We start from the raw sequence: 57,671 nt of genomic DNA, 5'->3' as shown, positions 1-57,671 counted from the left end.
TTTAATGAGGAAGATAAAAATATTTGGAAATAAGATTGTAGAAACTCTGATAATAATTTCATATCTATCCCCTCCATTTATTGGGGCTTATGCTTGGATTCAACTGTTGGGAAGAAATGGAGTGTTAACAAAGTTTATAAATTCAATATTTAAATTACAATTCAACGGGATATATGGATTTCCGGGAATTGTTTTGGTTTTGACACTGCAATCATTTCCTCTGGTTTATATGTACATATCCGGAGCCTTAAAAAATCTTGATAATTCATTGGATGAGGCGGCTGAAAGCCTAGGATATACCAGCCTTGAAAGAGTATTTAAGATCATAATTCCATTGGTAATGCCTACGGTTCTCGCCAGCTGTATATTAGTGTTTATGAGGGTAATTGCAGATTTTGGTACTCCGATGCTTATTGGGGAAGGCTTCAAAACTATGCCTGTTCTAATATATAATCAATTTATGAGTGAAGTTGGAGGAGATGATGGGTTTGCCGCAGCTTTATGTGTAATTATAATTGCATTAACAATATTATTGTTTTTAATTCAGCGATTTGTAGCAAATCATTATTCTTATTCTATGACGGCATTAAAACCTATGATGCCGCAAAAAGAAAAGGGTATAAAGAATATTTTCGCTCATCTATTTGTTTATCTTACTGTTTTGTTGGCAATATTACCGCAAATTGTAGTAATTTATACTTCATTTTTAAAAAATAGAGGAGGACAGGTATTTATTAAGGGGTTTTCACTAGATAGTTATAGGGCTACTTTATTGGCTAAAGACAATTCTATAATACCTAATACCTATAAACTGGGATTGGCTGCAATTTTAATTATTATTGTACTTGGAATATTGATTTCCTATCTAACCGTTAGGAAAAGAAATTCCTTAACATCAACTTTAGATACTATTACAATGTTTCCGTTTATAATTCCCGGTTCAGTTTTAGGGATAGCCTTTTTATTTGCTTTTAATCAAAAACCTCTTCTTTTAAGTGGAACAGCTATAATAATGATAATAGCATTTGCAATAAGAAGGATGCCGTATACAATTCGTTCAAGTACAGCTATTATCAGTCAAATTAGTCCCAGTATTGAGGAGGCGGCAATTAGTTTGGGAGCATCTGAAACAAGGGCATTTACTAGGGTGATTGTTCCTATGATGATGCCGGGTGTCATTGCAGGTGCTATAATGAGTTGGGTAACTGTAATAAGTGAATTAAGCTCTTCAATAATTCTTTATACCAATAAAACGCAGACTTTAACTGTTGCTATATATACGGAGGTAATTCGGGGAAATTATGGGAATGCTGCAGCTTATTCAACGGTTTTAACCCTTACATCAATAGTCTCGTTGCTTTTATTCTATAAATTGACCGGTAAAAAAGAAATAGGTGTATAATATAAACAAGACTTTTTTGTCTTGTTTATATTATTATTGGTGGTGTTTTGATGAAGCATACAAACAAATTTAAGGATTACATAAATAAAATTTTCATCAACTATGCAATCTTATTGATTGGTTTAATTTTAATATTATTTATTGCATCCTTATATTTAAATTTCAGAAACACAGTTATAAGGGTTAACGATTTGTACAATGAAGGGTTAGCTAATTTTCTTGATAAGGAATTTGATAAACATAAGGAAAACTTATTGATTTTAGGGGACGATACTTTTATAAAGAGAGCTATCAATAATGAAGATTACTTAATGAATGCAAATATGCTGCTCTATAAATACTGCAATGAAAATAATGTAAGAGCAAATTTTGTTCTTGCAGATAAGGACTTTAACATAATAACAACTAATTTTTATAGTGTTGATTCAAATTTTTCAAAAATTGAAAAGTCTATTGAAAATTTATCTTATTATCTATTAAAAGATATCAATACAGTTGATATGACATTAGATATATTTGATTATAATGGCAGACCAAGACCACACTTGCTGTTTGGCAAGCCTATTGTAGAGGATAATAAAACGTTGGGTTATTTACTATTTTATATAAAGGAAGATGACTTAAAGAATTATGTGGGCTTGAAAGATGTGGATAGCATAGCTTTAACAGATAGATTCAACAATATATTTTATACCACAAATGAGTCATTAGCTGATAATATGGGGAAATTTAAATTGGAGAATGACGGTAAAAAATTTGTTTCCTTTAATAATAAAAGTTATTATATTAAAAAAAATAGTATTCAGAATGGCAATATCAATATAATCACTATGACATCTATAAGCAGGCATCAAGAATTTCTTAAAGTTGGCATATTTGCATCTTTAATCATCAGCATTTTGATTCTCATTCTTATTATGTGGCTATCCCCCGTGGTAGCTAAGCGGAGTCTTCATTCATTTGATTCCTTAATTTACGCTGTATCTCAAATGAAAGAAGGAAATATAGATTACAGAATTGAATCAAAGACATTTGATGAATTTCAAATAATATATGATGAATTTAATAGTATGACTTCTCAAATAGAAAACTTAATTAAACGAAATGAAGAGATTGCTGAAAGGAAAAGACTCACTGAAATCAAACATCTGGAAAGTCAGTTCAATCCTCATTTTTTATTTAATGTTTTAGAAATGCTAAAATATGAAATATTATTTGATCCAAAAAGGGCATCAGATATGGTTGTATCATTTGCTAATTTGATGAGATACAATATATACTATGGAAGTGTGGAAGTGCCATTGAAAACCGATATATCCTATCTTGAAGATTATTTGAAAATACAAAAAATGAGATTTAATTCAAGATTGGACTATAGCATTGAGGTTGATGATGCCTTGTTAGATAATATGGTTCCAAAGTTGATACTTCAGCCTATCGTTGAAAATAGTATAAAATATGGCATTGAAAATACAAATCATTTAGATATTGCTATTCGAATAGATAAATATGAAAATGATATTAGAGTTTTAATTATAGATAATGGCATAGGAATAGAAAAACATAAGTTAGAAGGAATAATTAATACTTTTCAAAATGAAAGTGCTGCACCAAATAGCATTGGTTTATATAATGTTCATAGGGTGATAAAATTGTTATATGGGGATGAATATGGCGTAGATATAGAAAGTGATAAAAATGGCACGAAAGTTAAAATACTGATACCGATAATAGGAGTTGTGAAGAATGTATAAGATTCTTGTAGTAGAAGATGAAGATATAATTCGCAAAGGTCTGGTATATATGGTGGATTGGACGAAACTAAATTGCATAGTGGCAGGAGAAGCTAGGGATGGAATAGAAGGTCTGAAGAAGATTAGAGAACTAAAACCTGATATAGTTATTACAGACATTAGGATGCCTTTTATGGATGGCATCCAAATGCTTGAAAAAAGCAGGAGTGAATTAGATTATGAAACTATTATAGTTTCAGGATATAGTGAATTTGAGTATGCAAAAAAGGCAATTACCTTTGGAGTAACTGATTACCTATTAAAGCCAATAGATTTCGAAGAATTGAATGACGCTATTAATAAAATAACCCGAAAATTAGGAGATAAGAAAAAAGCTAAGGCAAAAATACAGTCGCAAAATGAAATCAATTTATATGAGAAAGTTTTGAATATCAAGCATTATAATTCAGTTGGAAATAAATCCAAGCATGTTGAACAAATGATAGATTATATCGAGAATAATTATAATAATAAAATTTCTTTAAACGATTTATGTGATGAAATGGAACTTTCATCGGTATATTTAAATAACCTGTTCAAACATGAGACAAACTATACATTCAATGATTTCTTGAACAGATATAGAATTTTAATTTCAATACAGCTGTTGAAGGATGGCAAACTTATGATTTATGAGATCGCAGAGAATGTTGGATTTCAAGATTATAAATACTTTAGCATAGTGTTTAAAAAATATATTGGGGCATCGCCTACAGTTTTTTTGGAATCACTTTCATAAAATTATTGGATTTTATTAATTTAAAGCAGAAAGAGGGGACATTATGAATTACGATTTAATTGAAAGAGAAAATGCAGTTTTAATAAAAAATATGCTGGATTTTGATCCTAAGCATATATTTGAATGCGGGCAATGTTTTAGATGGCATCTTGAAGAAGATAACAGCTATACTGCCATAGCTTATGGAAAGGTAATCAATGTAAAAAAGGACGGATGCGATATAATATTTTCTAACACCGATATGAAAGATTTTCGAAATATATGGTACAGATACTTTGATTTGGATAGAGACTATGGGGAAATAAAAAGAGAGCTATCAAAAGATCCTATTCTCAAAGAAGCAATAAGTTTTGGACAAGGTATGAGGATATTAAATCAAGAGCCTTTTGAGACGACTATTTCTTTTATCATTTCCGCAAACAACCAAATACCTAGGATAAAGAAGGCGGTTGAACTTATATCAAATGATTTGGGAGACTATGCGGGTACATGGAATGGGAAAGATTATTTTGGATTTCCTGTGCCTGAAAAGCTAGCTAATTTGGATGCAAATTATATAAAAGATAAATATAGGGTAGGTTTTAGAGCAGAGAGGATTAAAGAAGTAAGCAGGCTTGTAGCAAATAAGGAATTTGATTTAAACTGTATATATAATTTATCAAGAGAAGAAGGGAAAAATCTATTGACAACATTGCCGGGAGTTGGACCAAAGGTAAGTGATTGCATACTGCTGTTTGCCTTTGATAAGAGCGATGCATTTCCGGTTGATGTTTGGGTAAAAAGGGTTATGGAATATTTTTATCTAAAAGAGGAAACCAATGTAAAACATATAGGTATGCACGGAGCCAGAATATTTGGTAAGCTTGCAGGCTTTGCTCAACAATATTTATTTTATTATGCAAGGGAATTAAACTTGGGAAAAGAGAAGAAACAGGTAATAGGTAATAGGTAAAAGATAAAAGATAAAAGATAAAAATATAGTGAATAGCTAACAGTGAATAGTGAACAACAAAAGGCAGTATAATAATTGCAAGAGTCATTCTAGAACAACGAAGTGAAGAATCCCATGTTAGTCACTGTTTTTTAATTGTGAACTGCTAATTGTGAATTGATACGGTTCATTGTATTTATTTTGTCATTGTTATGTAAACTAAATGTAACTATTTTCCACTTATTTTATTATATAATTAAAAAAACATTTATATGGATTAAGAGGGATATTATGAAATGGGAAAAATGTGTATTTTTAGGGGTTACACTTATATTTCTAATATTTCTCTTTTTTGTGTTTTCGTCTCATAGATTGATTTTAGATGAGAATATCGGAGACATAAATGGTGACGATGAAAATGAGTCGATTGTTTTAATGAAGCGAGCATTTAGAAAATATGGAGAAGAAATTATAATATATTCTAATGATGGGAAGGAAATATATAGGGAAGATTTTTCAGAATTAAAACCTTGGAAAGTGGCTGTGGGTGATGTAGATGGTGATGGGATTTGTGAAATATCAATAGGCGTTTATAAAGAGACTCTATTTCATCCCATAATGGCTAAGCGTCCTTTTGTATATAATTTTGTAGAAAATTCTCTTCACCCTAAGTGGAGGGGATCTAGGTTGTCAAGACCTTTTACAGATTACATATTTTATGATATTGACGGAGATAAAGTAGATGAGCTTATCTCAATTGAAATACTCGATAGTGGGGATAAAGTTATAAACACATATAAGTGGAAAGGCTTTGGATTTGAATCCTTTGTGCAAAGCAGCAATTATGAGGATATTTTCACTGCCCATGAAGAGGATGACCTTGTTCATATTGAATATAGTGATGCCGGGCATAGAGTTAAGGGAGTTTTAAATTATTGTGATGGTATATTAACCATAGAAAGGGTGGTAGGAGATGTTTAGTAAAAAGAAAGTTTTTTCATTTATTTCTTTAGTACTTGTTTTAGCATTAAGTTTTGTTGGCTGTGCAAATTCAGCCGTAAAGGACAATGTAGAGGAGACATCTTATGAACTTGAGAAATTTGAACCGCAAAATGTTGATGTTCCTTACAATCCTGTAAATTTCACTGCAAAGGTGAAGCCATATAAGGTGAGTGAGGATTTGTCTAACATAAAAAATGCGGATAAATTTGGAGAATTTTCCGCAGAACAGCTGGATTTAATCCTTAAGAACAATTTTGTAGTTAACCCAACCAAGGAAGAGCAGCTTTTCTATATATATGAGAAAAATGAATATTTAGAGATTCCCTCATTTATTACGACTGATTCTGTACTGCATACTTACCATATTTTTTATGACTATTATCTAAGGACTTTAGAAAATGAAAAGCTTTTAGGAATTTTGGTAGAGTTAACCGATAAAATGCTAAAAACTTCAATTGATGTCTACAATGATATCAGCGATGAAGAGGTAAAGTCAGCACAACTAAAAAATATTGCTTTCTTTGCCACCGCACAACTCTGTCTAAATAAGTCTCTGACTGATGATTTTCCCAAAGAAGCTCTTGAAATGGCAAATAAGGAATTCGATTTAATAAATGCTCATGAAGGCTTTGCTCAGTCAGCAATATTCCCATATGAACTTGATTATAGTCAGTATGTACCAAGGGGGCATTATACAAGAAGTGAGGATTTGGGCCTTTATTTTAAGGCTATGATGTGGTATGGGCAAGCACCTTTTGCACTATATACAGAAAAAGGCGGGATAAAAGAGAGAAATGTGGAGCAAACACTTCAGGCACTTTTAATTACCTTTACCATGTATAGCAACAAGGAATTTTTCGATAAATGGCAAAATATATATGAACCCACAAACTTCTTTGTTGGAAATGCAGATGATTTAGGTATTTATGAATATGGAGAATTGCTATTTAAGATATATGGGAAAAATCCGGATCTTAATAAATTCAATGACAAAGAAAAATTGGATAAATTTTATGAGGAAGCGGACAAATTACCGGAACCGAAGATTCAGGCTAAATATACTTCTGTAAGCACTCCAAGCGGAAAGCAGTTTAGGTTTATGGGTCAAAGATATGTACTGGATGCAGATATAGTTCAACAACTGGTTGAACCTATATCAAGACCAATACCTTCCGGACTTGATGTTATGGGAGTTCTTGGTTCTAAAAAAGCAGAAGAAATACAGCTTGAAAAGGAGGAAAATAAATACTGGGATAAGTATCCGGAAGTTTTTAATTCTCTAAGAGATAGATTTTCTAAAGCCACGGACAATGAATGGATGTCAAATATATATAATGGATGGATATGGACATTAAAGGGATTATTAGAGCCTTTCGGCGATGGTTATCCTTCATTTATGACCAATGAGGCATGGGAGCTTAAAGATTTGAATACAGCCCTTGGCAGCTGGTCAGAATTGAAGCACGATACAATCCTTTATGGAAAGCAAAGCGGTGCAGAAAAAGGCGGCGGCGGGTATTTCGTTGTTGGATATGTAGAGCCCAATATAGAAGTTTACGAAAAGCTTTTGTGGCTAACTGAATTTTCAAGGGAGAACTTAAATATAAGGAACCTAAGCATTGAAAGCATAGATGAGAAAATGATAAAATTTGAAGATTTACTTGAGTTCCTTATCAATTGCTCAGTAAAACAACTAAATAATGAACAATTGAGTGAAGAAGAATATAATAAAATCGGATATTATGGTGCTATTCTTGAAGACCTTATGAATTCATTTGTAGAAGGAGATGCTAGGTGGTTTGAGATAACCTCAGAAACGGATAAAAATATGGCAGTAATTGCGGATTTCCATACCGTAGCACCAAATATATATGACAAAAGCGGATATATGGAAGCAGGAGTAGGTCCTGCCTATGAAATATATGTTGTGGTTCCAATTGCAGGCGAATTGTATCTTACAAGGGGTGCTGTCTTTAGTTATCATGAATTTATTTCGGAGGAAAGATTGACAGATGAAGCTTGGCAGGAAATGATCAACAAAGATAACAAACCCCCTATGCCGGAATGGACTAATTCCTTTATTAAGGAAGGAAAAGGAGAAATACCATGGCCATACTAATGTCAATTCACAGTTCACATTTTACAATAGGAGAGCAAAACCATCATAATAACAATACTGAAGCATGTGAATTGTGAGTTTGATTGATTTATAGTATTGAAAAATTTAATTGGGAAACAATAAACATTGGTGGGTTTTACGAAAAATTTGATCCTAATTTTATTTTTCAAATAGCTTTTTTGATATTTTTATAAAACAGGCTGATAAGTTAAGTAAATTAAAGAAAAAAATAGATAAATAGAGATTTTTATATAAAATAGTGGATTATATGGGAATATTAAGAAAATATGAAGCTTGATAAGAAATTCATTTTTTATTAATATAATAGGTAGTTGTTAGCACTCGTTATTAGTGAGTGCTAACAAAATATGATGAAGATTTTATAATTTAAGGAGGTATACAATGAACTTAAAACCATTAGGAGACAGATTAGTCATTAAAAAAGTTGAGGTAGAAGAGAAAACAAAAAGTGGTATTGTTTTACCAAGTACGGCGAAGGAACAACCATCAATGGCTGAAGTTTTAGCTATTGGAAGTGAAATAACCGATGATGAAAAGAAAAAGGATACTATTAAAGTAGGCGACAAGGTTATATTTTCTAAGTATGCAGGAACAGAAATTAAGGTTGATAATGAAGAGTTAACAATCTTAAAATTAAGCGATATTTTGGCGGTAGTAGAATAAGACGATTCAAATCAATTCACAAATCACAATGCAGAATGCACAATTGTGAAAGCAGTAAATTAGGGACTTACAAAAATACCCGATAGTACGACTCGAATAATTGTGAATTGTTAACTGTAAATGTGAATTGAAAATTAAATTTACTTAGTAAATTCCAAAGGAGTGTGTATATAATGGCAAAAGAAGTAAAGTTTGGTGAGAACGCTCGTCGTTCAATGGAAAAAGGTATAAACCAATTAGCTGATACGGTTAAAGTAACATTAGGACCTAAAGGAAGAAACATTGTTCTTGATAAAAAATTTGGCGCACCATTGATTACAAATGATGGCGTTACAATAGCTAGGGAAATTGAACTAGAAGATAAGTATGAAAATATGGGTGCTCAATTATTAAAAGAAGTTGCAACAAAAACTAATGATGTAGCAGGTGATGGTACTACAACAGCTACCTTATTGGCTCAAGCAATCATAAGGGAAGGCCTTAAAAACGTAGCTGCTGGTGCAAATCCGATGATTATTCAAAAAGGTATCAAGAGAGCAGTAGATACAGCTGTAGATCAAATCAAACATTTTTCAGTAAAAGTTGAAACAAAAGAATCCATAGCTCAAGTTGCATCAATTTCTGCAGGAGACGAAGAAATTGGTAAACTGATAGCCGATGCTATGGAAAAGGTTGGTAACGATGGTGTAATAACTGTAGAAGAATCAAAATCCATGGGGACTACATTAGATGTTGTAGAGGGTATGCAATTTGACAGAGGATATGTTTCAGCTTACATGGTAACCGATACTGAAAAGATGTTAGCAGAATACGATAATCCATATATTTTAATTACAGATAAGAAGATATCCAACATACAGGAAATCCTGCCTATACTTGAACAAATAGTACAAATGGGCAAACCTCTTGTTATTATAGCTGAAGACATTGAAGGGGAAGCTATGGCTACCTTGGTGTTGAATAAACTAAGAGGAACCTTCAACTGTGTAGCTGTCAAGGCTCCTGGTTTTGGTGACAGAAGAAAAGAAATGTTACAAGATATTGCTATTTTAACAGGTGGAACTGTAATATCAGAAGAATTGGGATATGACTTGAAAGAAGCTAAAATTGAAATGTTAGGTAGAGCAGCAAAGGTTAAAATAGATAAAGAAAACACTGTTATAGTTAATGGTGAGGGAGATTCATCAGAGATTCAAAACAGAATTAAACAAATAAGAGCTCAACTTGAAAATACTGAATCAGAATTTGATGCAGAAAAATTACAAGAAAGATTAGCAAAATTGGCAGGGGGAGTAGCTGTTATTCAAGTTGGTGCTGCTACAGAAACAGAATTAAAAGAAAGAAAATTAAGAATTGAAGATGCTTTATCAGCAACTCGTGCTGCAGTTGAAGAAGGTATGGTACCGGGTGGTGGAACTGTACTAATAGATGTAATTCCTGCCGTTTCCAAATTATTAGATTCAGCTCATGGTGACGAAAAAACTGGAATCAATATTATTGTAAGAGCATTAGAAGAACCCGTAAGACAAATCTCAGCAAACGCAGGACTAGAAGGCTCTGTTATAGTAGAAAAGGTTAAATCAGAAGAAGCAGGAATAGGATTTGATGCGCTATCTGAATCTTATGTAAATATGATTCAAGCTGGTATTTCCGATCCAACTAAAGTAACTCGTTCAGCATTGCAAAATGCAGCTTCAGTTGCAGCAATGGTATTGACAACAGAAGGTGCTGTAGCAGATATAGAAAGTGAAGAACCAATGCCACCTATGAATGGAGGCGGAATGGGCGGAATGGGTATGATGTAATAAAGCCCAAGATTAATTTATTTTAAATAGATTCTATTTTTTAAAAGGCTTGACAAAATTTTAAGTAAAATTTTGTTAGGCCTTTTTAGGTTTGATAAACAAATTGAATTATATTATCTATTGGCTTTTATCAAACATTTTATTATGGTAATATATACATATAAGCAAGGTAAGGTGAGAGAATGAATCTGAAAGAATATGTTGAAAGAAGAATAAAAATTACATTAAATGATGGACAGATACTTATAGGTAATTGTATTGGATATACTAACGCCATAGAAAATGACCCAGAGAAAGATAGTATCGATGTAAAGGTAAATAAATATATATATGAAATATATATCGATGAAATAAATAGTATAGAGAAAATTTAACGGAGGTGTTAATATGTCAGTTCTTGTTTGCGGTGGGGCAGGATATATAGGGTCACATTGTGTTTACAAGCTGATAGAGTTGGGACAAAAAGTGGTAGTAGTAGACAATCTTCAGACGGGTAATAGTAAAGCTATCCACAAGGATGCAATATTTTACAAGGGAGATATAAGAGATTTAGATTTTTTAAATAAGGTGTTCACGGAGCAGGAGATTGATTCGGTAATTCACTTTGCTGCAAATTCATTGGTGGGTATAAGCATGAGTGAACCACTTAGTTACTTTGACAACAATGTATACGGTACCGAAATGTTACTCAGAGCAATGTCTCAAAATGACATAAAAAAAATTGTATTTTCATCAACTGCGGCGGTCTATGGGGAGCCAAAATCCGTTCCGATATTGGAGACGGATGAAACGAATCCAACAAATCCGTACGGAGAGACAAAACTGGCGATGGAAAAGATGATGAAATGGGTAGATATAGCTCATGGGATTAAATTTGTATCTTTAAGATATTTCAATGTGGCGGGAGCCCATGAAAGCGGGTATATTGGCGAGGCTCACAGTCCGGAAACTCATTTGATACCATTAGTCTTGGAAGTTCCATTGGGTAAAAGAGAAAAGGTTCTAATCTTTGGAGATGATTATGAAACAAAAGATGGAACTTGTATTAGGGACTATATTCATGTAATGGATCTAATAGAGGCACATTTATTGGCATTGGAGTATTTGGAGAAAGGAAATAAAAGCGATATATTCAATTTAGGCAATGGAATGGGCTTTTCAGTTAAGGAAATCATCCATGCATCTGAAAGAGTAACAGGGCAAAAAATTAAAAACGAGATTGCTCCAAGAAGATTAGGAGATCCGGCAATATTGGTGGCATCCTCGGAAAAAGCTAAAAATATTTTAAGTTGGAGACCAAAGTATACCGATATAAATGATATAATTTCTTCTGCATGGAAGTTTCATAAAACACATGAGAATGGGTTTAATTAGTGGTGATAATATGATAGATATAAACGAAGAGATAAGAAATCTGGTTGAATTTGCAATACTAAAAGGTTTGATTGAAATAAGGGACAGGACATATGGGATCAATAGGCTGTTGGATGCTTTGGAGCTGGATTCCTATAATGAGCCCAAGGATAAATTTAAGGGAAATTTAGAAGTAGGAGATATATTGGGAAATATAAGACTATGGGCAGTTGAGAACGATAGAGTGGAAGATGACAGCAACGATTTATTGGATTTATATGATACAAAGATTATTTCTCAGCTTATTAAAATGCCTTCCCAAATAGAAGATGAATTTTGGAAGAACTACAGAATATCTCCACAGAAAGCTACGGATTATTACTATAATCTTGCTAAGAATTCAAACTATATAAGGCAAAAGAGAATTGCGAAGGACATAAAATGGAAATATAAAACAGAATATGGAATATTGGATATAACTATAAATTTGTCTAAACCTGAAAAGGATCCCAGAGCCATAGCAAGAGCTAAAGAACTAAAGTTTTCAAACTACCCAATGTGTCTATTATGCAAAGAAAATGAAGGCTATGCCGGTAGGCTCAATCATCCGGCTAGGGGCAATCATAGGGTAATTGGAGTTAGATTGGCTGGGGAACAGTGGTATTTACAGTATTCACCATATGTCTATTATAATGAGCATAGCATAGTATTTAAAGAAACCCATGAGCCTATGAAAATAACGAAAATGACGTTCAGAAGACTATTGGAATTTGTCAGCATATTTCCTCATTATTTTATTGGCTCCAATGCTGATTTACCTATAGTTGGGGGATCTATCCTCAGTCATGATCACTTTCAAAGCGGTAATTATACATTTCCAATGGCAGAAGCAAAGGAAGAAAATAAAATAGACTTGAAAAATGGCATAAAGGCATGTACGATACAATGGCCAATGAGTGCAATTCGCCTCAAAGGGAAATCAATAGAAGAACTAACTGACACAGCCTATGATATATTTTTAAGATGGAAGGATTATGATGATGAGAAAGTGGACATACTATCCCATTCAAATGGGGAAGAACATAACACCATAACCCCCATATGCAGATTTAGAGATGAGTTTTATGAGTTGGATTTGGTTTTAAGAAACAATAGAACCACCGGAGATAGACCATATGGGATATTTCATCCCAGAGAAGAATATCACCATATTAAGAAGGAAAATATTGGTCTAATAGAGGTTATGGGTCTTGCTGTACTTCCATCTAGGCTTAAGACTGAGATGGAATTATTAAAAACTTATCTTTTAAATGACGATATAGAAGGGATAAAAAATAATATAGATTTGAATAAGCATTATACTTGGGTATTAAGTATCTTGGACAAACATAAAATATCTGAAGAAAATTTGGACGAAATATTGAATAAGGAAATTGGTGAAGTGTTTTTAAATGTTCTAAAGGATGCAGGAGTATTTAAAGAAACGAATATAGGGAAAAAGGCATTTAATAAATGTAGACTTGCATTATTGGCAAATTGATTATAAGCTCAAAAGGAGAATTGAATGATAGAAATAAACGACTTAAAGGACATAGCTATATTAGTTGATTTTGATGGTACAATCACAACTGAAGATACAAATGATGTTTTGGAAAACAAATATGCAAGTGAGAAGGTAAAAGAATTAGGGAAATTATATGATCGTGGGGAAATAGATCTAATAAATCTTTTTAATAGTTTATTCAGTGAAATAAAATTAACTGAGGAAGAATATATTGATTTCATTGTAAACGGATTTCAGTTAACAGATGGCTTTATAGACTTCTATAACAATGTAAAATCCCATAATATAGAATTTGCTATAGTAAGCGGTGGATTTGACAATGGCATAAAATCTATTTTAAATAAGTATGGAATAGAAGATGCTACAATCCTAGCGAATCATTTAAAATTTAATGGCCGTGATATCACTATACAATTTCATGATGGTGATGATTTAAATTGTTGCGAATATGGTCCTTGCGGCAATTGTAAATTAAGGCATTACAGAAGATATAAAGATAAATATAAGAAAGTTATATTCATAGGAGACGGAAATACGGACAAGAAGGTCGCAAATATTGCAGATGTGGTATTTGCTAAGGATTCTCTTTTAAAATATTGCATCTCGAATGGAATCGAGCATATACCTTGGAAGGACTTCAATGATATAAATAAAAGAATATTTGAAGTGAAAAGTTAAGGACTATTAATGAAGAAGAGGGACATTTGTTATTATGACATATTGTAAATAATAGTCAATATATAGGAGGGGTTTTTAATGTTAATTAAAAATGTGAAATTGATTACACCTTATGAAGTAATGACTGGACACGCAGTAATAATAAAGAAAGGCAAAATTGTTGATATTTTGCCCCAAGAATCAGTTATTTCTGATGAATATGATGAAATAATAGATGGAAAGGGATATTTTTTGGCTCCTGGTTTTGTTGATATTCACAATCATGGGAATTCAGGATTTGATATAATGGACGCAACGGATGATGCGCTTAATCATATAGGGGCGTTTCATTTGAAAAATGGAGTCACTTCCTATTTAGGGACAGTGATTACATCATCATATGAAAATATTATAAAAGCAATAGACAATGTGGCGAATTATAAAAATGGCAAGGATGTATCTCAAATTTTAGGTATCCACCTTGAAGGACCATTCTTTGCAGTAGAGAAAAAGGGAGCACAACCTGAAATATACATTAAAAAGCCGGATATGGAAGCTATGAAGAAAATCCTTGAAGCCTCAAAGGGAAAATTGAAAATGGTATCAATTGCGCCAGAAACAGAAGGGGCATTGGATGTAATCTCCTATCTTAAAGAAAATGAAGTTAGCGTATCAATGGCACATACTACTGCTACTTATGATGAAGCAAGAAAAGGTGTAGACCATGGGATTACTGTTGCTACCCATATATATAATGGAATGAGGACATTTTCTCATAGAGAGCCCGGAGTCGTAGGCTTATCTTTGGTAGATGATAGGGTTTATTGTGAAATGATTTATGATAGGATACATTTACATGACGGAGCTGTGAAAATTGTTCTTAAGATTAAAGGACCGGATAAAACAATTTTGATTTCGGATGCGATGAGAGCGGCAGGACTTAAAGATGGCGATTATGAATTGGGCGGTCAAAAGGTAATAGTCAAGGGTGGCGCAGCACGGCTTGAAAATGGAAGTTTGGCAGGGTCAACACTTAATTTGCATGATGCAGTATATAATCTGGTGAATTATTTGGATGTACCAATTCATGAGGCAGTAAGAATGGCAAGCTTAACACCTGCAAAGGCAATCAAAGTAGATAAAAACAAAGGCAGCATTGAAGTTGGAAAGGATGCGGATTTAATACTTATTGATAAGGATATAAATATTTTAGAAACTATAATTGCCGGAAAGGCAATAAGATAAGATGTATTAATAAGTTTTGTATACCAATAATATGGAGGGCTGTAAGTGATTGAGATTATCACTTACAGCCCTTTTAATATCCTAATTTTCCTTTTTTAAGTCACAACTCAAGTTTTGTAATTGAAATTGTAATTTGTGAATTACAATGCAGTAGTTTTTAATATACTTAACGTTATAATTATTGTAATAAAATTTTAATTGAGTTTTAATCTACAGCATGTAATATATAAATATTAGCAAATACAAAAAGAGGGGAAAATAAAAATGGCACAAGAAAAGAGAATTTATATTTTATTGTCCCATAGCGGGTCGCTTTTTTCAAAAGCAATAAACATCTATACAAAAGCTCCCTATACTCATGTCTCAATAGCATTTGATAAAAATCTAAATGAACTATATAGTTTTGGAAGGCTAAAACCTGATAATCCAATCTTTGGAGGGTTTGTACATGAAGATATAGAAAATGGAACATTTGCTAGATTCCCAAACACAAGATGTGCTCTATATAGTTTAAAGGTTAACAAAAGGCAATATAGAAAATTAAAAAAAGAACTATATAAATTTAAAAGGGAATCATATAAATATGGTTACAATTTTCTTGGAGTATTGACAGCAATGTTTAATTATCCAATGAAAAGAAAATATAATTATTTTTGTTCTCAATTTGTATGTGAAATTTTACTAAATAGCGGGATACATATAGTAAATAAACCACCAGGACTTACATCTCCAATGGATATAAAACAATATGAAGGGTTGGAATTAATCTATGAAGGATACTTAAGCACCTATAGTTGCGAAAGTGATGAAGGCTATTCAATTGAATTAAATTAATAACAAATAAAGGGGACTTAAAAAAAGTTCTCTTTTTTTGCAGTATTTTATTTATCCTTTACGTTATAATTAATATAGGAGAGGAGGGGAGGCATGGATAGAGAAAGTCTTTTAATTAAGAGAACATGTGGTGGCGATGAAGAGGCATTTTCTGAAATCATAGACATATATAAAAATTATATTTTTGCTATTATTTTAAATTTCATAAAGGATTATGACGAAGCGGAAAATGTTGCACAAGAAGTTTTTTATCAAATTTATGTCTCCCTAAATCAATTTGATAATATAAATTTTAAAGCATGGATAAGTCGCATTGCAACAAATAAGTCAATTGACTGGATAAGGAAGAAAAAAAGTAGATTCAGAGAAGAAATTCTTGAAAATTCAGAAGGTGTCATTGATATTGTGGGCTCTTCCGAAAGAGAAAATCCCGAAATACTTCTTGTAGAGAAAGAAAACAAAGAGGTATTAAATAAAGCTTTGAATAGTATTCCGGAAATCTATAGGGAAGCAATCGAAAAGTTCTATTTCAAAGAGATGACTTATGAAGAAATAGCCAAAGAGGAAGATGTAACAGTAAAAACTATAGCATCAAGATTATATAGAGGTAAAAATCTACTGAGGGAGAAATGGAGGGAAGAAAATGAAGCATTATGATTTTGTGGAATGGCTGTTATATAAAAATAATGCACTGCCTGAGGATATGCATGATGAAATGCAGGAACATCTGTCAAATTGTGATATTTGCATGGATATATTTTTGTCCCTTATAGATGAAAAGGAGATTTTAGCTGCGGAAGATATAATCCAAAAAGATTTTAATGATAAGGTAATAAACAAGATTTCCGAAAATAAAATCAAAGTATTAAAATCTAAAGATAATAAGAGGGCTTTTAATTATCAATTCGGATACTATGTTGCAGTGGCGGCTGTTACGATAATTCTTACATTCAGTGGAGCTTACACAAATCTGGTAGATTCGGTCCCTAAGATTACCAAGTCAATGGAAATATCGGAAGTACAGAGACCGAATGTAATAGTAAATTTTTCTGAAAAGATAGTAAATAGTACTTCTGCGTTTTTAGGTAGCATAGAGAATATTGAAAGAAATAAGGAGGGAAAATAATGAGAGATAAAAGTAAATTTATAGCATTTATGTTGTCGGTAATACCCGGATTATCTCATTTTTATATAGGACTTAAGGAAAGAGCCATTATATTTTTTATGGTGACATTAGGGGCATTGTTAGGGTGTGTCGGTTTAGCAGGTCTTACGAGCAGCGAAGGATTTATTGTTCTATTTATTGTTATATACCTTGTAATTTGGTTAATAGCATTGATAGATGTATTTTCGGCTTGGAAAAAGCTGGAGTTAAGAGAACTGTATAATGGTGAGGCGACGGATATGAACAACACCGTAATAGATAAAAAATTCAATAAAAAAACTGTAACATTAGCATTATCAATTATTCCGGGAGCAGGTCATATGTATTTGGGACAGATGGAAAAGGGACTTATAATTATGGGTGCATTTTTCTTTTCCGTATTCTTTATGGGCTGGCTGGGAATCAGTCTTTTGTTGTTTTTATTGCCGCTAATATGGTTTTATAGTTTCTTTGATGCCATGCATACTGTTGATGGGAATACGGAAGATGTTGATTACAAAGAGATAAACCTCCCGGCAATTAAGCCTGAATGGGTTGGTTTTTCTCTTATAGGTATAGGTGTGGTTATTATACTGGAGAGGATACTCTATCCTTTGATTAATTGGGAGATAAGACGTTATGTACAGACATCGGTTGTGTCCTTAGTGTTTATCATTTTGGGGATATTCATACTAAAGAAGAATAAACATGTAGGTATAGAAGAATCCGATATAAAGGAGGATGAAGATAATGAAGAATAAAAGAGTAGGTACAATATCTATGGCTATTGTATTGATTGCCCTTGGAGTTTTGATATTTTATTCTCAGATAAATAAGGTCTCAACCTTGAACATTGCATTAAAACTTTGGCCATTGATACTTATATTGTTGGGATTAGAGATACTTTATTATAGATTTATATATAAGGAAGATGTAATAGTAAAATATGATGTATGGAGTATTTTTATAGTATTTGCAATATTAATTGCCAATTTAGGAATATTTGCAATGACTGAAACCGGATTATTGTCTAAAATCCGTGTCTATGCTGTAACGGATGACTATCATTTTGATATGGATATAAATGAATATACTGTCGGAGAAAATATTAAAAAGATAATTTTAGATGAATCTACAGACAAGTTATCCATAAGAGCCGTTGACAACAACATCATCACTGGTTCTGCTAAAGTTGATATAAGTGCAACCAGCAAAGAAGAAGCACTTAAATATAGGGACGAGGAATTATTTCAATTTAAAGAAGTAGGAGATACTATATATGTTTCACTAAAAGAAAATAGGAGCAATCCAACAGGATATTTGCGGCCTTATGATATAAGCTTAAATTTGCCAAAGGATATTGATGTGGAGCTAAGAAATTGTTATAGTATAGATTTAGTATATGATAATTTTAGAAACAATTTCATTTTGGACAATATTAGCCGCATAGATATGAGGTTGAATTCAGAAAATGATATAAAGGTAAAAGCATATGTTGAATCAGAGGATTTCTTAAGAGGAAATGTAGATTGGAAGTTTGACGAATACGGCGAATATATAAATGGCGAAGGTAGCAAGCTAATCAATATATTGAACTCAGATGATATTACAGTTGATATAATATAATTTGATTATAGTTTTAAATGATGATCTAATGTAAATACTGCAACGGGAGATAATTTCTAATTAACTCCCGTTGCTTTTTATGACCGTGTATTCTGGTGCACGCCTAGGGGGCAGATTATAATTTGACACTTTTAGATTTATATACTAAAATTTCATTATGATTATTGTTAAATTATAGGGTATTATAAGTATGACAAGTGAAAAGACCATCAGGGAAGTATAAAAGACATCAATGAACTTACATTATAAAAATTTACTTAGAATTAGACTAATATTTTTTGGAGGAAAAAAGTTGCCTGACAAAATAACTATTGATAAAATAGAAGAGAATCTAAGATTTTTTAAAAAGATGTATGATGTTGTAAGAATTGTGGATCCTATTTTCAAACAAGTTGTTGAATATAGTGATTCATTATTAGATCCAACGGATGATGTTTGCTATGAATATTGGGTAGATGGTAAAATCTGTAATAACTGTATCTCTATACGTGCTCACAATGAGAATAGAACTTTTATGAAATTAGAGCAAACAGAGAATGCGACCATGTTGGTTACAGCTATACCAATAGAGGATGCTAAAACACCTATCATAGTAGAATTGCTAAAAAACGCTACAGATACTATGTTAATAGGTGAAGGCAATTATAATGAAGGACTTAAAATTAAAGCAATAGTTAATGGGTTAAATCAAAAAATTGTAGAGGATTCATTAACTTCTTTATATAATAGAAGATTTATCAATGAACGGCTGCCAGCAGATATAGTAAAAGCAACAATTGAAGATTGGCCATTGACAATTATGTTTATTGATATTGATAATTTAAAGGATATCAATGACGAATATGGACATTCTATAGGTGACTACGCATTAAAAGAAGTAGGAAATGCCATAAAAAGTTGTATACGTAGCGGAATGGATTGGGCTGCTAGATATGGAGGAGACGAATTTGTAATTTGTCTTAACAATGCAAATTATAAAGAAGTAGAAATGGTTGCTGACAGAATTCGTGATAGCATCAACAAAATAACAGTACCAGCAGGTGATGAACTGATTCATTTAACCGTCTCAATTGGTACTCACACAATGAAAGATTCAAAATTAACTGCAGAAGAATTAATACGTGAGGCGGATAGAAAAATGTATGAAGCTAAAAAAGCAAGTAAAACAGGTCTTTAATATAAATTTAATAAAAAACAGGGGATAATTTGAAATTATTCCCTGTTTTTGTTTTCGAAACATGTTGTTGAGCTCATGCTTTATATTTTTCTTGACTTATAGGTTTAATTTTGTTACATTAAAAGGAAAAGTTTCTACTAAACCATATATAATGTTACTTTTCCTCGAAATTCATAAACGTTAAGTTATATCGACATAATAATACTATATAATGGTTTGTAAATAATAAAAATCGAAGGAGGAATAGTTTTGGAATTTGTAGGCGACGGTTTAACCTTTGATGATGTGCTTTTACTACCCGGTAAATCCGAAGTTTTACCAAGGGAAACAAATACACAAATAAACTTAACAAAAAACATCAAACTTAATATCCCTATGATGAGTGCTGGTATGGATACAGTAACGGAATCAAGAATGGCAATAGCAGTGGCAAGAGAAGGTGGTGTAGGGATTATACACAAAAATATGCCCATTCAAGAGCAAGCTCTTGAGGTTGATAAGGTAAAAAGATCGGAACACGGAATTATAACTGATCCATTCTATCTATCACCTGAAAATGCTGTATCTGATGCATTGGAATTGATGGAAAGATATAGGATATCAGGAGTACCTATAACGGATGAAAATGGTAAACTGGTGGGGATTATTACAAATAGAGATATTAGATTTGAAAAGGAAGTCACAAAAAAGATAGATGAAGTGATGACTAAAGAAAATCTAATAACTGCAACAAATGATATTTCTATGGACGATGCCTTGGAAACAATGAAAAAATATAAAATAGAAAAACTTCCGTTAGTTGACGAAAACTTTCATTTATCAGGGCTAATAACTATTAAGGATATTGAAAAGTCAATCCAATATCCTCATTCCGCTAAGGATAGCAATGGACGATTACTTGCAGGTGCTGCTGTTGGGGTTACAGCAGATATGATGGATAGGGTAGCTGCATTGGTAAAATCTAAGGTTGATGTAATAGTAGTTGATACAGCTCATGGACATTCAAAAGGGGTATTAGAAGCTGTAAAGAGGATTAAAATCGAATATCCAAAATTGAATTTAATTGCAGGAAATGTTGCTACTGCTGAAGCTACAGTAGATTTAATAAAGGCCGGTGCTGATGCAGTTAAAGTAGGTATAGGTCCTGGCTCCATATGTACAACAAGGGTAGTAACCGGTATAGGAGTTCCTCAAATTACCGCTATTGTAAATTGTGCTAAGGCGGCGAAAGAATACGATATTCCTGTAATCGCAGATGGCGGAATAAAATATTCCGGGGATATTACAAAAGCCATAGCTGCCGGTGCAAATGTAGTTATGATTGGGTCATTATTTGCGGGAACAGATGAAAGCCCGGGAGAAGAAGTATTGTATGAAGGAAGAAAATATAAGGAATATAGAGGCATGGGCTCAATGGGAGCAATGGATGCCGGAAGCAAGGACAGATATTTCCAAGAAGGACAAAAGAAATATGTACCTGAAGGAGTAGAAGGAAGAGTACATTATAGGGGACCATTAGGTGAAGTTGTTTATCAATTGATGGGCGGACTTAAATCAGGTATGGGTTATGTAGGAGCTAAAAATATCTTGGACTTGCAAAACAAGGCAAGATTTATAAGGATAACCTCGGCTTCATTAATCGAAAATCATCCACATGATATCCAAATTACTAAAGAAGCGCCAAATTATTCACGAGGATAGGGGGAGGATTATGCAAGATTTTATCGATAGATCAATAGAAGAAATCAGAAATAAAGTAGGAAATAAACAAGCTCTTTGTGCATTGTCAGGCGGAGTGGATTCATCCGTGGCTGCGGTATTGGTGCATAGGGCTATAGGCAATAATCTTACTTGTGTATTTGTAGATCATGGATTACTTAGGAAATATGAAAAAGAACAGGTCGAGAGAGTATTTAGAGATGAATTCAATATGAACTTGATAGTCGTTGATGCAGCGGAGCGATTTCTTGGTAAATTAAAGGGTGTAATTGATCCAGAACACAAGCGAAAAATTATAGGTGAAGAATTTATAAGAGTCTTTGAAGAGGAACAGAAGAAACTTGAAGGTATTGAATTTTTAGTTCAAGGTACAATCTATCCGGATGTAATAGAGAGCGTGAAAGATGGGAAATTAGCAGTTAAGTCTCATCACAATGTAGGCGGATTACCTGCTGATGTAAATTTTGAACTTATAGAACCATTAAGGGAATTATACAAAGACCAAGTTAGAGAAGTTGGCAAAGCATTGGGAATTTCAGAGGATATTGTAGGCAGGCAGCCATTTCCCGGACCCGGGCTTGGTGTAAGATGTTTAGGTGAGATTACAAAAGAAAAATTGGATATCTTAAGGGATGCTGATTTTATTTTTAGAGATGAGATCAAAAAAGCAGGATTAGATAAAGAAATTTGGCAATACTTTGCAGTACTACCAAATATTCAATCTGTGGGAGTTATAGATGGAGAAAGAACTTATTGTCATACTATTGGATTAAGAGCAATAACTACCAAAGATGCTATGACAGCAAAATGGTATCCAATACCATTGGAGTTATTAGACAAAATATCTACTAGGATTACAGATGAAGTATCACAGGTAAATAGAGTAGTATATGACATAACCAATAAACCTCCTGCTACCATCGAGTGGGAATAATTCATATGCAATCTTAAATGAGTAAATTAGAGGATTTGACAAACCCTAAAAATTCTGTGCTTCTAATTTGCTTCTAAAAAGGTAATTATTTAAGGAATAAGTTGATTTTTGAAAGTATAATGCCCCAAATCCGTTCATGGAAATAGGGGCATTTTTATATAATATTATTTATTTTCAGTTAATTCTTGATATATTTTCATTAGTTTAGTCACACATTTTGACTTTGTCATTAATTATAATTGGAGGAAATCAAATGAGACAAAACGAATGGATAACATGAAAAGCTTAGTCGATTTTAGTATAGTGTGGTATACTAAGTATGCATATTCTGCGTACTTGATTTTTAGATTTATTTTAATGATTGCCGAGACCTCCCCAAAGGTTTCTATTTGAAAAAGGAGGAGAGAATATGGAAAAGATAACAATAGAAACTCTTCAAAATATGCACCCGCATGATCTATCGGAGCTGTTTCTAAAGTGGGATGCGGATGAGCGACATTACTGGATGTCACTCTTATCAACCCAACAATTATCTGAAATGTTCAGTTATCTTGAACCGGAGATAGCTGTTGAATTTATTCGTGAATTAGACCATACCCTTCAAGCACAACTGATTGACTTAATGGAACCCGATGATGCTCGGGATCTTTTGTTTAAAATGGATGATCAAGAAAAACAAGAGATTTTAAAAGAACTGGAATCGCAAGACAAAATTAGTCAACTCTTAAGCTATGACGAAGATGAGTCTGGGGCTCATATGACCACCGACTTTATTAGCTTAACACCCGAAATGGACGTTAAGACGGCCACCAAACAAGTCATCACACAAGCCAATGATGTGGAAACAATTAGTCGCTTGTTTGTTGTAGATCATGCAGGGCATTTTTTAGGTACTGTCACCCTTAAAAGATTAATTAAAACAAAATCACCCCAATTGATACAAGCAATTATGGAAGACTATCCTCATGTCTTAGATACCGAACCAATAGAAGAAACGATTCATAAAATGAGAGATTACTCGGCTTTTGAAATGCCCGTCTGTAATCAATCTAAGCTTTTATTAGGTATGATCATGATGGATGATGCCTTAGATACTTATCATAAGGAGGCTACTGAAGACTACGAAAAATTATCAGCCCTGCCAGAAGCTGAACAAGAGGAACACTTTTCAAGGGCTGCCTTTAGGCGGTTACCATGGTTATTGATCTTATTAGTCTTATCCATTCCAATTGCTTATATTACCACTTTGTTTGAGGAAGTCTTAGTTGCCGTAGCAGTGTTGGCATTCTTTCAGCCCTTGATTTTAGATGCTGCTGGTGATGTAGCCACTCAAACCTTGGCCGTGACCTTAAGAATATTAACTAAGAACCCTAAAGATGCCCTTAAAAACGGTGGTAAAGAAATTTTAACCGGATTTTTAACTGGCTTCATTATGGGAGTTTCAGCTTTTGTGATTGCTTATTTTCTAGCCAAACAAATGAATTCAGCACAACCTTTAGCCCTGGCTATTGTGGTAGGATTGTCATTGTGGGTTACTGTTATTATAGCCCCTGTATTAGGGGTATTAATTCCCGTGAGTATCGACAAATTAGGTTTTGACCCGGCTGTTGCTTCAGGCCCCTTTATTACCACCCTCGCTGACTTAATCAGCTTGTTAGTGTTTTTTGGGTTAGCGACCGCATTGTTAGGAGGGCTGTAAAATGGATTGTAAAGAATTAGAACTGTTAGCAAAAGGCCATCCGCTAGATATTGCGCGTATGGTCGAAAATGCTGATGCTGACCGACAATTTGAAATGTTGAATCAACTCCCGGTTGACCGATTGAATGATGTATTTATCGAATTAAGTGATGAACTAGCCTTAAGCTACATTCACTCGCTCTCAGTAGATAGGAAAAAAGAATTATTAGATGCTCTGGAAATGGATGAAATTCGTAATTTATTGGATGATGTCGATACAGCGGAAGTCCAAGAAATTCTCTCCTTATTAGATACGGCTAAACGACAAAAAATGATTCGCATGCTAGCTTATGATGAAGATGTGGCGGCTTCAATAATGAATACTGACTTTATTGTCATTCAAGAAAAGACAAGTATTACAGATGCTACCAGAAATTTAGTGAAAAATGTGAAAGATAGTGATTTTATCGATGAAATCTTTGTTATTGACAGTCATCAAAATTATGTCGGTTCCATTGAATTAAAGAACTTAATATCAGCTCGTAAAGGCGATAAGCTTGATAAGATTATTGAACGTAACCAAGCCGTTATTTATGAACATGATTCAATTCATACAGCGATTAAAAAACTAAGAGATTATGACTATACCGTCATGCCAGTGGTGAATGAACAACATCACCTGATTGGGATTATTACTGCGGATGATATCTTAGATACCATGATTGAAGAATATGAAGAAGATGTTGAACGTTTTGTCGCTGTTGGGGACTATGAGGAAGATTCCTCGGCTTTTGTGAGAACTAAACAAAGACTCCCATGGCTTTTAGCTTCAATCGTCTTGAACCTTGTTATTGCCGGATTTCTATCTTTCTTTCAAGATACTATTGAACAAATCACTGCCCTTATTTTATTTCAACCAATGATCTTGGGAATGGCAGGTAATATTGGCACACAAGCCATTTCGGTGACGATACTGGGATTACACCAATATAAGTTAAGCGGCAAAGATGACGTTAAACTTCATATTCGCGATGAAATAATGATTGGTATACTTAACAGTTTATTAATTGGTTTCTTTGGCTTCATTATTGCCTTTGTTTTCCTATCATTTGTTACCATGGGCGATCAAAATCCGCTTCAATTAGCTTTTGTAGTTGGAAGTTCCTTAGCCGGAGGGATGTTTATCTCCGCTATTTGTGGTGTCTTTATTCCAATTTTTCTTGATAAAATGAATATTGATCCGGCGGTAGCCTCAGGCCCTATTATTAGTACGATCAATGATTTGTTCGCCTTACTCATTTATTTTGCGATTGCGACTGCAATGTTGCTATAATCAAAAAACAGATGGCAGTTGAGTTGGCTGAAAGGGTCCAGCCACTCGATAAGATGGATTTAAAAAACATGGCGGGAACCAGCTTTATATAAAATTTAAATATAATTGTTTAAAATAAGTTTTTTTTATTCATAGCTCTATTTTAGCACCTATTATTTTGATATGTGAATCACTATGGAAATTATCAGATTATTTGAAAAAGCATCTAAAACCATGCGGGAAATCGAAAGGCTTCGGTGGCATAAAGTTAATGATAGTACAGGTTGTAATGACACAGTGTGAATTATGGGCTGATAATACGATGTCGGAAATCAATATTGTGAATTTCCCTAGAAGTGTGATATATGATGTGCGACCTGAAAAAACAATGATGGTAGCACAGGATACGAGTGAATATAATACTGATAAGGAGTAAAAGCATAATTTTTTAAAAATGTTGACAAGCAAACCTATTAGTGTTATCATAAAACAAATCAAAACTTCATAAAAATCCTCATCCTTTGGGTGAGGTAGAGGCGCGATTTCTATTAGTAGTTATAGTGAGGCCGGAAGCCGTTGAATTATAGCAAAAGGAGCCATCGCCGAAGTAGCAGATACCAAAATCTGCTGCTGGGACTATATTTAAAAGGTATAGGACTGTCATCATAGTATTAGCTCGGTACTTTGATGTTGTGCTATCTCACAATGAGCAAGAAAGGAGAGGATTGTCTTAGCTTTGCTATATGCATATAAGCACCTGACGATTCTGTTGGGTGTATTTATTTTGTCTAAAAAGTTTTGATATTATATTAGAAATTTACTCTAAGGGAGATTTTATAATGAAAAGAAGATTATCTTTTATTTTAGTATTAATAATATTAGCAAGTACATTGCTTGCAGCTTGTTCTTCACAACCAAAGTCGGAGGTGCTGACATCATCGGATACACCGTCATCTTCAGGGAAGGATACATTTGTAATAGGTCTTGAAGCAGGTTATGCACCATTTAACTGGACTCAAATGGATGATTCAAATGGTGCCGTTGCGATGAAAGATAGCGCTGAATTTGCCGGAGGATATGACGTAGAAATAGCTAAAAAAATTGCTGAAGGTTTAGGCAAAGAATTAGTAATAGTAAAAACAGAATGGGATGGACTGCTACCTGCATTGACATCAGGTGTGATAGATGCAATAATTGCCGGAATGTCACCTACAGCAGAACGAGCAGAGTCTATTGACTTTACCGATAATTATTATAAGTCCGATTTAGTTATGGTAGTAAAAAAAGGCGGAGCATATGAAAATGCAACTTCACTTAAAGACTTTAAGGGAGCAAAAATTACAGCGCAATTAAATACATTCCATTACTCGGTAATTGATCAAATAGAAGGGGTAAAAAAGGAAACTGCAATGGATAATTTCCCTGCAATGAGAGTTGCTTTGGAAACAGGGATAATTGATGGGTATGTGTCTGAAAAACCGGAAGCCATAAGCGCATCATCTGCAAACCCAAACTTTGCATTTGTAGAATTTGAATACGGCTTTGAAACCTCAGATGATGATACAGCTATAGCAGTAGGATTACAAAAAGGCAGTGAATTGGTCGAAAAGATAAATGAAGTGTTAAGTGGAATTTCTGAACAAGAGCGACAAAGTATTATGGATGCAGCAATTAAAAACCAACCTGCTGCTCAATAATTAATTGAGACTGACTATTTTTATATAGTCAGTTTCATCATGTGATTAGGAGGCATTCAATGAGTTTTAATACAATAGTTAACATATTTATGAAGGATTGGCCAATGTTTTTAAGGGGAGCGGGTATGACTATCCTCATTTCCATCATTGGTACAATAATAGGATTAATAATAGGTCTAATAATCGGTATCGTCCGTACGATTCCGCTGCCAAACAAAGGTATTAAAAAAACGATATTAATTGTTGTCAATAAAATTCTGTCTGTATACATTGAGTTCTTCAGAGGAACACCAATGATAGTTCAGGCTATGGTAATTTTCTATGGTACAGCACAGGCATTTGGCATACAGATGAATAGAGTATTTGCCGCTTTACTAATAGTTTCTATCAATACCGGTGCATACATGTCAGAAATAGTACGCGGGGGAATTGTATCTATAGATAAGGGGCAATTTGAGGCTGCGCAGGCAATCGGTATGAATCATACGCAAACTATGATGAATATAATTCTGCCGCAGGTAATGAGAAATATTTTGCCTGCAACCGGCAATGAGTTTGTCATCAATGTAAAGGATACTTCAGTATTGAATGTAATATCTGTTACTGAATTATTCTTTCAAACCAAATCAATTGCAGGAGCAACTTTCAAGTTCTTTGAACCATATTTTATAGCAAGTGTTATTTACCTAATAATGACAATAAGTATAACAAGAATATTACGGTATATTGAAAGAAAAATGGACGGACCGGCAAACTTTATAATGGCAGGAAATCACATGCAGGTGCAATCGTCTGAGAGTATTGCATGCAAAAATCATGAAAATAATAGGAAATTATAAGGGAGTAGAACTGATGGAAAAAATAATTGATATTCAACACTTGAGTAAAACCTTTGGTACTCATGAAGTTTTAAGAGATATAGACTTTTCCGTTAATCAAGGTGAAGTAGTAACTATCATTGGATCGTCCGGTTCAGGTAAATCAACTCTCCTTCGTTGTATAAATCTATTGGAGAAACCAAGCAGCGGTCAAATAATATATAAAGGTGAAAATATATTAGAGGATGGGCATAATGTATATGAATATAGGACAAAATTAGGCATGGTATTCCAACAATTCAATTTGTTTAACAATCACGACGTTTTAAGTAATTGTACAGTGGGGCAGATAAAGGTACTGAAAAGAAGCGTTGATGAAGCAGAAAAAATTGCCATAAAATACCTTAATGTAGTCGGAATGGATAATTATATAAATGCAAAACCAAGTCAGCTGTCAGGCGGCCAAAAACAAAGAGTTGCTATAGCAAGAGCGCTTTCCATGGAACCTGATGTCATGTTATTTGATGAACCAACATCAGCGTTGGATCCGGAAATGGTTGGAGAGGTGCTTAAGGTCATGAAGGATCTAGCTAAAAGTGGTCTTACAATGCTTGTAGTGACTCATGAAATGGGATTTGCAAAAGAAGTATCCGATAGGGTAGTATTTATGGATCAGGGAGTCATAGCAGAAGAAGGAGCTCCGGAAGAAATTTTCAACAATCCTGTTCATGATAGAACCAGAGAATTTTTAAAGAGAATCATAAATAAAGAATAATATCCAACTCCACTCACATGTAATTTTCGTGTAATCTTAATATGCTAAAATCCAAACATGGAGGGGAGGTAAGATAATGAAAATTTTAGAGACTAGAGGCTTAACAAAGATTTATCCCGGGGTGGAGGATGTAATTGCATTAAATCATGTGGATTTTTCTTTAGAGAAAGGTGAGTTAGCAGCAATAATTGGGGAAAGCGGTTCAGAAAAAGCACATTGCTTCACTTAATTGCCGGAGTAGATGAACCTACTGAAGGGAAAATATATATTCAAGATACTGAAATTACAAAAATGTCAGAGAAGGATTTGACCATATTTAGGAGAAGGAATATTGGTTTAATCTATCAATTTTTTAATTTAATTCCCAATATCACAGTAGGAAAAAACATTCTTTTGCCGTTATTATTGGATGGAAGAAGAGAAGATAGGGAATATTTCAATGAAATTGTAGAAACTCTTGGCATAGAAGACAAATTAAATAGGTTCCCTAATCAGCTTTCCGGAGGAGAGCAACAAAGAGTTGCAATTGCTAGATCAATAGTAAATAGACCTGCAATTATTTTAGCGGATGAACCTACAGGAAATTTGGACAGAAAAAGGACGGATGAAATCATCGGTTTGTTTAGATTGGTCAATAAAAGATTTAATGCCACAATATTAATTATTACACATGAGGAGCGAGTAGCACTATCCTGTAAGAAGGTTTTCAAAATGGTAGATGGCATTCTCCAGGAAATTGGAGGTGATTTCGTTGAACATTACTAGAGAACTTGCACAATCTTCTATAGATGGTCAAAAGAAAAATACCTTTGCAATTAAGATGTCAATTTTGATGGCTGTAATACTTTTGGGGACAGTGATATTTATAGTATCTGATTTAAGATTAGATGAAATAAAATATATTAAAGAACAAATTGGCGATTATCAAGTTTCAATATCTGGAATAAGCTCTAAAATGCGTTTGTTTTTGGAAGAGCATGATCAGATTGAAAAAATAAATTACGAAGCCATAGAAAAATTTAACTCTGTCGAATTATCTGAAAAAGGAATTTATCTAATACGAGAAGAAAATGAATTTTGGAATGGAGATTCTGTTAAAATTGTTGAGGGAAGAAAACCGAAAACTGAAAAAGAAATTATCGTTTCTGAGAGATTGATAAAAGATAATACTGGATTTTCTTTGAATAGCCAAATTGAAATTGAAAATATTTCATATAAAATTGTCGGAGTATATAAGATAGAAGAATTAAGTTTTGAGGATTATGTATTTTATGGGATTTTAGAAGATAGAAATGCAATCTTTGAAGACGATTGTGGAGTAAATGCATATATTTGGTATAAGGAACCTAGGGATACTTTTCATCTGACTAGGGACATTTTAGAAAAATTTGATTTAAATGAAAAGGATTATATTGAGACTGGTAAATTGGGCTACAATACTGGATTGTTAGAGCATTATTTCATATTTCCAAATGGGCTAATTCCTACCAAAGATTTTGCGTATAGAATAATTGAAAAAGTAGTTATTTTGTTGTTTTTGACGATTTTATTTGCATTAATGATTTACAATGCCTTTGTCGTTTGGAATAATAGAGATATTCGCCAAATCGGACTTTTGAAGAGTGTAGGAATGACAAAACATCAAGTAAGGAATTTAGTTATAAATAAGGCGTTGAAACTTTCAGTAGGTCCAATAATCTCAGGAACAATTATTTCATATATTGCGGCAAATTTGTTGACGGGTTTAATGTGGTTAAATAATTACTTTACTTATAATTCATTGAACAAAAATTATGGAATGGATGTCCAATTATATGATTTTCATCTGATAAAAATACAAATTATGCCGATAATAATACTTTGGCTTTTTTCTTTTTTATGTGTATATCTTGCAGCTTTGAAGCCTGCGAAGGATACCGGAAAAGTTTCTATAATTGATGCACTTAATCAAAATAGAAATAGAAAAATCAAATTATCCGGTAATTTCCAAACCTCACTTGATATCGAAAAGAATTTAGCAAAAGATTATACAAAAGCCTATGGAAAAACCTATAGAGGATTAACTATGGCAATGGCTGTTGCAGCTTTTACTTTAAGTGTGATACTGATAATAAATTCTTGGCGAGTGATAGATAATAAATACAATTCATTTCATTCAACTTACAGTCTGAATTGTACTTTTTGGACTTCAAAGCCAGTAGAAAATCAGTTAGTTGACAATTTATATGGAATAGAAAATATAGACGAAATACATTTTTACTCTTACCAATCAGCGAAATTTTATATGACTGATAATAAAGAAAAATTGTCTGATGAATTTAAGGATGCAATAGATAAGGGGAACCGTACATTTAATAATCCCTATGCTATGATTTATGGACTGGAAGATGAAGATTTTGAAAAATTGATAAAGAATGAAAATATAGAAGCTGACAAAGATGGTTTTATTTTATTGGACAGCACGCCGGAGAATAATATCAATGTGCCATATGTGGATAGAAACTATATTCCCATATTAAAACCTGATGAAGATGAAATAAATATTCAAGACAACAAGTATGCACCGGTGGAAAAAATAAAAATTATTGGTAAAATAAAAAAGTTTCCTTTTGATTTAGATGCCTATTCTTCCAATGGGATTGCAATCTTTACTTCCAAATCCAATTTTGATAAATGGATAAGTTCAACAAATGTAGACATTGATATACTTCATCATAATGTGAAGCTCAAAACTTCAAGAAAAGATTTGGGGAATGTGACTAATGCTTTTAAAGATGTTTTATTTAGCCATATATCTTCAACAGATGTCTATTTTATGAACGATTTTATTGAAGAAGGATACGATAAAGAGGTGAAACATAATGAGTTGTTTTTTAGTTTAGGTATTCAGGCAATCTTTTTAATTATTGCTCTATCCAATGCATACAACTCCTTTCATGGCAATTTACAAGCAAGAAAGAATGATTTTGCTCTTTTAAGATCAGTGGGAATGACTGAAGATCAAATAGATAAGATGCTTAATTATGAAGGATTTTTGCTAGTTAAGAGAGTAATCATTTTGTACTTGATTATGCTTGTAGGTGGCATCTTTGCAAGATGTATAAGAAAGCACTGGATATTTAGTCCGATTCAGGTCTTTGCAAACTTGAATTATATAAGTATTGTAATATTTTTTGTAATCAGCATCTTGGGAATTTATTTTGCTATTAGAAGTGGCAAAAAGTATATCTTAAATCAAAATATAAATGAAATGATAAATGAGCTGAATTAAGGTGGGAAGATTCCCACCTTTATTTGTAAAAACGAAGCTCAAAACTGCTGCCCCTAGGGTCGGATTGAATGAGAATATCTCCATCGTGTTTCTCCATAATGCGCTTTGCCATAGGCAGACCAATTCCAAATCCCGATGAATTTGTGTCCAATTTATAAAATCTTTGGAATAATTTATCTTTAGTTTCTTTTGCAATTCCCGGGCCATTATCAATAATAAAAATGCTTTTGAAAATCAAGCTTTCTTGAAGCTTTACTACAATCATGGAATTGTGAGGTGAAATGTCAATTGCATTTTTTAATACATTTAGAATAGCCTCAAAAATCCATCTGCGGTCTCCAATTATCTCAAAACCCTGTCCTTCAATAGAAAGATTTAAATTCTTATTTTTAATTAAACTTTCTAAATTCATTTCACAATCTAATATAAGTGCCTTTGCTGAGAAAGGTTTTTCTTCCATTTTTATGATATCCGCATCCAAAGATGACATTTTTAGTAATAAGTCACTTAAATTCGTTATTCGTAATATGTTATTTCTAATTCTTTCTGTATATTCTTTAAGATTCTCAGGATCGGCTTCCGTCAAATCTAATAGCAATAAAATTCCTGTAAGAGGAGTTTTTATTTGATGTGTAATGTCTTCTATATAGTTTTTCATCAAGATTTTGTTATTAATAGCTTCATCCTTGGAATTTTTCTTTTCTGTAATACTTTTTAAGATTTCATCTTGAAGTGTTCCGAGATAAGAATTTTTTAGAGTTACTTTATCTTCTTTTAAATCGATTGATTGAAGCAGATTGATTAGAGAATCGATGGAATCTTGGAATTTTCTTTCTTCCTTGTGGAGGAAAATCTTTATTATAAAAGTTGTAATCAGTGCAAGGAATAGAAAGAAGATAAGAGTTTTTATATCTGCTCTGGGGCTTATTAACAAAATGACTAAGGAAGACAGAAATATGAATAATCCAATAAAATAAGGAAAATAGTTTTTATTCATAGCTCATTCTCCCAACAGTATCCTATTCCTCGAACGGTATTTATATATTTTCCATAATCACCTAATTTATCTCTCAATCTCTTTATAGCAACGGAGAGAGCATTGTCACCTACTTCTCTCTTTTCAGAATACCAAAGTTTTTCGAGTATCCTTTCACGTGGGAGGGTTAGACCTTGATTTTTAATCAATATTTCCAAAAGTTCGTATTCAATAGCACCTAAGTCCAACAAATTATCTTCAAGATAAGCGGTTTTATTTTCTGTATAGAGAACAAGCTCTCCAAAATTTAAATAACTTTTTTCATAAGAACTTAATCTTTTAAAAATGCTGTCAATTCTGGCTTTTAAGATAGGAAGTGAGAAGGGCTTCGTTAAGTAGTCATCAGCCCCTAAATCAAAAGCCTTCAAAATATCTTGTTCCTGATCTCGAACGGTGAGAATAAGAACCGGCACATTAGTCCCTTCACGAAGATATTTTAAATATTCAAAGCCTGACCCATCAGGAAGATTCAGGTCTAAAATTACGAAATCAAAATTCTCAATTTCTAACTCAGAAGTAGCCTCAATATTCATACATATAAATGCCTTGTGGTTAAATTTTTCTAAATATTTTTTGATTGCAAAAGATATATTGTCATCGTCGTCAATAATTAAAAAATTCATTTGTCTACCTCGCTCATTATATCAATTACCTAAAACATAGAACCATGCATTCAAACAGCACTCATTGTCTAAATTATACATTTAGTGATTTGAAAACTCAACACATAATGAGTATCACTGATTAAAGAAATATTTAGAGAATAATCATTTTAAGTTTGCAAACTGCATTTAAAGGATGTCAAAGGCGGTCTTGAAATATTCAAAACCGCCTTATTTTTGATAAAAATATTAACTATAAAAGTGTTCGCCTTTTTGTTTGAGATATTTTAGCTCTTCTGGAGTTGATATTCTGCCTAAATCTTCATTTTGGTAAGGGTAACGGTCAAATTCTTCCAAAACATCTCTATGCAATCTTTCATAATGTAACAATTCTTCGTCTCCCAGTTCGAGATAATACTTATGAGCCCAGTCATGAAGTTCCAGTGATTCGGAATGCATGAAAGGAAGAAGAATATATTTTTTCTCTGTAGCTGATAATTGCTTATAATCCGGATGATGAATTGCCTCTTGTGCTAAAGCAATTGCCATTTTATCTTGAGTATATGTTCGGATGTCATTTCTCCATAGATTTCTGGAGAACTGATCCAGAACTATAATTTCGGCAAGCCTGCCCTTAATACTCTTCCTCCAGTCAACCAATAGGCCTTCAGAACCTGCCTTCCATGTATCTAAAAATTTGGCACGGATTTTTCCATCAAATTCGTCATCTTCGACAAAATGTAATGGAATGTGTTTAGGGTCAAACCAAAAATCAAGTACTTCATTCCACATTACAACTGCCATAAAATCTCTCCTTCATATATTTATAAATGTTACTATTATCTATATACCCATTAGCTGTTAATATATGATGAGAAAATTCATTGAGTGAGTATTAATTGTCAAAATTATTTATAGGTGGTATACAAATGCAAAAGAATATTGAAGAAGTTGAAAAAGTATTAGAGAATCATATAGGGGAAATCATAGATAAATATGACATTGGATTAATTTATATTTTTGGTTCTTATGCGACTAATAAGAATGATAAAAATAGTGATTTAGATATTGCAGTCTATCTAAATGGAGAATTCGACAGCCTAATAAAGTTGGAAATATTTGATGAATTAGTGAGGATTTTTCGTAGAGAAGATATAGATTTAGTTATTTTAAATAAGGCTGATACAGTATTACAATTTCAGGTAATAAAATATGGTAAAGTTGTGTATATGAAGGATTTATTTATCAAGGTGTCTTATGAATATAAAACAATGGGTTTTTATATGGATATGGAACATTTCAGAAATGTAGGGAATGAAATAAGGTAAAGGAAGTTTTTGGAGCTATTCAAATGAAACAATGTAAACATAGGAAATCATTTCAAGATATATAACTTGGTAAATGTGGAATAAAAACTTACCCACTAGATATAATAATATAAACTATCTAATAAAAGGAGGGCTTATTGATGAGGAAAGGTATATTACCGGCAATGCTGGGAATTGCTGTAACAGGAGCGACCATTGCAATGACTGATATAGACATTACAAAAAGGATAATGCATCATAAAGGCAGAGAGGCAATGCTTACATCTGGATTAATAGGCTTTGGATTGGCACATGTAGTTTTAGGTGGGCTGGATCTAATAAATAATAGGTAGTTAAAATAAGCAGTTTAAAAATCTGATGGATAACCATCAGATTTTTTTCGATAAGTTTTTGAAATTTTGGGTAACTAAGTCTAATAAGGAGATTTCCTAGGAAATAATGACAGAAAGAATTTTTTGGTTAATACCTCCTCTTAACATTTACTTAAATGTGTAGTAGAATATACTCAATTACAATTAGAATAGGTGAAATAATGAGAATTGGTTTAGATGTAGGTTCAACTACGTTAAAATGCGTAGTATTGGACAGTCGTGATAATTTAGTGTTTCACTCTTATGAGAGACATCTCTCACAGATTAGTGAAAAAACATGCTTATTGTTAAAGCAGATAAAAGAAAAGTTTCCTGAGGAACAAGATTTTAGAATTTGCATTTCAGGTTCGGCAGGAATGGGACTTGCTGAATATTATGATATACCATTTGTTCAAGAAGTTTATGCTACAAGGATATCAATTTCAAAGATCATTCCAAATGCAGATATTGTTATAGAGCTGGGCGGAGAAGATGCCAAAATTTTATTTCTAAAAAATGGAATGGACGTACGTATGAATGGTTCTTGCGCAGGAGGCACAGGAGCATTTATAGATCAAATGGCAACACTTCTTAATGTAAGCTTAGTTGATTTAAATGAAATGGCAAAAGATCATAATAAGATATATACAATTGCATCAAGATGCGGTGTATTTGCGAAGTCTGATATACAGCCTTTGTTGAATCAAGGTGCCAGAAAAGAGGATATAGCAGCCAGTATATTTGTTGCGGTAGTCAATCAAACAATAGCCGGACTGGCACAAGGCAGAGAGATTGGGGGACAAGTAGTATACTTAGGAGGACCTCTTACTTTCTTTTCAGAATTGAAAAAAAGCTTTGATAAAATATTGGGAGTTAATGGATTATGCCCTGAGAATTCTCTATATTTCGTAGCCATGGGAGCTGCTCTAAGCCAAAACAGCGAACTTAAAAATATAGATGAATTAATAGAGAACATTCAAAATTCCAAAGTTGAAATAAATTATGCTACTTCACAACCGCTTTTTAAAAACGAGGAAGAATACGATGAGTTCGTTACCAGACACTCGAAAGAGATGGTTAAATATAGTAATCCTGATGCTTACAAAGGAAATGCGTATTTAGGAATAGATGCAGGCTCTACAACTGTGAAGATGACATTAATTGATGATAACGAAGAAATACTTTATTCAGATTATCTATCAAATAGCGGTAATCCTGTACCAATTGTTAAAGATTTTTTAATGAACATTTATAATAAATACCCTTATATAAAGCTTAAATCATCAGCAGTTACCGGATATGGCGAAGAAATTATTAAAAATGCATTTAATATAGATTTCGGCGTTGTTGAAACCATAGCGCACTTTACTGCCGCGAAGAAATTTAAACCGGATGTAGACTTTATAATCGATATAGGAGGACAAGACATCAAATGTTTTAAAATCAGGAATGGTGTTATCGACAATATCTTTTTGAATGAAGCTTGTTCATCGGGATGCGGATCCTTTCTACAAACATTTGCCGGCGCATTAGGGTATTCCATTGATGATTTTGCAAAGCTTGGATTATTTGCGGATAAGCCGGTTGATTTGGGCTCGAGGTGTACAGTATTTATGAATTCTTCCGTAAAACAAGCACAGAAAGATGGGGCAACAATTGAAAATATTTCGGCAGGATTGTCAATGAGCGTCGTTAAAAATGCAATATATAAAGTAATACGTGCATCCTCTGCAGAAAGCTTAGGAGAGAATATAGTAGTGCAAGGCGGAACATTTCATAATGATGTAGTCCTGAGAGCATTTGAGAAGGAATTAAATAAAGATGTTGTGAGGCCAAATATTTCCGGACTCATGGGCGCATACGGTGCAGCCTTATATGCTAAAGGGAAAAATAAAGAGGAAAGTACGATTCTCTCATTAGAGGATTTATCTAATTTTACCCACAAAGTAAAGGCAGTGACATGTGGTCTGTGCAGCAACCATTGCAGACTTACCATTAATACCTTTGATGGCAATAGAAAGTATATTGGTGGGAATAGATGTGAAAGACCGATTAAGCACAAGAAGATTGGGCTTAAGCTCAATATGTTTGATTATAAGCTTTCTTTATTATCCGAGTATAAGCCTCAAAAAGGGAAAAGAGGTAAAATAGGCATACCTATGTCCCTTAACATGTATGAGCTATTGCCATTTTGGCATACATTTTTCACTGAACTGGACTTTGAGGTAATAACTTCCCCCACTTCCAATAGGGATATTTATCTAAAAGGGCAGCATACAATACCGTCTGATACCGTATGTTTTCCTGCAAAATTGGTTCATGGACATATTGAATATCTACTTGATGCAGGGGTAGATACCATTTTTTATCCTTGCCTTACCTACAATTTAGATGAAGGTAAGGGGGATAATCGTTACAATTGTCCGGTTGTTGCTTATTATCCGGAAGTAATAAAGGCAAATGTCTCAAGGCTTGATAAAGTTAATTTTATATATGATTATTTGGGGATTCATAGAAAGAAGGACTTTGAAAAATCTATTCATAAAATATTGAATAATTACTTTGAAGATATTTCTTTTAAAGAGGTAAAAAAAGCTGTGGAGCTTTCATTTGCAGAATATGATTCTTATATGAATAAGATTCATAATAAAGGAATGGAAATCATAGATTTAGCACAGAAGAACAATATGCCAATTATAGTTTTAGCAGGCAGACCCTATCACATAGACCCTGAAATAAATCATGGAATTGCAAAATTAATAAATGAATTTGGGGTTGCTGTAATCTCTGAAGATTCCATAAGTCAAAATGTAGATAAAGTCCCTACCAATGTATTGAATCAATGGACCTATCATGCCAGACTTTATGCAGCAGCTAAATATATAACTGACAAGCCAAATATGAATTTGATACAATTGGTATCCTTTGGATGCGGTTTGGATGCTATTACAAGCGATGAAGTGAAAGAATTGTTAGAGAGTGAAGGCAAGATATATACTCAAATAAAAATAGATGAGATAACTAATTTAGGAGCAGTCAAAATTAGAGTACGAAGTCTATTAGCTGCTTTAGAACAAGGGAAGGAAAGAATATATAATGGAAAGAATTGAATTTACAAAAGAAATGAAAAAGGATTATACCATATTAATTCCTGACATGGCTCCTATTCAATTTACCCTTATAAAGGGGGTTTTAGAAAAATACGGATATAAAATTAAAATACTCAAAAATCAAGGACCATCAGTCGTAGATGAGGGTTTGAAAAATGTGCATAACGATACCTGCTACCCTGCGCTATTGGTTATAGGACAAATGATCGATGCTTTAAAAAGCGGGAATTATGATTTGAATAAAGTGGCTTTGATGATTACACAAACAGGTGGAGGATGTCGAGCTTCCAATTATATTCATCTTTTGAGAAAAGCTTTAAAGAAATCCGGGTTAGGACATATTCCGGTACTGTCATTAAACTTCTCCGGGCTGGAAAAGGGCAATGGAATTAAAATTACTCTGCCCATCTTAAAAAAAGCGGCAATAGCGATTTTATACGGAGATTTATTGATGCTTTTAAACAACCAGTCAAAAGCTTATGAGGTAAATAAAGGAGAAAGCAATGAATTATTAAATTATTGGCTTGATAAATTAGCAGGTGAGTTTAGAATAAATAGAGGGTTTAAAAATGGTGAAATGGAAGCTAATTTTAATGAGATAGTAAAAAGTTTTGATACTATACCTAAAGAATATACTCAAAAAGTAAAGGTAGGAATTGTTGGAGAAATCTATGTAAAATTTTCCGGATTGGGGAACAATAATCTGGAAGAGTTTTTGGATAATGAGGACTGCGAGGTAATGGTGCCGGGGTTGATGGGATTTATAATGTATTGTGTCGAAAATGGCATCATTGACTATAAATTGTATGGCAATGGTTATCTAAAGAGTAAAGTATTTGATTTTGTAATTGACTATGTCGGCAGGATGGAAAACATGATAATTAACATAGTAAAAAAGAGCAATTTTATCCCGCCATCCCCGTTTAAACATTTAAAATCGTTGGTAAAAGATGTAGTTGGTTTGGGGTGCAAAATGGGAGAAGGTTGGCTTCTTCCAGCGGAAATGGTGGAGCTGATACAACAAGGATACGATAATATAATCTGTACTCAGCCTTTTGGCTGCTTACCTAATCATATAGTAGGAAAAGGAGTCATCAGCAATATTAAATCAATATACCCTAATGCCAATATAGTGCCTATAGACTATGATCCCAGTGCCACTAAAGTAAATCAAGAGAACAGGATTAAGTTGATGCTTTCCGTGGCTAAAGAAAAGCTTCAATCAGAGGGAGAAGTAAAAGAAACAATTGCAGTAGAGGATTTAGCTGTTGATAAAAATCTATGTTTGGCACATATAAAATAAGGATGGTATAAAAACCATCCTTTAATTTGGTATGTTATCATTTATGATTGAGAATTAGAATATAGTGATAAGCCTCTCGCAATACATGATCAGCGAGAATTGGGGGTATAACAGACCTTATTTTACATTCTAAAAGTCCTATAGTTGCATCAATTTCATAATCCCTTAAATCTTCTGTAGCCACTAAGCTCTCTTGGATTATCAATTTTTCTGCTGTTTTGATGCATTCCTCGACTAGTCTTTCAAATCTAGCTATAAATCCTCTGGCTTTTTCTTTCAAATCTTTTTCCGTTGGATCCAACATTCCATCTATAAACTCCGCATGTTCTCCCATTATATTGTTCCAGAAATCTAATTCTTCACAAAGAGTAAATTCAGGGAGTTTTCTATCCAGTAAACAGTTCAATATTCTCTTATAAAGTCGTGCTTCCCTTATCAGATGTTCAAGCATTTCGGGATAAATCATTAGGAACACTTTGCAATTGAGTACCCATTCCATCAATTTTTTCTTATAACTAATAATTACATCTAATAAATTTAGGGTTCGCCTATTGATATCATCAATTTCCATCTCCAGCCAAGGGGTGCAACTCGGAGTGCCTGCTTCTAGCTTTAATTCTGCCATGGTAATATTGGTATTAATTGTAGCTCCTGTGAGCTTGGAAGTTATTTCTTCGCAAGGCAAGGTAAATGGTGTAACGATACTATGTGATTCTATTGATTCTTCTGAGATATTTCCATTTGCAAGTATTACCGTTTCGGAAAGTATTTGTTCCATGCTTATCTTTAGTGAATCAGCTTCTGTAATTAATGCAGTTTCTACTGATGGTAAGTGTGTTTCAATAAGCAACATATGTTCCTTCATTATTCGTTGATAGAATAGATTGATCTCCAAGGAAATTTGTATATATTTCTCCCTAGGCAACATAAAATTCCCCCTCCCATGTATAAAACAACTCTTTATAGTATATTTAAGGAAGGGGGAATTATGATTATTATAGTGAATTAATTATATTTGCCTTTATTGTTGGATCAACCAAATTTGAGTTTAAAACTAGATTGTTTAAAAAGTCTTTTATTACATCAGCAAAATAAGTTTGTTCATATTTATTGGATATTTCTAAGAACATAGGAATTAGCTTCTCATTAAACTTTGTATTTTGTAAATCATATGTCGGAGTTTTTTCACTTCCAAACAAAAAGCTCAATATATATGATTTATACATTTCATTTACTTCATTTAAATATTTTGAATAGGGATATGTCAATTTGTATTTTTCCAGCTCCACTATTCTTTCTGCTAATTTATCTAAAGATATATTCACTATACCATCTCTCAAATATGGTTCATTTATATTTGAGGCTTTAATCTTCAAATAATCTTTAAAATATTTATTCATATTGTCTCCAAAGTTATCCAAAAGTTTTTGATAGTCTATTCTATAACAATATGTTCCATCAACTAAATACAATTTATATCCCATGTTTAAACTATTAATCAAATTTTCTTTTAAATCAGGTTCAGTCTTTAGTATAGTTTCCCTTTTCAGATATTCAGGATCATTTAATCGCTCAATGGACAGTTCAAGGTTATCAGAGGATGTGTTTTTCTTGAAATTAATCAATCTACTGGAAAGTTCAGCATTTCTATCATCCATTTTATTATTTAGATATTTTATATGAGTTTCAATAATCTCTGTAAGCGTATTTTTTTCAAATTGTTGTTTATTATCTATTAAATATTTTATCAGCTTATCCTTTGATATTTCTGTCAAATCGAGATTATTTGCTTTCATTTCTTTATGCTGTAGTTTATACTCAGCCGGTTTTCTTTCAACTTTTACAAGTTTACCGCTATCCTTCTCATCCCATTTATACCATAGAATCAATTTATCAATATTTTCTGTATTCATATTTTCAGCTTCAGGATCCAATGTATAAATGCTGAATTCCAAAATGCCATCACCGTCAATATCTCTTATTGCATTATTTGTATATACGGAGATCAAAGAAATTTTTTTATCATTTAGGATACTCATAAGTTTGTCGTTTTCCAGAATAAAGCCATAGGTAACTCCTGAATGAGCACCGACTTGATTGCTCAACAATATCCCGTTTTTAGAAGACGAAATCTTTCCTATTTTAAGTATATAATTTGTATTGTCATAGTTCATATTCACTTTATCCAGAAGCTCATATTTTTCACCGGTAAATTTATATACTCCAAGTGTTCCTTGGTCTTCTACGTCTTTAGGGTTTCTTTCAATAAATACAACTAACTCGGGGATATTGTCATCATCTAAATTTTCGATAGCATAGTGTTCTATGTTAGATAATCTAGACTGCATCAATGTATTTGCATATTCCTCTACCTTGGACATAAATAGCTTATCATCTAAAAAATTGTAATTTTTTCCTTTGGAAAGGATTATTTCTCTCAACGAGTCTTCCAATGGTATGGATTCAGGTAGTATTTCATTTTCACATCCTGTAAATAAGAAAGTGGTAAGGATGATTAAGCATATTATCATTGCTACTTTTTTAACCATATAATAGCTCCTTTCTATAATAATTATAAATCATTAGTCAAATTTTGGGTAACAAACAGGTTACAGAATCGGTTTATAATTCACAGTTCACAATTACCTTCGGGTCGTCCTGCCGTGTACTCTTTGCAGTCTAAGGTTGAGGCGGACAGTATAAACATTGCTCTCGAAGGGTCTCCGCTTTTAAAGATAGTGAAGAATCAAGAACTAAGAGCGAAGAGTTGTTGGAGCATCTCTTGCTGCATTTAAAGAACGTGTATTAAGGGAACGAAGAATTAATACAGATATAAAAGTGCAGGCTAATAATAAAGGGAAATATAGTAAAGTATAAATTAAAAATATTAATTTAAACCACTAAAGAAGAAAGCTGCATTTCTTTTTCAAACTATAGATAAATTGTTATAATAAAATCATTTATTCAGGCTAATACACATATCCGTATTGATTATTGTAGTAAAGGATACGGATTCATACACATTGTTTCTATATGAATAGAAGGTACATTAATCAAGCTATTATTATGTTAGTTTAATTTGGCATGATATTTGCTTAAATAATTGATAAAACAATAATCGAGAAGGGAGTGTAAAAGTATCAGTTTTCTGAATATGAGATGTTTTTCGTGCTGACTGATAGTATAGTTTATATTTGAAAGGAAGATGATAATGATGAAACTTAGGCAAAAAGTAGTGACAGCAATTATGGTATTATGTATGTTGTTTTCAATTCTACCTGTGAATTCATTTGCACAAACCCTTAAAAATGCTGATGTATCTGTGACACAAGGCATAGATGATGCGCGTAAAGCTGCAACAGAAGCAGTGAAAGACGCCATAGCAGCTATTGATGTTCAATCCATTGAGGATCGTGAATCAGTTGTCTTGGCAAGAAGATTGTTTGACAGACTGTCTGATGCTGATAAGATGATGATCATTAATGCTAAAGCTAATTCAAATCTTAATACGTTGGAAACTGCTGAAGCAAAGATTCTTAACCTGTGGATAGATGATTTATATACGGGTAATCCCAAGGCTCCCGTTGAATGGGCACGTTCTCTTGGACTGTGGGTGCTGGATGAGGAATATGATAACATGAGTGAGGAGCAAAAGCAGCTTGTTACCAGTTACACCAAGCTTGAAGCCATGGATGAATATTGTGAAGAAGTATTGAATCCATCTTTCAAGGAAGATTATAAAATAGCCAAGATCATTCAGGAAAAGATTAAAGCTATGGACCCATTTGTTGGTTCTGAGGTTAGGGAGGTAAGAGCATCATACGATGCTTTGACTGATGATCAGAAATCGATTGTATCAAATTATGAGGTGTTGAAGAAGGCGGAGGGCACTAATGATGTTCTTCCTTCAAATATAAAGTTATCGGGTGCCCGTAGCACCAGTTATGGAACCAGCTTGTCCCTAGAAAATTGGCAGCTTATTGACGATAAAATGCAGAATTATTTCCCGGGGTCTAAGTCCACATATATATGGATTACTGGAATGCTTGATGATGATAGCGGACCTGCAGGTTCATGTCTAATAGATAGGAATTTCGACGATATCAAGGACTTTGAGGGGAAATATAAGGGAAAGACAGAGGATGAATGGCGCAATGAAAATATTACCTTTAGGAAAGCATCCTCGACACAATTAGAACAAGAAGTCTATCTTGACTATTTTGATAAGCATAATATCGATATATATTTGCAGGTTGAATCTGCTTTTGCCGATATGAAGACTCTTATGGATATTTACTATGATGTCTTCGATGTTGCAAATCACAAATGTGTGAAGGGTTTTGCTATTGATGTTGAGTGGTACTGGGGAGTTGAGGAAGACTCAGGAATCCCAGTCACAGACGAGAGAGCTAAGGAATGGAATGAGTATTTGTCTAAGACTTGGGGTCCTGGCAAGCAACTCATTTTGAAACATTATGCTGCAACATGGCTACCAACCACCTATCGTGGAGGAAATGGTTCAGGTGAAAAACTTGTTTTCTGTAACGATAGTCAAGGATTTGGATCATTTGATGGTGAATCTAGTGGTATATATGATGATCCCAAAGCAAAAGCCGGAGATGGAATGGGATGTGGACGTGAATTTAAGCTTTTTGCCGATTATTATCCTGATAATGATGTTATCTACCAAATAGGATACCAAGCTGATAGACAATGGTATTATGCATTTGAAGATCCTGTAATAAAAAGTTTTGGTATAAAATTGGCTGAGATATCAAATCCAAAACAGAACATTGGTATTGCTTGGGTTAATTTTTCGTTTAAGGATCCGTTGACCTTCCCTTGGCTTATGACTTCTACAGAAGAGGTAAATGTTGTTAATAATCTTCTTAAGTATTTAACTGAAACCGGTTCAAACAATGTTGTAGGACAGCGTTTCGATGGTGACCGTTCAGTTGTTAGTGGCGGAAATGGAGCGACCCTTTCTGATGCTATATTTGTAAAACGTGTTCGTGATTTGGTAAATGAGCTGACACCTGAGCAAAGAGGTGAACTTGATCCTGAATTAATTGACCGCCTAGAGATGATAGAGCCTGTAGCTATCGATATTCGTATCAGATACCTAAATGATGCTGATAAACTGGGTATTAAGGATTATGATACTGTTAAAGAAATATATGACATTTATCAAGCATTGACAGATTCTCAGAAGGGGAAAGTAAAAGATGCTGATAAGTTGTTGCAATATATGGATCGTCTAAACAAATATAAGGCTAAGATTTAAAATTGACTATTATTGTTTATTTCAAGTACAGATAGAAAGCATATATAAAGTGGAAGGTAATTAACTTTCCACTTTATATTATTATTTACATTATGGTACACTTATTTGGTTGAAAGGGTTGGGATTCTGTTTAATTTATTTTTGCAATTAAGTTTTTTAAAGTTTCAAAGTATACTTTTCCTAGTATGTGTTTTAATGTGTATCGCTTTATGATATAATTAATGCCATGGGGAGGCAATTTTATGAAAAGAACGGAAAAGGTTTATCTAAAACTTAAGGAAATGTGCATAAACCAATATGAGGAAGATGGGGAAATTCGGGGATTTTCTACTACAGAAATAGCTAATGCTATTAACGTACAAAGGACTAATGCATCAAGTGATTTAAACAGCCTATATAAAGCTGATAGGGTAATAAAATTGGAGGGAAAACCCGTTCTCTATAAGATTAAAGGTGATGCAAGAAATATGGTGTGTACTGGAAATGCAGAAAGAGATGAATTTGATGATATTATTGGTAGCGATAAAAGTCTGAAAAACTCTATTCAACAAGCAAGAGCAGCAGTTATTTATCCGCCTAATGGTTTGCATACGCTTCTCTTGGGAGAAACGGGAACTGGAAAGACGATGTTTGCAAAAGTTATGTATGAATATGCAAAAGAAATTGGTAAAATAAACTCTAATGCACCATTTGTAGAATTTAATTGTGCTGATTATGCTAATAATCCACAACTTCTCATGTCACAGCTTTTTGGTGTAAAAAAAGGAGTTTATACAGGTGCAGATAGGGATAGGACAGGATTTGTTGAAAAGGCTAACAATGGTATTTTATTTCTAGATGAGATCCATAGATTACCACCTGAAGGACAGGAAATGCTTTTTTATCTTATTGATAAAGGACTATATAGATGCCTTGGTGAAACAGAAGTACTTCATAAGGTGAATATCCTAATAGTATGTGCAACGACAGAGAATGTTGAATCCACACTATTAAAAACTTTCATAAGACGAATACCTATGATAATACATATTCCACCTCTGCGTGATAGGGCACTTGAAGAAAGGTTTCAACTGATCAAGTACTTTTTTAGTGATGAAGCTGCCACAATAAATAATGACATTTCAATTACGTCAAACGTGCTCAAAGCACTTTTGCTTTATGACTGTCCAAATAATATAGGTGAACTTAAAAGTGATATTAAACTTTGTTCAGCAAAGGCATATCTTGATGTGATAATGAAAAAGGATACAATGGTGGTTGTGCATACTGAAGACCTACCTGCCTATGTAAGAAGAGGTCTTATAAAATATAAAGAAAACAGGGATAAAATAGATAAGTTTATAAATGGTGATATAATTAAATTTTCTAAGGATGATAATAGCAAGCAGATATATATAGATAAAAATGAATTAAATCTCTATGAAGTTCTTGAAGATAAAAGGAATAAGTTGGTGGGAAAAGGGCTAGATGAATCGGACATAAAACTCATTATGAATTTAGATATAGAAACATATATCAAAAGATATATGAATGATATGAGCAAAAAAAATTTAGAGGAATTATATAAGGTAGTTGACAAAAAAATTGTTGATATAGTCGATAATTTTTTGCAACTATCTGGAAAAGAGTTAAAAAGACAGTTTAGTGAGAGAACATTGTTTGGACTGTCTATGCATCTAGCAAGTTCCATAGAAAGAATATTAAATGGAAAGAAGATAGAAAATTATCAGTTAACTGATATCAAGAATATTTATCCAGAAGAGTATAAAGTGGCTACTGGATTAAGACCAATAATTCGTGAAAAATTTGATTTGAATATCCCAGATGAGGAAATAGGATTTATTACAATGTTTCTATGTTTAGATCTTGATGAAACCAGCGAAAATGAAAAGGTTGGTGTAATTGTGGCAATGCATGGTGATACTGCGGCGACCTCTATTTCAGATGTTGCTAACAGACTGCTTGGGGAGGACTTTGTTATAGGATATAATATGCCCCTTGATCAAAAATTCGAGGTGGCATTGAATAATTTAACAGCGATTATAAAGAAAGCTAACAAAACCAAGGGAATATTACTTCTTGTAGACATGGGTTCTTTAGTTATCTTTGGGGATATGATCCATGAGAGGACAGGCATTCCAATTAAAACCATAGAAATGGTATCTACTCCAATTGTGTTGGAAGCCGGGAGAAAAGCCCTATTAAATTCCAGCCTTGATGAGGTATATGATGCTTCAATAAATCTAAGCCCATATATAGGTAGAATATACAAGGATAATTTTGAAATGCAGAATGGCTTTAAAGAAGACGTTATAATAACTGCCTGTATTACAGGCGAAGGTACAGCTTTAAAACTTAAGTCAATTTTGGAAAATAAACTTAGACATATAGGAAACGAAGTAGATATTATACCTTTAAATATTGAGAATAAAAAAGAATTTAAGAGAAAGCTTCAAAATATAAAAAGAGAAAAAAATATTCTTGCTGTTGTAAGTGCATTTAATCCAGACGACGACTCGTTAAATTATATTTCAACAACTGATTTATTTGATAATCAAAAAATTGATAATTTAAAGACGCAGATTAGTTATAAGGGTACTATAAAAACAATTGATAATATGAAAGATATAATCATAGAAAACCTTGATTTAGACGCTGAAAAATATATTGATTCCTTTAAAGAATTTTATTTAAATATTATAAAGAATGGAGTAGATCTTGATGGTGATAAACTTATTGGCTTGATACTTCATATTGCCTGTGCTATAGAACGTGTATTGCAGGGAGGAGAATTGATACAAATAGAAAATTGTAAAGCCATAATAGCTGGAAATATTACCAAATATGAAATTATAAAGACTTCCTTAAGCCCTGTAAATAAAGCTTTTAACGTCTTTTTATCAGACGATGAATATACTGTTATAATGAGAATGATTTATTCAGTATAATAATATATAACTGTATAAACTAAATATATTAAACGATACATATCTATACACAAGTTTATTTATAAATATTAGCACATAAGCTCAGAGCTGTAATCGTATAAATTAAACTTGGAATATTATTTGGATAAATCTTTTCTTTGACTGTTATGAGATCAAAAAACTCTGATAGACCTTGTAAATAAGGTGATTCAGAGTTTTTTTATTCAAAAAGATATTCTCGTTATAATAAAAATGGCTTATTCTGTTCAATAGGGTATCAGTATAGATCACAATAATTTAACTATACAGATTTATACACTATGCCTTTATACGGATAGAAGTCACTAAATCTCAGCACTTTAATATGAAATTAATATTTGGCATGATTATTGCTTAAAATAATCACAGAAAATAATAATTGAAAGGGGGAATGAAGTGGAAAAAGATTGTTAGAAAAAGATGGGCTTAGAAAAAACACAAAAATTATAAGGAAGGTGAGCGACTATGAAGATATTACTTATGTGTGGAGCAGGAATGTCAACAAGCTTATTAGTAAAAAAGATGCTAAAGAGTGCAGATGATATGGGATATAATGATATAAGTATTGATGCAGCACCAATAGATGAACTAAAAAAACATGTGGACAGCTATGATATATTTCTGTTGGGACCACAGGTGAGATATAGGGAGAAAGAAGTTAAAGAGGTTATAGAATCAAAAGGTAAACAATGTGATGTTATATCGCCTCAAATTTATGGAAGGGTAGATGGTGAAAAAGCATTGAAGTTGGCACTAGATTTAGCAGAAAAAGGAGAAAATTGAATGGACTTGGAACAAATTATTTTTACTATAATATCCTATTCTGGGGATGCACGAAGCGATTGTTTTGAGGCTTTAAAATATGCAAAAAATGGTAGCTTTTCTGAGGCGGAAGATTGTATCAAGAAAGCAAATGAAAAACTTTTAGAGGCTCATCATGTACAAACTGATATGTTGCAAAAAGAGGCATTAGGTGATAGACGGCAGGTTACACTTTTATTGATGCATGCAGAAGATCATCTTATGACAGCAATTCTTGCTAAAGAATTAATTGGTGAGATGGTTGAATTGTATAAAACGATATATCAAAGGGAAGGGGATTTTGCCAATGCCTAAGAAAGGTCTTAAGATAGCAACGATAGGAGGCGGATCGAGCTATACCCCTGAGTTGATCGAAGGTTTTATAAAAAGGTATGACGAATTGCCAGTCAAAGATTTATATTTAGTGGATATTGAAGAAGGAAAAGAAAAGCTAGATATAGTAGGAAACTTAGCAAAGCGTATGATTAAAAATGCTGGTGTGAATATAAATGTCCATTTAACCCTTGACAGAAGGGAAGCAATAAAAGATGCAGATTTTGTTACTACACAGTTTAGGGTAGGATTGTTGGATGCGAGGATTAGAGATGAGAAAATACCACTAAAGTATGATGTAATAGGGCAGGAGACAACAGGTCCTGGAGGATTTGCAAAAGCTCAAAGAACTATACCGGTTATATTGGATATTTGTAAAGATATAGAAGAACTTGCGCCTGATGCTTGGCTAATAAACTTCACTAATCCATCTGGAATTATAACAGAAACAGTACTAAAGCATACAAAGGTAAAGGCGATAGGCCTTTGCAACGTTCCAATAGGTATGGTTTATGGTGCTGCTGAAATAATGGGTGTAGATGTTAATAGAGTATCGATTGATTTTGCCGGACTTAATCATCTTGTATGGGGTACACATGTATATTTAGACGGAGAAGACGTAACGGATAAATTGATATATAGTTTAGGAATCGGAAAATCGATGTCTATGAAAAATGTGGCTGATATTCCGTGGGAGCCGGAGTTTATCAGCTCACTGGGAATGTATCCCTGCCCGTATCACAGGTATTATTATTTGACAGATCAAATGTTAGAGGAAATAAAGAAAGATGCTCAAACATTGGGTACAAGGGGTGAGCAGGTAAAGAAAATAGAAGAAGAATTATTTAAGTTATATAAGGACCTTGATCTTAATGTGAAACCTCCTCAACTGGAGAAAAGGGGAGGGGCACACTATTCTGATGCAGCGTGTTCATTAATAAATTCTATATATAACGATAAAAAAGATATACGAGTTGTCAATGTAAAAAACAATGGCACTATCTTGGACTTACCTGATGATGTCGTGATAGAAACAAATGCAGTAATAGATAAAGCTGGGGCTCATCCGTTAAGCATTGGACATGTACCTACTAAGATAAGAGGATTAATGCAGGTAGTGAAAGCTTATGAAGAGTTGACTATTGAGGCAGGGGTTAACGGCAATTATGATGCAGCACTTCAAGCTTTAACAGTAAATCCACTTGTTCCGTCAGCGATGATAGCAAAGAAAATATTAGATGACATTATTGAACAGAACAAATATTATTTGCCACAGTATTAAATTACTTATGCCTTGAATATTGAATTGTTGCTACAATAGTTTTTGTGTTTATGCAGCAGGTGTTTTGTTTTTATCTTTAGGGACACGACATATTTGCATTTTCTATGAGTTAATGCTGGAAATATAATTAAGATAAAAAACATTAAATGGTAGATTTATAATACTTTCTTCTAAAATACGAAATTATTTATAGTTCAATACAAGATAAATATAAAAGGGAGGTTAATTAGATGGACAAATTAGAAAAATTTTTCGAAGAAAAAATGGCACCGTTTTTTGGAAAGTTAGCAAGGATTCCTTTTCTTATAGGATTAAGAAATGGCATGATGGCAACAGTTCCTATTACAATAATTGGGAGTATATTTCTGGTCATGCAGCAATTACCAATCGGGGCATGGCAAAGAATAATTGCTCCATTTCATGATATGCTTGAAGTTCCCAATATGATGACAATGGGTATAATTGCACTATATACCGCATATTCACTTGGATATTATATTGCAGAAGCATATGAAATGGATAGCTTTACAGGAGGGTTATTATCATTTGCTGGTTTTATGATGCTTCAAATTGATAAAGACTTTTCGATATCAACTGCAGGATTTGGTTCAAAAGGTATCTTTACTGCAATTATAGTTGCAATATTTTCAGTATTTGTTTTACGTATTTGCGTTAAGAAAAGCCTTTATATTAAATTTCCTGATACCGTACCACCAGCTGTATCTCAATCATTTGCTGCAATTGTTCCAGGGGCAATAATTATTACTGTATTATTCTTAACAAAGGCAGTATTTGGAATTGATATTCAAGCAACTATTAATGCAATTTTTGCTCCACTTGTATTTGGATTAAATACTTTACCGGGTATTGTTGTATTCATGTTTGTTGCTAAGGTTCTTTGGTGCTTTGGAATTCATGGAATGTCAGTCATGAATGCTGTAGGCATGCCAATATTTTTAACCTATCTTGCAGCCAATAATGAAGCATATTTAGCAGGGGAAGCCATTCCATACATCACTGCGCAAGGCTTTGTCCAATGCTTTGTATCACATGGTGGTGCAGGCGCCACGCTTGGATTAGCAATTTTGATGTTATTATCAAAAGAAAAAGGCTTCAAAACTTTTGGAAAATTGACTATTGTACCAGCAATATGTAATATTAACGAACCGATTATTTTTGGATATCCAATTGTAATGAATCCAATGATGATGATTCCGTTTATTGTAAGTGACCTTGTGTTAACAATAAGCACGTATTTATTGATGTACTTTAATATTATTGGAAGACCTGTATTAAATATGCTATGGATATTACCAACGCCAATCAGTTCTTTCTTAGCTGCAGGAAATGATATTCGTGCTGCTATTTGGTCAATATGTGGAATATTTATTTCTGTTGTGATTTATTATCCATTTTTTAAGATTGAAGAAAAGAATAGACTTAAATTAGAATGCGGAGGAGAATTAGATGATTAAAGTTGTAGTAACTGCGGATGATTATGGTTTTACAAAAGGTATTTCAGATGGTATTTTATATGCGCACCATAATGGGATTGTAACTTTTACAACTGCAATGACAAACATGGATTATTTCAAAATTGCAGCTAAAGAACTAAAAAACACACCTACATTGGGTGGTGGGGTACACCTTAATCTAACTATAGGGAAGTCATTAACAAAGAATAATACGTTAACTGATAAAAATGGATATTTTATTAAGAATATTGATCGTATTGTAAATGAGGCGGATGTTGACGAGATATATCTTGAATGGAAGGCACAAATTGAAGAATTTATAAAGTATGTAGGCTATGTTCCATTACAGATAGATGGGCACCATGGATTTCATTATTATCCTCGCTTTCAACCAATAACTCGAAGACTAATTGAAGAATACAGATTTACTGCAAGAGTTGTAGATTCACCATATTTATTTCTAAGAGGGTTTTATGCTGAAGATGCAACGGTAGAAAAAATTAAAGAAATTTTGACACTTTATACCCCAGTTCCTACATTGGAGCTTGTAACTAATCCTGGTTTCTGTGATGAAGAACTTATCTCAATGTCAGGGTACAGCTATGGAAGAACTAAGGAAATAGAAGCACTTTGCTCACAAGAGGTGAAAGATTTTATTAGGGAGAATGGTTTTGAATTAGTTATACCAGAAAGAAGAAATAAACTATAACAAGATGTTTCCATCATTTAGAATCTTAAATATATGATGACATTCAATGGAAAGGATTTTGTTGTTTGGTTATGGAATCTTTTGATAGTAGTACTAATAGGATTTTAACAATAATGACTAGCTTGCCTACCATGTTGCTTGGATATCTTAACGTTTATTCGCTAGTATTCAATGACTCTAATCTAATTAGTGTTCAAACAGGGAATTTGATCAATATGGCTATTAAACTTTCTAAGGGGAATATAGATTTGTCTAATGAATTTTCCTTGGTGATTGGATTTGCACTAGGTTGTTTTTTTTCCACTATTATTTTATTGAAAACAGAAATGAGTTTTAAGACTTTGATAATTAGATGGACATTATTTTCATCAATAATATGGGTTTATTCGATTTTTGATAATTATTTTTCAGATACTATAAGTATTTTTATATTAAGTTTTATGTCCGCAATGGCATTAAATTTTTTTAGATTAATAAATAATAATGTGTCAAACAATGGAATAATGGCTGGGAATCTAAGGAACCTGTATGCATCTCTAGGGAAATTAATGATTCTAAAAAATCTGGATATTTTAAATGATATTTTATGCTATTTGCTGGTAGTAATTTTATTTATAATTGGAGCATACTTTGGCAGTATTGTCTCATGTTTTGGTAATGGTACTATGCTATTAATTGCATCAGGTATATGCGTGATTCCTTATTTATTTTGTTTTATCGATTGGTTAATATAAGATCAGTTTTAATTGCATAAACATACCAATTAAAATTTCGATGATATTTATTTCCCTATTGACATATGTGGGACATACTGTTATTATCTATTTGTAAAGATGAATATAGCTCATATAAGTTTCATAATATGGTTGAAACGTTTCTACTAAATGACCTGAAATCATTTGGCTATGAGCGAAAGTGTACCTAGGGTTCCGAAGTTTATTCTTGCTGGACCAAGCGGTACAGATGCTTGTTTTAGGTATTACACCGAAGGGATAAAAGCCCAGTCGGGTAGGTTTCGCTTCCTACCTGACTGGGCATATTTGTTTTTGTTAATTGTGATATTTTATAAGAGGTGAGATGATTATGAATCTTGTATACAAAGGAAAGACTAAAGATGTATATGCTTTGGAAAACGGAAATTATTTATTAAAATTTAAGGACGAAGTTACAGGTGAAAACGGAGTATTCGATCCGGGAGCAAATACCGTAGGCTTGACGATTGAAGGCATGGGAAAATCAGGACTCAGACTTACAAAGTTCTTCTTTGAGAAGTTGAAGGATTTAGATATACCGACTCATTATATCAACTCAAGTATAGAGGACGCAACTATGACTGTATTGCCTGCTAAGATGTTTGGCAAAGGAGTAGAAGTTATATGCAGATATAGAGCTGTCGGAAGCTTTTTAAGGAGATACGGACTATATGCAAAAGAAGGACAAGTTCTGGATGCATATGTGGAAGTCACACTAAAAGATGATTTGAGAAATGACCCGTTGATAACCAATGAAGCTCTAGAAATGCTGGGTATAATGACTAAGAAAGAATATGATGTTTTAGTTGAGCTTACTAAAAGAATTGGCAATATTGTCAAGGATGAATTAGCTAAAAAAGGATTGGAATTATACGATATAAAATTTGAATTTGGAAGAGTAGGAGATGATAATCATATTGCCCTAATCGATGAAATATCAGGAGGGAATATGAGAGCATATAAAGATGGGGAATATATAGAACCCCTTAAGTTGGAAGAATTGATGATGAAAAACTAAATAATATAAGGCTCATATAAGTCCCATAATATGGTTGGGATGTCTCTACGAAATGACCGTAAATCATTTATCTATGAGTGAAAGTGTACCTAGGGATCCGAGGAATAATTCTTAATTCTTGCCGGACCGAGCGGTACAGATACTTGTTTTAAGTATTACACCGAAGGGATAAAAGCCCAGTCGGGTAGGTTTCGCTCACCTACCTGACTGGGCTTTATGATTTTAAGGAGGATAAAAATGGAATATAAAAGGATTATAATAGAAAAGAAAAGTAACGTAAATGCAGAAGCAGAAAATTTGTTGAATGAATTCAAGAATTATTTAGGTATTGACAGTCTTTCGTATGTTAGGGTTTTAAATGTTTATGACTTAATAAACGCAACTGAACATTCGACAGAAGAGATAATAGAAAAACTTCTATTTGATCCGAATGTTGATTTGCTTTATAAGGATAGTATTACATTAAATGATGGTGAAAAGGCATTTCGCATTGAATATCATAGAGGGCAATTTAATCAGCGGGAAGATTCTACAAAAGAGATGATACGTAAATATCTGAACTTTGAAGATATAGATGTTCATCATTCAAAGATAATTGTTTTAAAAAATGTATCCGATTTAGAATTAGAAAGAATAAAATCCTATTATATCAATCCGATAGAATGTAAAGAAGTTGAATTGGAGTCTTTTAACTATGAAATTGAAAGAGATGCAGTGAAGGAGACGGAAATTGCGTCTGGCTTCGTTAATATGAGTGAAAGACAAATTAGGGATATGAAGGATAAGATTGGACTTGGTATGGACACTGACGATTTGTTATTTTGCCGGAAATACTTTCAAGGTGAAAAAAGGGATCCAAGCATAGCGGAATTAAAGATCATTGATACCTATTGGTCAGATCATTGCAGACATACCACATTTATGGCAGAGATAAATGATGTTAAATTTGAAGAAGGGAAATATAAAGAAATATTTGAAAAGGCTTATGGGGAATATTTAGCCTCTAGAAAATTTGTTTATGGTGAAGAGGATCGCCCTATATGTTTAATGGATTTAGCTACTATCAATATGAAGGAAATCAAGAAAAAGGGATTGTTATTAGATAAGGAAGAAACGGATGAAATAAATGCAGCAAGCATTGAAATAGATGTGGATGTAGATAATAAAGATGAAAAGTATCTTCTTATGTTTAAGAATGAAACCCATAATCATCCTACAGAGATTGAACCCTTCGGTGGGGCAGCTACCTGCCTTGGTGGTGGTATTAGAGATCCGTTGTCAGGCAGAGCATTTGTATACCAAGCAATGAGGATTACGGGTTCAGCTGATCCGAGACAAAGCTTTGATGCGACTTTGGAAGGAAAGCTTTCGCAAAGAAAGATTACTCAAACAGCTATGGAAGGTTATAGTTCCTATGGGAACCAAATAGGAGCTACCTCAGGATATATAAATGAATTTTATGATGAAGATTTTGTTGCAAAAAGATTGGAACTGGGAGCATTGGTTGCTGCAGCACCAAAGGCATCAGTATTTAGAGGAAAGTCGGAGCCAACCGACTTGATATTACTGTTGGGAGGAAGAACCGGAAGAGACGGCTTGGGAGCAGCAGTAGGCTCATCCAAGGTTCAAACCAAGGAATCATTGGAAACAGCCGGAGCAGAAGTACAAAAAGGGAATCCTATATTGGAAAGAAAGATTGTAAGGCTTTTTAGAAATCCGGAAGCGACAAAAATGATTAAAAAATGCAATGACTTTGGAGCCGGAGGAGTAGCGGTAGCTGTGGGAGAACTGGCTGACGGATTACTAATTGATTTAGATAAAGTTCCGTTGAAATACAAGGGTTTAAATGGTGAAGAAATAGCACTTTCCGAATCTCAGGAAAGAATGGCAGTTGTCATAAGCAAGAATGATATAGAAGCATTTATGAAATTAGTTGAAGCAGAGGATTTAGAAGGAACTGTAATTGCAGAAGTTACAGATAAAAATAGGCTTCAAATGAAATCTAATGGGAAAATTATAGCTGATATAGATAGGGAATTTTTAGATACCAATGGCATCCGAAAGGAAAGTAAAGCCTATATTTCCAATCCTAAAAGTGGGTTCTATTTAAGTGAAAATCCAGTTCATGCAGAGGATCAGAATGTATGCAAAGCTTTCATTGATAATTTATCCGATTTAAATATAGCATCTCAAAAAGGGCTTATAGGAAGATTTGATAATACTATAGGTTCAGGAACAGTATTAGCACAATTGGGCGGGAAATATAAATTAACTCCTCAAGAGGGAATGGTAGCGAAGATTCCGGTATTAAATGGGAATACTAATACTTGTTCGATATTCACCTGCGGATATGATCCAAAACTGGGGAAATGGAGTACTTTTTATGGCGGATATTATGCAGTTATTGAATCCATAGCAAAAATTGTTGCATTAGGAGGGGACTATAGAAAGATACGATTAACCTTCCAAGAATATTTTGAAAGACTTGGAGATAATCCACATAAATGGGGGAAGCCTTTTGCAAGCTTGCTTGGTGCCTTTGTAGTTCAAAAAAGCTTAGATTTACCAAGTATAGGCGGCAAGGACAGTATGAGCGGAAGCTTTGGTGAATTGAATGTACCTCCATCCTTATTTAGCTTTGCTGTCTCAACTGAAAAGATCGGAAATATTGTTTCAAAGGAATTTAAAAAGGTAAATTCAAATGTAGTAATTATAAATTTAAACATAGATGATAAAGGATTGGTGAATTTCGATCAGCTTAAAGAAAATTATACCAGAATAAAAGAATTAATAGACACGGGATATGTCCTATCCGCATCCAGCATTAAATACGGCGGAATAGCCAGAAACATTGCAGAAATGTCCTTTGGAAATGGAATAGGATTTAAGTTCAATGAAGATATTCTGGATAGAATATTTAAGCCTCTATACGGTTCAATTATTTTAGAGATAGAGAGCGATAAAAATATAGAGAAATTATTTGAAGGAATTTATTATGATTTAGTCGGAACAACAATAAAAGAAGAAAAAATAATTATAAATG

Annotated in this window: 47 protein-coding genes, 1 pseudogene and 3 riboswitches (2 of these 51 cut by a window edge); of the genes and pseudogenes, 43 read left to right on the top strand and 5 right to left on the bottom strand. The window is 33.1% G+C overall.

Features of this window, described 5'->3' with window-relative positions:
• From H8707_RS13065 to H8707_RS12925, 29 genes and pseudogenes are all read left to right on the top strand, one after another.
• Positions 1-1,402, top strand: partial view of an ABC transporter permease gene (locus H8707_RS13065; protein ID WP_262430587.1) — the 3' portion only. The gene continues 263 nt to the left of window position 1, outside the view; only the last 1,402 of its 1,665 coding nucleotides appear in the window; its start codon lies off the left edge, out of view; its stop codon occupies positions 1,400-1,402.
• Positions 1,403-1,452: 50 nt separating this feature from the next.
• Complete coding sequence (locus tag H8707_RS13060; protein ID WP_262430586.1) at positions 1,453-3,156, top strand: sensor histidine kinase; 1,704 nt, start codon at positions 1,453-1,455, stop codon at positions 3,154-3,156.
• A complete protein-coding gene (locus H8707_RS13055; protein ID WP_262430585.1) occupies positions 3,149-3,934 on the top strand; it encodes a response regulator transcription factor in 786 nt (261 codons plus the stop codon). The genes H8707_RS13060 and H8707_RS13055 overlap by 8 nt, the downstream gene beginning before the upstream one ends.
• Before the next feature lie 43 nt (positions 3,935-3,977).
• Positions 3,978-4,886: a DNA-3-methyladenine glycosylase family protein gene (locus tag H8707_RS13050; RefSeq protein ID WP_262430584.1), complete on the top strand. Its 909-nt coding sequence runs from the start codon at positions 3,978-3,980 to the stop codon at positions 4,884-4,886.
• A gap of 270 nt (positions 4,887-5,156) precedes the next feature.
• Positions 5,157-5,846, top strand: coding sequence for a hypothetical protein (locus tag H8707_RS13045; RefSeq protein ID WP_262430583.1), 690 nt, complete (start codon positions 5,157-5,159; stop codon positions 5,844-5,846).
• Positions 5,839-7,986, top strand: a complete 2,148-nt coding sequence (locus tag H8707_RS13040) for a DUF3160 domain-containing protein (protein WP_262430582.1) — start codon at positions 5,839-5,841, stop codon at positions 7,984-7,986. Before H8707_RS13045 ends, H8707_RS13040 begins: the two co-directional genes overlap by 8 nt.
• 402 nt (positions 7,987-8,388) lie before the next feature.
• Complete coding sequence (locus tag H8707_RS13035) at positions 8,389-8,670, top strand: co-chaperone GroES (RefSeq protein ID WP_262430581.1); 282 nt, start codon at positions 8,389-8,391, stop codon at positions 8,668-8,670.
• A gap of 173 nt (positions 8,671-8,843) precedes the next feature.
• Positions 8,844-10,475: a chaperonin GroEL gene (groL, locus tag H8707_RS13030; RefSeq protein WP_262430580.1), complete on the top strand. Its 1,632-nt coding sequence runs from the start codon at positions 8,844-8,846 to the stop codon at positions 10,473-10,475.
• Positions 10,476-10,657: 182 nt separating this feature from the next.
• Positions 10,658-10,849 (top strand): hypothetical protein, encoded by a 192-nt coding sequence (locus H8707_RS13025; protein ID WP_262430579.1) that lies wholly within the window; start codon positions 10,658-10,660, stop codon positions 10,847-10,849.
• Positions 10,850-10,862: 13 nt separating this feature from the next.
• A complete protein-coding gene (gene galE / locus H8707_RS13020; protein WP_262430578.1) occupies positions 10,863-11,849 on the top strand; it encodes a UDP-glucose 4-epimerase GalE in 987 nt (328 codons plus the stop codon).
• The gene (locus H8707_RS13015) at positions 11,836-13,368 is read left to right on the top strand and encodes a UDP-glucose--hexose-1-phosphate uridylyltransferase (RefSeq protein ID WP_262430577.1); all 1,533 of its coding nucleotides are present in this window, start codon (positions 11,836-11,838) and stop codon (positions 13,366-13,368) included. Before galE ends, H8707_RS13015 begins: the two co-directional genes overlap by 14 nt.
• Positions 13,369-13,392: 24 nt before the next feature.
• On the top strand, positions 13,393-14,070 hold the full coding sequence (locus H8707_RS13010; RefSeq protein WP_262430576.1) for an MtnX-like HAD-IB family phosphatase: 678 nt from the start codon (positions 13,393-13,395) through the stop codon (positions 14,068-14,070).
• 78 nt (positions 14,071-14,148) lie between these two features.
• Complete coding sequence (nagA, locus tag H8707_RS13005) at positions 14,149-15,294, top strand: N-acetylglucosamine-6-phosphate deacetylase (RefSeq protein WP_262430575.1); 1,146 nt, start codon at positions 14,149-14,151, stop codon at positions 15,292-15,294.
• 264 nt (positions 15,295-15,558) lie between these two features.
• A complete protein-coding gene (locus H8707_RS13000; RefSeq protein ID WP_262430574.1) occupies positions 15,559-16,128 on the top strand; it encodes a hypothetical protein in 570 nt (189 codons plus the stop codon).
• A gap of 93 nt (positions 16,129-16,221) precedes the next feature.
• Complete coding sequence (locus tag H8707_RS12995) at positions 16,222-16,785, top strand: RNA polymerase sigma factor (RefSeq protein WP_262430573.1); 564 nt, start codon at positions 16,222-16,224, stop codon at positions 16,783-16,785.
• On the top strand, positions 16,772-17,254 hold the full coding sequence (locus tag H8707_RS12990) for a hypothetical protein (RefSeq protein ID WP_262430572.1): 483 nt from the start codon (positions 16,772-16,774) through the stop codon (positions 17,252-17,254). Before H8707_RS12995 ends, H8707_RS12990 begins: the two co-directional genes overlap by 14 nt.
• The gene (locus tag H8707_RS12985) at positions 17,254-18,033 is read left to right on the top strand and encodes a hypothetical protein (RefSeq protein ID WP_262430571.1); all 780 of its coding nucleotides are present in this window, start codon (positions 17,254-17,256) and stop codon (positions 18,031-18,033) included. Before H8707_RS12990 ends, H8707_RS12985 begins: the two co-directional genes overlap by 1 nt.
• On the top strand, positions 18,023-18,898 hold the full coding sequence (locus H8707_RS12980) for a LiaF transmembrane domain-containing protein (protein WP_262430570.1): 876 nt from the start codon (positions 18,023-18,025) through the stop codon (positions 18,896-18,898). The genes H8707_RS12985 and H8707_RS12980 overlap by 11 nt, the downstream gene beginning before the upstream one ends.
• Positions 18,899-19,190: 292 nt before the next feature.
• Entirely contained in the window at positions 19,191-20,075 is an 885-nt protein-coding gene (locus H8707_RS12975) for a GGDEF domain-containing protein (protein WP_262430569.1), read from the top strand.
• Positions 20,076-20,324: 249 nt separating this feature from the next.
• Positions 20,325-21,776, top strand: a complete 1,452-nt coding sequence (gene guaB / locus H8707_RS12970; protein ID WP_262430568.1) for an IMP dehydrogenase — start codon at positions 20,325-20,327, stop codon at positions 21,774-21,776.
• Positions 21,777-21,786: 10 nt separating this feature from the next.
• Positions 21,787-22,728, top strand: a complete 942-nt coding sequence (gene guaA, locus H8707_RS12965) for a glutamine-hydrolyzing GMP synthase (protein WP_449406488.1) — start codon at positions 21,787-21,789, stop codon at positions 22,726-22,728.
• Between the two features lie 409 nt (positions 22,729-23,137).
• Positions 23,138-24,427: a magnesium transporter gene (gene mgtE / locus H8707_RS12960; protein ID WP_262430567.1), complete on the top strand. Its 1,290-nt coding sequence runs from the start codon at positions 23,138-23,140 to the stop codon at positions 24,425-24,427.
• 1 nt (position 24,428) lies between these two features.
• Positions 24,429-25,739: a magnesium transporter gene (mgtE, locus tag H8707_RS12955; protein WP_262430566.1), complete on the top strand. Its 1,311-nt coding sequence runs from the start codon at positions 24,429-24,431 to the stop codon at positions 25,737-25,739.
• A gap of 193 nt (positions 25,740-25,932) precedes the next feature.
• The gene (locus tag H8707_RS12950) at positions 25,933-26,154 is read left to right on the top strand and encodes a hypothetical protein (protein ID WP_262430565.1); all 222 of its coding nucleotides are present in this window, start codon (positions 25,933-25,935) and stop codon (positions 26,152-26,154) included.
• An 87-nt stretch (positions 26,155-26,241) separates the two neighbouring features.
• Positions 26,242-26,424: riboswitch (Lysine riboswitch) on the top strand.
• 133 nt (positions 26,425-26,557) lie between these two features.
• Positions 26,558-27,415: a transporter substrate-binding domain-containing protein gene (locus H8707_RS12945; protein ID WP_262430564.1), complete on the top strand. Its 858-nt coding sequence runs from the start codon at positions 26,558-26,560 to the stop codon at positions 27,413-27,415.
• A gap of 59 nt (positions 27,416-27,474) precedes the next feature.
• On the top strand, positions 27,475-28,254 hold the full coding sequence (locus tag H8707_RS12940; RefSeq protein ID WP_262430563.1) for an amino acid ABC transporter permease: 780 nt from the start codon (positions 27,475-27,477) through the stop codon (positions 28,252-28,254).
• A 13-nt stretch (positions 28,255-28,267) separates the two neighbouring features.
• Entirely contained in the window at positions 28,268-29,008 is a 741-nt protein-coding gene (locus H8707_RS12935; protein WP_262430562.1) for an amino acid ABC transporter ATP-binding protein, read from the top strand.
• A gap of 76 nt (positions 29,009-29,084) precedes the next feature.
• A pseudogene (locus H8707_RS12930) lies at positions 29,085-29,773 on the top strand (ABC transporter ATP-binding protein).
• On the top strand, positions 29,760-32,279 hold the full coding sequence (locus H8707_RS12925) for an ABC transporter permease (protein WP_262430561.1): 2,520 nt from the start codon (positions 29,760-29,762) through the stop codon (positions 32,277-32,279). Before H8707_RS12930 ends, H8707_RS12925 begins: the two are co-directional and overlap by 14 nt.
• A 19-nt stretch (positions 32,280-32,298) precedes the next feature.
• Here the strand turns inward: H8707_RS12925 and H8707_RS12920 are convergent, their stop codons facing one another.
• The 3 genes from H8707_RS12920 to H8707_RS12910 all read right to left on the bottom strand — a co-directional run bounded on the left by H8707_RS12920 (position 32,299) and on the right by H8707_RS12910 (position 34,721).
• Positions 32,299-33,276, bottom strand: coding sequence for a sensor histidine kinase (locus H8707_RS12920; RefSeq protein WP_262430560.1), 978 nt, complete (start codon positions 33,274-33,276; stop codon positions 32,299-32,301).
• Positions 33,273-33,938, bottom strand: a complete 666-nt coding sequence (locus tag H8707_RS12915; RefSeq protein WP_262430559.1) for a response regulator transcription factor — start codon at positions 33,936-33,938, stop codon at positions 33,273-33,275. Before H8707_RS12915 ends, H8707_RS12920 begins: the two co-directional genes overlap by 4 nt.
• A 228-nt stretch (positions 33,939-34,166) precedes the next feature.
• On the bottom strand, positions 34,167-34,721 hold the full coding sequence (locus tag H8707_RS12910; RefSeq protein WP_262430558.1) for a DUF924 family protein: 555 nt from the start codon (positions 34,719-34,721) through the stop codon (positions 34,167-34,169).
• Between the two features lie 125 nt (positions 34,722-34,846).
• Between H8707_RS12910 and mntA the strand changes: the two genes are divergently transcribed.
• The 4 genes from mntA to H8707_RS12890 all read left to right on the top strand — a co-directional run bounded on the left by mntA (position 34,847) and on the right by H8707_RS12890 (position 40,008).
• Complete coding sequence (mntA, locus tag H8707_RS12905; RefSeq protein ID WP_262430557.1) at positions 34,847-35,245, top strand: type VII toxin-antitoxin system MntA family adenylyltransferase antitoxin; 399 nt, start codon at positions 34,847-34,849, stop codon at positions 35,243-35,245.
• A 140-nt stretch (positions 35,246-35,385) separates the two neighbouring features.
• Positions 35,386-35,577, top strand: coding sequence for a hypothetical protein (locus H8707_RS12900; RefSeq protein ID WP_262430556.1), 192 nt, complete (start codon positions 35,386-35,388; stop codon positions 35,575-35,577).
• 155 nt (positions 35,578-35,732) lie between these two features.
• Positions 35,733-38,705 (top strand): acyl-CoA dehydratase activase-related protein, encoded by a 2,973-nt coding sequence (locus H8707_RS12895; RefSeq protein WP_262430555.1) that lies wholly within the window; start codon positions 35,733-35,735, stop codon positions 38,703-38,705.
• Positions 38,692-40,008, top strand: coding sequence for a 2-hydroxyacyl-CoA dehydratase (locus tag H8707_RS12890; RefSeq protein ID WP_262430554.1), 1,317 nt, complete (start codon positions 38,692-38,694; stop codon positions 40,006-40,008). The genes H8707_RS12895 and H8707_RS12890 overlap by 14 nt, the downstream gene beginning before the upstream one ends.
• Before the next feature lie 37 nt (positions 40,009-40,045).
• On the opposite strand, the gene H8707_RS12885 is transcribed toward H8707_RS12890, so the two are convergent.
• A complete protein-coding gene (locus H8707_RS12885) occupies positions 40,046-40,936 on the bottom strand; it encodes a DUF2935 domain-containing protein (protein ID WP_262430553.1) in 891 nt (296 codons plus the stop codon).
• 67 nt (positions 40,937-41,003) lie between these two features.
• A complete protein-coding gene (locus tag H8707_RS12880) occupies positions 41,004-42,557 on the bottom strand; it encodes a hypothetical protein (protein ID WP_262430552.1) in 1,554 nt (517 codons plus the stop codon).
• A 665-nt stretch (positions 42,558-43,222) separates the two neighbouring features.
• On the opposite strand from H8707_RS12880, the gene H8707_RS12875 reads away from it, so the two are divergent.
• The 10 genes from H8707_RS12875 to H8707_RS12830 all read left to right on the top strand — a co-directional run.
• A complete protein-coding gene (locus H8707_RS12875) occupies positions 43,223-45,292 on the top strand; it encodes a hypothetical protein (RefSeq protein WP_262430551.1) in 2,070 nt (689 codons plus the stop codon).
• 242 nt (positions 45,293-45,534) lie between these two features.
• Entirely contained in the window at positions 45,535-48,240 is a 2,706-nt protein-coding gene (locus tag H8707_RS12870; RefSeq protein WP_262430550.1) for a sigma 54-interacting transcriptional regulator, read from the top strand.
• Between the two features lie 483 nt (positions 48,241-48,723).
• A complete protein-coding gene (locus tag H8707_RS12865; RefSeq protein ID WP_262430549.1) occupies positions 48,724-49,041 on the top strand; it encodes a PTS sugar transporter subunit IIB in 318 nt (105 codons plus the stop codon).
• Positions 49,042-49,374 carry a PTS lactose/cellobiose transporter subunit IIA gene (locus H8707_RS12860; protein WP_262430548.1) on the top strand — a complete coding sequence of 111 codons (333 nt, stop codon included), beginning with the start codon at positions 49,042-49,044 and terminating at the stop codon, positions 49,372-49,374. It begins immediately after the preceding gene.
• A complete protein-coding gene (locus tag H8707_RS12855) occupies positions 49,367-50,674 on the top strand; it encodes a 6-phospho-beta-glucosidase (RefSeq protein WP_262430547.1) in 1,308 nt (435 codons plus the stop codon). The genes H8707_RS12860 and H8707_RS12855 overlap by 8 nt, the downstream gene beginning before the upstream one ends.
• Before the next feature lie 230 nt (positions 50,675-50,904).
• Entirely contained in the window at positions 50,905-52,149 is a 1,245-nt protein-coding gene (locus H8707_RS12850; protein ID WP_262430546.1) for a PTS sugar transporter subunit IIC, read from the top strand.
• Positions 52,142-52,858 (top strand): ChbG/HpnK family deacetylase, encoded by a 717-nt coding sequence (locus H8707_RS12845; RefSeq protein WP_262430545.1) that lies wholly within the window; start codon positions 52,142-52,144, stop codon positions 52,856-52,858. The genes H8707_RS12850 and H8707_RS12845 overlap by 8 nt, the downstream gene beginning before the upstream one ends.
• A 71-nt stretch (positions 52,859-52,929) precedes the next feature.
• Complete coding sequence (locus H8707_RS12840; RefSeq protein ID WP_262430544.1) at positions 52,930-53,592, top strand: YoaK family protein; 663 nt, start codon at positions 52,930-52,932, stop codon at positions 53,590-53,592.
• A gap of 90 nt (positions 53,593-53,682) precedes the next feature.
• Positions 53,683-53,784: riboswitch (purine riboswitch) on the top strand.
• A gap of 157 nt (positions 53,785-53,941) precedes the next feature.
• Positions 53,942-54,628 carry a phosphoribosylaminoimidazolesuccinocarboxamide synthase gene (locus tag H8707_RS12835; protein ID WP_262430543.1) on the top strand — a complete coding sequence of 229 codons (687 nt, stop codon included), beginning with the start codon at positions 53,942-53,944 and terminating at the stop codon, positions 54,626-54,628.
• A riboswitch (purine riboswitch) is annotated at positions 54,621-54,722 on the top strand. Its footprint overlaps the gene before it by 8 nt.
• 143 nt (positions 54,723-54,865) lie before the next feature.
• Positions 54,866-57,671: the 5' portion of a phosphoribosylformylglycinamidine synthase gene (locus tag H8707_RS12830; protein ID WP_262430542.1), read on the top strand. Its footprint extends 881 nt past the window's final position; only the first 2,806 of its 3,687 coding nucleotides appear in the window; its start codon is at positions 54,866-54,868; its stop codon lies off the right edge, out of view.

It is taken from the genome of Paratissierella segnis (genome assembly GCF_014385195.1).
Lineage (GTDB): Bacteria > Bacillota > Clostridia > Tissierellales > Tissierellaceae > Paratissierella > Paratissierella segnis.
The sequence above is the reverse complement of the archived record's forward strand: the minus strand, read 5'-3'. Positions and strand labels throughout refer to the sequence as shown.

Excerpts from the sequence above, each read along its gene's own strand:
- H8707_RS13015 (WP_262430577.1), top strand. The coding sequence starts at position 11,836 with ATGGGTTTAATTAGTGGTGATAATATGATAGATATAAACGAAGAGATA.
- H8707_RS13025 (WP_262430579.1), top strand. The coding sequence starts at position 10,658 with ATGAATCTGAAAGAATATGTTGAAAGAAGAATAAAAATTACATTAAAT.
- H8707_RS12910 (WP_262430558.1), bottom strand. The coding sequence starts at position 34,721 with ATGGCAGTTGTAATGTGGAATGAAGTACTTGATTTTTGGTTTGACCCT.
- H8707_RS13010 (WP_262430576.1), top strand. The coding sequence starts at position 13,393 with ATGATAGAAATAAACGACTTAAAGGACATAGCTATATTAGTTGATTTT.
- H8707_RS12885 (WP_262430553.1), bottom strand. The coding sequence starts at position 40,936 with ATGTTGCCTAGGGAGAAATATATACAAATTTCCTTGGAGATCAATCTA.
- H8707_RS13060 (WP_262430586.1), top strand. The coding sequence starts at position 1,453 with ATGAAGCATACAAACAAATTTAAGGATTACATAAATAAAATTTTCATC.
- H8707_RS13000 (WP_262430574.1), top strand. The coding sequence starts at position 15,559 with ATGGCACAAGAAAAGAGAATTTATATTTTATTGTCCCATAGCGGGTCG.
- H8707_RS12880 (WP_262430552.1), bottom strand. The coding sequence starts at position 42,557 with ATGGTTAAAAAAGTAGCAATGATAATATGCTTAATCATCCTTACCACT.
- H8707_RS13055 (WP_262430585.1), top strand. The coding sequence starts at position 3,149 with ATGTATAAGATTCTTGTAGTAGAAGATGAAGATATAATTCGCAAAGGT.
- H8707_RS12865 (WP_262430549.1), top strand. The coding sequence starts at position 48,724 with ATGAAGATATTACTTATGTGTGGAGCAGGAATGTCAACAAGCTTATTA.
- H8707_RS12850 (WP_262430546.1), top strand. The coding sequence starts at position 50,905 with ATGGACAAATTAGAAAAATTTTTCGAAGAAAAAATGGCACCGTTTTTT.
- H8707_RS12860 (WP_262430548.1), top strand. The coding sequence starts at position 49,042 with ATGGACTTGGAACAAATTATTTTTACTATAATATCCTATTCTGGGGAT.
- H8707_RS12915 (WP_262430559.1), bottom strand. The coding sequence starts at position 33,938 with ATGAATTTTTTAATTATTGACGACGATGACAATATATCTTTTGCAATC.
- H8707_RS13045 (WP_262430583.1), top strand. The coding sequence starts at position 5,157 with ATGAAATGGGAAAAATGTGTATTTTTAGGGGTTACACTTATATTTCTA.
- H8707_RS12990 (WP_262430572.1), top strand. The coding sequence starts at position 16,772 with ATGAAGCATTATGATTTTGTGGAATGGCTGTTATATAAAAATAATGCA.
- H8707_RS12845 (WP_262430545.1), top strand. The coding sequence starts at position 52,142 with ATGATTAAAGTTGTAGTAACTGCGGATGATTATGGTTTTACAAAAGGT.
- H8707_RS12980 (WP_262430570.1), top strand. The coding sequence starts at position 18,023 with ATGAAGAATAAAAGAGTAGGTACAATATCTATGGCTATTGTATTGATT.
- H8707_RS13050 (WP_262430584.1), top strand. The coding sequence starts at position 3,978 with ATGAATTACGATTTAATTGAAAGAGAAAATGCAGTTTTAATAAAAAAT.
- nagA (WP_262430575.1), top strand. The coding sequence starts at position 14,149 with ATGTTAATTAAAAATGTGAAATTGATTACACCTTATGAAGTAATGACT.
- H8707_RS12900 (WP_262430556.1), top strand. The coding sequence starts at position 35,386 with ATGAGGAAAGGTATATTACCGGCAATGCTGGGAATTGCTGTAACAGGA.
- H8707_RS12855 (WP_262430547.1), top strand. The coding sequence starts at position 49,367 with ATGCCTAAGAAAGGTCTTAAGATAGCAACGATAGGAGGCGGATCGAGC.
- H8707_RS12920 (WP_262430560.1), bottom strand. The coding sequence starts at position 33,276 with ATGAATAAAAACTATTTTCCTTATTTTATTGGATTATTCATATTTCTG.
- H8707_RS12945 (WP_262430564.1), top strand. The coding sequence starts at position 26,558 with ATGAAAAGAAGATTATCTTTTATTTTAGTATTAATAATATTAGCAAGT.
- H8707_RS12835 (WP_262430543.1), top strand. The coding sequence starts at position 53,942 with ATGAATCTTGTATACAAAGGAAAGACTAAAGATGTATATGCTTTGGAA.
- H8707_RS13035 (WP_262430581.1), top strand. The coding sequence starts at position 8,389 with ATGAACTTAAAACCATTAGGAGACAGATTAGTCATTAAAAAAGTTGAG.
- mgtE (WP_262430567.1), top strand. The coding sequence starts at position 23,138 with ATGGAAAAGATAACAATAGAAACTCTTCAAAATATGCACCCGCATGAT.
- H8707_RS12940 (WP_262430563.1), top strand. The coding sequence starts at position 27,475 with ATGAGTTTTAATACAATAGTTAACATATTTATGAAGGATTGGCCAATG.
- H8707_RS12935 (WP_262430562.1), top strand. The coding sequence starts at position 28,268 with ATGGAAAAAATAATTGATATTCAACACTTGAGTAAAACCTTTGGTACT.
- mgtE (WP_262430566.1), top strand. The coding sequence starts at position 24,429 with ATGGATTGTAAAGAATTAGAACTGTTAGCAAAAGGCCATCCGCTAGAT.
- H8707_RS12985 (WP_262430571.1), top strand. The coding sequence starts at position 17,254 with ATGAGAGATAAAAGTAAATTTATAGCATTTATGTTGTCGGTAATACCC.
- H8707_RS12895 (WP_262430555.1), top strand. The coding sequence starts at position 35,733 with ATGTGTAGTAGAATATACTCAATTACAATTAGAATAGGTGAAATAATG.
- guaA (WP_449406488.1), top strand. The coding sequence starts at position 21,787 with ATGCAAGATTTTATCGATAGATCAATAGAAGAAATCAGAAATAAAGTA.
- H8707_RS12995 (WP_262430573.1), top strand. The coding sequence starts at position 16,222 with ATGGATAGAGAAAGTCTTTTAATTAAGAGAACATGTGGTGGCGATGAA.
- H8707_RS13040 (WP_262430582.1), top strand. The coding sequence starts at position 5,839 with ATGTTTAGTAAAAAGAAAGTTTTTTCATTTATTTCTTTAGTACTTGTT.
- H8707_RS12890 (WP_262430554.1), top strand. The coding sequence starts at position 38,692 with ATGGAAAGAATTGAATTTACAAAAGAAATGAAAAAGGATTATACCATA.
- groL (WP_262430580.1), top strand. The coding sequence starts at position 8,844 with ATGGCAAAAGAAGTAAAGTTTGGTGAGAACGCTCGTCGTTCAATGGAA.
- H8707_RS12840 (WP_262430544.1), top strand. The coding sequence starts at position 52,930 with ATGGAATCTTTTGATAGTAGTACTAATAGGATTTTAACAATAATGACT.
- H8707_RS12870 (WP_262430550.1), top strand. The coding sequence starts at position 45,535 with ATGAAAAGAACGGAAAAGGTTTATCTAAAACTTAAGGAAATGTGCATA.
- galE (WP_262430578.1), top strand. The coding sequence starts at position 10,863 with ATGTCAGTTCTTGTTTGCGGTGGGGCAGGATATATAGGGTCACATTGT.
- mntA (WP_262430557.1), top strand. The coding sequence starts at position 34,847 with ATGCAAAAGAATATTGAAGAAGTTGAAAAAGTATTAGAGAATCATATA.
- H8707_RS12875 (WP_262430551.1), top strand. The coding sequence starts at position 43,223 with ATGAAACTTAGGCAAAAAGTAGTGACAGCAATTATGGTATTATGTATG.